Here is a 57671-nt window from a genome sequence, read left to right on the forward strand (position 1 = left end):
GAAGCTTGTAGGCTGTAGCCCATTCTTCTTCAGTGTGTTTTTTATACATGAAAACCCCGAAAGTTATGTCCAACTTTCGGGGTTCACATCATTGTGCCTGTGGGTAAGTTTTAAACGTCCACTATTCACTTGACGCATAGCGGATTTATTATATTCCCCCCAAAAGGGGCTTTTTTATGTTTGTCGAGACCTACATTTTGCGATTGCTGGCTGGGTTCCTGGAATACGGGACGCTTTCTGCCGTTGCGGACAAACTCTACACTTCGCAACCGGCGGTGAGTCGCGCGTTCAAGAAGCTGGAAGACGAAATCGGTGCTCCGCTCTTCGAGCGCAAAAAGAACCGCATCGAGCTGAACGAGAAGGGACGCACGGTCGCCGAATACGCAAAGCGCATCATGGACTTGCAAAGCGAGATGATGGAAAAGGTAAGCCCGCAGGGAGCGGGCATGCGCACATTCTCCATCGCGTCGGTGGCCATTCTCCCCGCCATGCGGATGGTGCAGGAACTGCAGGAAAAATACCCCGGTGCGCAGGTCACCTACGAGATTATCGACAACGAGGCGGGCGTGCTGAAGGCGCTGAACGAGGGCTCGGCGGATATCGGCATCACGCTTAAGGCCCCACGCGCAAAGAAATACCGCGCCGAAAAATACATGCAGGAGCGGCTCTCGATTGCTCTCCCGAAAAAGCATCCGCTTGCCAAGCGTAAGTCCATCCGGCTCCGTGAACTCAAGGGCGAGACCATCATCCAGCGCAGCAATGTGGGTTTCTGGGAACAGGTCAAGCGCAAGAAGATTCCCGACGCCACCTTCATCAAGCATGACAGCACGAAAGGCATTTCAAAGCTCATCGAGCAGTCTTCGCTGTTGACGTTCGTTTCGGATCACCAGTTCGATTACGAAATTCCCAAGGACCGCAAGATTGTGCCGCTCGCCGACCGCGAAATGAACGTGGAATTTTTCAAAGTGACACTGGCGTAGAGTCTATTTTCCGCTGGTCGCCTTATCGCCAAACAGCGCGCGGGCATTGCATTTTTGCGACTTATTTCCTGATGAACTTTTCGTCGGTCTTGGGCATGGTGTTGTCGGGCGTATAGCGTTCGACAGTCATTTTCAAGTCGTACTTGTCGCGGAGTTTCGCGATGGTCTTCATCATGGGCGAAGCATGGTGCACATCGATGGCGGCCTGGCTTTCCCACGCGTCAATCAGCAAGATGGTCTCGGGATCGTCCAGCGACTGGAAATATTCGTAGCGGATGTTGCCCTTTTCGGCACGGATTTTCGCCACAGTCCCGCTAGAAACCATCTCTTCGGTGAACTTCTTTGCCGCCCCGTTCTTACCCGTATAGCGCAGGTTTACCGTAATGTTGCTCATGGCACTCTCCGCAAACACGCTCGCAGCGAGCGCAAGGATTGAAAATAGCGTTAAAAACTTGAGTTTCATTTTGCCACTCCGAAATGCTTTGCATATAATATAAATTTTTTCGGAGCATGCGCAAAATGCTTAATTTTCATGCTCAGTATGCGCGCGACGCATAGTGGAAATCTATTCCACCGAGAATGTCGCCTTCACGTTCCCTTTGCCGAGAATCTGCTGGAGGCGTTTCTTGTTCACGTTGTCGATACGGGCAAGGCGCGTAAAGTTCCAGGAATTCTTGTCGTAGTAGATGGTGATGGAATTGCCCTGGTAAAGGATGATGTCGCCCGCGTCGGTGTCGATTTGCTTGTCGTTGCGCGGGAAACTGCGCGGCAGGTCGGCCACCTTCTCGAAACTGCCGTAGTCGTGCATGTCGAGCGTCATGTCGCCCTGCGTGAGGAATTCGGCGAAGGCCTTGGCGGAGGAATTTTCTTCGAGCGTTGCCGTGAAGGTGGTGTCGTTCACATGGATTTTGAGTTTCACGGGAGCCTCCGTTTGAGCCGATGAACTTGTTGGCACTGCGCCGGGCGTTTTACTGGCGGACGATTTCGGCGTCTGAGCTTCAGGCTGCGTCGAATGGCTCGCCGCATCGCTGCAGGCCACGAGAAAGAACAACGCTATAAGGACAATGTTTCGCATACACACAATATAAATAATTGTGCGAGCGATTCAAAATACTTATTTGCTATGACTCACTATGCCTTTTGCGCATAGTGAACCGATGGCGAGAACCGAAACAAGCGTCAAAACGGCACCCACAACTAGGACGATCGAAACACTTGTGGCAATGTCCCCCATGCCGACCAGCGGAGAGACGATTCCGCCCATCAAGAAGCCCGATGCCCCGATGGCTGCGGCTGCGGTGCCTGCATTTGCGCGTTCCGCATTCAAAGCCAATGCGTTTGCCGGTGGCTGACTCATGCCGAACATGAACGTAAGCCCCATGAAGGCGACTTGCAGAATCGGGAGTAAAGCGTGCGTCATGAGGGCGACAGCAACTGCAATTGCGAAAACGAACATTCCCGTGCCTGCGATTTTCAGGGCCTTGAATTCGTTGCCGACTTTACCCGACAACGCGCAACCGATGGCCGTGAAAACGGCATTCAGCGCAAAGCACAGGCTGAAGCCGACAGGCGAAAGGCCGTAGATTTTTTGGTAGATAAAGGGCGAAGACGCAATATACCCGAACAAGATAATCATCGGGAAGGTACATACCAAGAAATACGATACGTAGGCGCGGTTCTTGAACACTTTTACATACAAGCTAAAACTTGCAAAGACAGATTTTTTGCTGCGGCGTTTTACCGGGAGCGATTCCTGGAATTTCCCTGACATAAAGAGCAGCAATGCACCGTACAGAAGCAACACCGCGAAAGTTCCCTTCCAGCTCATGAAATTCAGCAAGAATCCGCCTAGCACTGGGGCTATAATCGGGGCGACTCCGTTCACAGCACTCACCATGGCAAGGAACTTCGTGAGGACGGGGCCACGGTAGGAATCCGCTGAAATGGAACGTGCTATCACGATTCCGCCGGACGCCGCCATGCCCTGCAACAAACGAAACACGTTGAAGGTTACGATGTTCGGCGCGACAATGCAAGCGACAGTCCCGCAAACAAAAAGCAACAGACAAACTAGCAACAACTTTTTGTGGCCGAACTTGTCGCTCAGCGGGCCTACAAAGAGTTGCCCCACTGAAAGCCCGAGCATGCTCATGGTGAGGCTCAGTTGCGCCATCGAGGGGCTTGCCGCAAAGTAATCGGCAAGGCTCGGGAGGGCCGGCAAGTAAAGGTCCGTCACGAAGGGACCAAATGCCGAAAGCAGTCCAAGCAACAGCATAAGGAAAGTGAATTTCTGTTTTCCGCTCATAAATTCCTCTTGACGAAACCGCACGGAATCGCCATAAAAAAAGCCCGCAAAGCCTTACAACTGGACTTATGCGGGACCGCTACACGTTGATTTCGCAAGCGAATTTAGGAAAAAATTTTTCCGTTGGCAAGTTCTTGACAAAGGCAAAAAATAAATTTATCTATCTTTTCGTTTGTGACAGGCATCGAAGAACAATTCAACGGCAAGAAACTCCTTGTCAAGAAGCTCATTCCGTTCGGGTTCACGAAGGAAGGGCCTAACTATGCACTCGTCTGCGAAATGCTTGGCGGGCGATTCCGTCTGGAAATCAGAGTGGGACGGGGCAAGAAAGTTTCTGTCAAGGTGTTCGACAACGATTCCGGCGAAGAATACCTACTGTTTTCGGTGCTGTCAGTGCAGGGAGCCCTCGTGGGCCGCATCCGCAAAGAAGTTTTCGCTATTACGGATAAATTCATTAGCGAATGTTTCGAGACGCAGATTTTTAAAAGGAAATCAGCAAACGACCTGATTGGCTACGCGGAGCAAAAATACGGAGACAAGCCCGAATATCTGTGGGAACGGTTTCCGCAATTCGCCGCCATCCGCAAGCACGAAAACAAGAAATGGTATTGCCTATTGGGGACTGTCGAAAAATCAAAAGTTGGCCTCAAGGGCGACGAAATTATCGAAGTGGCGAACTTCAAGATAGTCCCGAAGGAATTGCCGGAACTCCTGAAAAAGCCCGGCTACCTCCCCGCATACCACATGAACAAGAAAAGCTGGGTAACGGTCATCCTTGATGGGACTGTGTCGCTAACCGAAATCAAGAAATTGCTGGATAAAAGCTACACGCTGGCGTGAAAAACGGCCCGCAATTCGCAGGCCGCTTTTTTTAAGCGATCACTTTTACTTCAAGTTTGTCTTGAAGAATTCGTTCAGCTTTTCGAAGGGGATTTTTTCCAGGTTGTCGTAGAGGTCCACGTGGGAGGCTCCGGGGATGACGAGGAGTTCCTTGTTGCCGACGGTCTTGCTCCAGTTCTTGGTGGCGTCGAGTTTTGCGGGGACGTTCGCCTTCTTGCCGGTCATCTTTTCGAATGCGCCTTCGCCGAAGTAGCGGCTATGGGCCTTTTCGCCGTGGATGATGAGCACGGGGTTACGGATTTCGTCGGCGTATGCGAGGAGTTTCGTGTTCAGGAGCGAGGTGCCTGCGGAGGCGGCCCAGCCCTTGTTGCTGTTGAGGGAGCGCTTGTGGTAGCCGCGCGGGGTCTTGTAGTAAGCGTAGTAATCCTTGACAAAGTAAGGAGCGTCGTCCGGGAGCGGGTCAATAACACCGCCGGCCAGGTCGTACGTGCCGTTCTTGAAATCCTTGGTGCGCTGGGCCATCAGAGCCTTGCGGGCCTCGTTGCGGGCATCGGCGTTGTTTGCGGAATCGAAGTAGCCGTTTGCAGTCACGCGGCTCATGTCGTACATGGTCGAAGCGACGGTCGCCTTGACGCGGGTATCGATGCCGGCAGCGTTAATCGCCATGCCACCCCAGCCGCAAATGCCGATGATGCCGATGCGTTCCGGGTCAACGTTGTCGCGGGTCGAGAGGAAATCTACAGACGCCATGAAGTCTTCGGTATTGATGTCCGGGCTGTTCATATAGCGCGGCTCGCCGCCCGATTCGCCGGTAAAGCTCGGGTCAAATGCGATGGTCAGGAATCCGCGTTCCGCCATCTGCTGAGCGTAAAGGCCAGAGGACTGTTCCTTGACGGCTCCGAACGGGCCAGAGACTGCAATCGCCGGAAACTTGCCGTTCACCTTGAGGCTCGTGTCCTTGGGCACGAACATGTCGGCGGCGAGTTCAATGCCAAAGTGGTTCTTGAAAGTGACCTTGGAATGTTCGACCTTGTCGCTCTTGGGGAAAACCTTGTCCCATTCGGCGGTAAGCGTGAGCTTGTTCATATTTTCGTCCTTTGTCTGTTGTGCTGCTTCTGTTGCCGGTGCGGCCGGCGTGGCGGCCCCCTGCGCAGCATTGTTTTCTTTTTCGGGGCAGCATGCCATCAGGGTGCATGCGGAAACCACGGCGAGCGCCGCTTTTAAGAATCTGGATTTCATGATTTATCTCCTATTTAAAAATTCAACTCTTCTTGTCATGTCCGCGCAGGCGGACATCTCCCTTTACATTTTTAATATTATTTATTCCCTGTACAATAGCAATTGCTTATTTACTATGGCTTGTTATGCTTTTTAGGCATGGATATTTAATAAACAAATTCAATCAGGTTGCTGGCCGTCGTGAGCTTTCCACAGGCATTCCGTCAATGCAAAGTCTGAAAATTTTGCCAAGAACGAGGAATCTTCAGGGCTACAAGCGTAAATACCAAAGCGGATTTTACCAGCACCTTCCCACATGTGGCAAATGCGCATTTGCGTGAAGTTTTTTCCATCTTGCGAGCATTCTACGCAATAGTCACTTTCTCGACGGCTAAAGCGGAACCACATCGTTTTAATTTCGGCACTGATAGCAGTCGTAGCCCAGTCGGAATAACCGTGGTTGGTTACAACCGAACCAAGATGCTGGAATTTTTCATTTTCGTATTCAACAGATGCTTTCAGCCAATTTTCAGAATCAAGATACATAGCGATTCCGCACTGATCGAAGCGATGATGGCTTCCAGAAAAATCTGTTTTCATGACAAACGAGAAAAATTTTTCCTCCGTTTCAATCTGAAGAACCGGCGCATTGTCGTTGCGAAAACGGTAATAAGTTCTTTGCCAAAGATCCGTATGCGGATCGGTCACGATGCAAATTTCATCCTCGCCAACTTTGTAAGTTGCAGGTTCGCGAGTCCATTTCAGGTCGGCAGTGTCAAAAACTTGCTTCATGAGGAATACCTTTTTTCATAGTTGATCACCCTTTATTAAGCTTTCTTTCCCATGGCGAATGCTTTTTTCAAGAGCGCGGAATTCTTCTTGACATCGCCAGCGCTTTCGGCTCCCGTGGCACAGAGTGCTCCCTTGAGCTTCACGCCGTCAAAACAGGCGATCCATCCGCCAATGCCGCGCTTTGCAATGTTCATGGCCTTCGCGTCGGTGTCGGCGGCGGACGTGAGCAGGTAAATCTCGCGGAACTTGTAATCGCTGGAATAGAGAGAATTCGCGCGGTCGAGCATGGTCTTGAGCTGGCCGCTCATCTCGTAATAGTAAATCGGCGTTGCAAACACGATGACATCGGCCGATTCCATCTTCTTGGTGATGGCGGGAGCGTCGTCCTTGATGACGCACTTGCCCTTCTTCTGACAAGCAAGGCAGCCCATGCAAAAACCGATCTTCTTGCCGCGCAGCGACTCGAATTCCACCTTGTTGCCCGCCTCGGCGGCGCCCTTCGCGAACTCCTGCGCCAAGGTTTCGGAGTTGCTCCCCTTGCGCAAGCTGCTGGACAAGACCAATACTTTTTTCATAGGTTCCTCTCGGTTGAAGTCTTTACATGTTCAAATATACCTTCATTTTTTAGATATTGCAAATACTTTGTTTTCATAACTAGATATGCTTATTAGGCATAGAAAATAAGTTTTCACAAACCTTAGTTATTCCTTCCGGGCATTGTTTTTGCAAATTCATACCTGCGGGGCTTGAATTTTATTAGTTTTCGGGTATGGAACTTCGAGTTTTGCGGTATTTTCTGGAGGCGGCGCGGTTGGGGAATGTCTCGCGCGCGGCGGATAATCTTTGCGTGACGCAGCCGACGGTGAGTCGCCAGCTCAAGGAGTTGGAGGAGGAGCTGGGCGAGAAGCTTTTCGAGCGCACGAATTACGCGATTCGGCTGACGCCTGCGGGGGAACTCTTGCGGGAGCGTGCGGAGGACATTCTTTCGATGGCGGACAGGACGGTGCAGGATTTCAAGTCGCTGAAGGAAGACGAGGTGGTGGGTGAAATCGCCATTGCCTGCGCGGAATCGCGGAACGTGAATTTTCTTTCGAAGTGCATCGGGATTCTCCGGGACGACTATCCGAAGATTAAGTACAACTTATATTCGGGCGACAGCGAGCGCGCCTTGGAAAAGCTGGACAAGGGCATTTTTGATTTTGCGGTGGTTGTAGACAACGTCGATTTGGAAAAGTACAACTGCCTTGCGGTGCGTTCGGTGGACCGCTGGGGAGTGGTGATGCGTCGCGACGACCCTTTGTCCAAGCGGGATTTCATTGAGCCGAAGGACTTGCTTGACAAGCCGCTGATGGCGTCGCGCCAGGCGATGGTGGCGGATTTGCCGAAATGGTTCGGCGACGATATTTCAAAGCTGAACGTAATCGTGGGGCTGGATCTTTCGTACAACGGTTCGGTGCTTGCGAAGGAGGGCACGGGCTACCTGCTCACTTTCGACGGCCTTGTGGATACGAGCCGCAGTTCGCGCCTGTGCTTCAGGCCGCTCATGCCCGAGCTCACCACCAACATGTATATCATTTGGCGGCGGGGCCAGCAGTTCACGCGGGCGGGCGAACTTTTCCTCGATACGCTCCGGCACGTGCTGGGGGAATAGAAAGAGATTAGAGGATTGTTCTCATGCTTAAAATTGAAGAATATAATACAAAGTATATCAACGACGCGATTGAAATCTGGAACGACATTGTCGAAGACGGCATCGCGTTTCCGCAAATGGATTTGCTTGACCCGCAGACGGGAGACGCCTTTTTCAAGTCGCAGTCGTTCACGGGTATCGCCATCGACACAGACTCCGGCGAAGTGGTCGGACTGTACATTCTCCACCCGAATAACGTGGGGCGTTGCGGGCACATTTCAAACGCGAGCTACGCCGTCAAGAAAAACAAGCGCGGCCAGCACATCGGCGAATTTCTCGTGAAGGATTGCCTCGCGAAGGCAAAGGAAATCGGCTTCAGGATTTTGCAGTTCAATGCGGTTGTCGCGACAAATACGTCTGCATTGAAGTTGTACAAAAAACTAGGCTTTACGCAACTCGGCGTGATACCCAAGGGATTTTTGCTCAAGGACGGGAGCTACGAGGACATCATCCCGCACTATATCGAACTGTAGTGATTACAGCGCGCTGTCGAGTGCCATCATGAGCGTGAAGCCGACGGCGAAGAGGATGGTGCCTGCGTCAAAGTGGTCGCCTTCGCTTACTTCGGGGAGCATTTCTTCAACGACAACGTAAATCATTGCGCCTGCCGCAAACGAAAGCAGGTAGGGCATGAACGGCGAAAGGATTTCGGCGGCGATTAAGGTAATCAATGCGCCGATCGGTTCGACAGCTCCGGAGAGCGCTCCGAGTGCAAATGCTTTTTTGCGCGAAGCGCCTTCGGCTTTTAGCGGGAGCGAAACGACGGCTCCTTCAGGGAAGTTCTGAATGGCGATACCGATGGAAAGCGCGAATGCAGCCGAGAGTGTGATGGCGACGTTTCCGGAAAGCCAGCCTGCGAAAACGATGCCGACAGCCATGCCTTCGGGCAAGTTGTGGAGTGTTACGGCGAGCGTGAGCATCGTAGTGCGTTTGAGTTTTGCTCTCGGACCTTCGGGAGTTTGACTGCCCAAATGCAAATGCGGTGTGATTTTATCCAAAACGAACAGGAATAAAATACCTGCCCAGAACCCCACTGCGGCGGGTGCAAATGATAATTTCCCCAAATGTTCGCTGGCGCTGATGGCCGGGAGGAGCAGGCTCCAGACGGATGCCGCTACCATGACTCCTGCTGCAAATGCTAAAAGTCCGCGCTTGAGGTTCTGCTTCATTTGCCCGCGGATAAAGAATACGCAGGCTGCGCCGAGAACCGTCCCTAAAAATGGGATGGTGAGACCTTGAATAATGGGTAAAATGGGTTGAATCATACGAAAAAAGATAGTATTAAAACTTGACAATTTCAAAAAACGCGCTGGAGTTTTGAAGGTCTAATTGGAGTAGCGTGAACGATTGCATTTTTGTATCGTAGATGCATGAATAAGTTAAAGTCTTTTGTTGTCGCGGCCTCTGCCGTATTGCTTTTTACAACTTCTGCAAATGCGTGCCTTGCCGCCTGCAAGGAAAAGAAACGGGATGAGGCTTACAGTAAGCAACTCTCGGCTGCTACGTTGCAGACAATCATTGATAACGCTTTGCCGCAGAAGTCGGTGGACCCGGAACTTGGCGAACCTTATCAGGTTTACCCGATTGACGTAAAACCGTATGATAAGGATTTTCATGCAACGTTGATTGAATATCCTTACGGAAGTTCTCCGCGTGCGGTGTCGCAAGAATCGAACCCGCGTGGAATTATCTTGTATGTGCACGGCTATAATGATTACTTCTTCCAGGAAGAACTTGCGGAAAAATCGGATTCTGCAGGTTTTGCTTTCTTTGCAATTGACTTGCATTACAATGGTCGTTCGTATAGCGAAGGCGAGCCGCGTTCGGATATGCGAAGCGTTAAGGAATACTATGCGGAATTGGATGCGGCTATTGCGCTTAGCAAGAGTATTGCTGCGAAAGGCTCAAATGCAAAATTGCCGTTTGTCATTCTCGGCCATTCGCAGGGTGGGCTGATTACGCCGAATTACCTAAATGAACGCAATAGCGAAGATTTTGCAGCTCTCGTTTTGAATAGCCCGTTCCTGGATTATAAAAATAGCTGGTTTGTTCGCAATGTGGCTTTCCCCGTGTTCTCGGATATCGCGCTGTTGTTGCCCGATGCACCCGCTCCGAAACAGGAAGCCCCTAAGTACAACATATCTCTTTTGAAGAGTGAAAGGGGCGAGTGGGAATTCAATCGTGATTTGAAGAGTGATGAATGGCCACAACAGTATTTTGGATACCTCCGTGCGACAACTCGCGGCATCAAGTGGATCCATGCGGGAATGCAGATCAAGGCTCCTGTTCTCATGATGCGTAGCGGCTGCACCGTGAACACGGTCAAGTGGGATGATGACTACATGCGTTGCGACTGCATGCTTGATGTGAATCTTCTTGAAAAGTGGGCTCCGAAATTGGGTAACGATGTCACGACCGTGACGATTACGGATGGCATGCACGACTTGTTCCTCTCGCGTAAGGAAGTTCGCGATAACGCTTACCGCACGATGTTTGAATTTTTGGATGGTGCCATTTTGCGGAAGCAAATTGTCGTTGCGCAGAACTTTTAATAATTAGATTTTGTTTTAATCGGTTAGCGCACTTTCCTTGTCATGAGGAGAGTGCGTTTTTTAGGAGAAAATGATGAGTAAGAACATTTGGGATATCTTTGCGCCGGTTTATGAATTCGCGATGCGTTCGCAGAAGGATATTTATGATTTTATGTATGGGCGGATTGGCGAGGTCGCGAAAGGGAAAGATGTGCTTGAACTGGCGACTGGCCCGGGGATGATTGCGCGACATATTGCTCCGCATGCAAATCATGTGGTGGCGACTGATTTTGCTCCGAAGATGATCGAGACGGCTCGCAAGGCGAAAAATCCAGAGAACGTGCGCTTCGAAGTGGCTGATGCAACGTCGTTACGTTTTGAGGATGATTCTTTTGATGTTGTTGTGATTGCGAATGCGTTGCATATCATTCCGAATCCAGAAAAGGCGTTGGCGGAAATCCGTCGCGTCTTGAAAGATGGTGGCGTGCTCATTGCTCCGAATTTTATATTCCGCGAAGGCGGTAAAAGAAACTTGTGGCAAAAATTGCTGAGCCTTGTCGGGGTTCGCTTTGCGCATGAATGGACGGAAGACGAATACAAGTCTTTCTTAAAAGGGAATGGCTGGACGATAACGGAAAATTGCGTTATTAAAGGGCGGATTGATTTAGCTTACGTGGAATGCGGGAAATGAAGATTATTTCGCTTCTATAAATTCATACCTTGTATTTTTTCTTGACATCGGAAAGGACCATCGCTGCAGGGCGGGTGCGACCTTTCAGCATGTCATTGTATCCTTTTTCGAGTTCCGTGTTGAGGCGCTCTTTTGACCATTTAGCTGCGTTTTCGGGAACCTTTTGCAAACTCTTGATGAATTCTGGTGCGAAATCAACGCCATTTGACCATGTGATTGTGTGTGCTTGCAGGCTGAAATCTTTAAATGTGTTGATGTTCGCTAGTTGTTGCACGATTGCGCGATGATCGGACTTGACGACTTTTTCAAAATCAGCGATGATACGACATCCGTCATTGAATGCGACGGATATCTTGTAATCACCAATGTATTTTGCTTCGGTCACGTGCAGCATGAATTAAACCAATGGGGCTATTTTACGAAGCTTATGCAGGTGCGTCGGTTTCCTCAAGTTCTTTCTTCAGCTTGAGTATTTCCCTTTCGGAAAGCTTGGTAATTCTAGAAATTTTTTCTACAGAATCACCTTCGGCGAGCATTGCTTGGGCGTCATCTATCTTTGCCTGAAGATAAGACCCTTGTTTTTCGTAAAGCATGTCCGTCATTCCGTCAACCTCATTTAGAAGGGTTTCGTCGGTGTACCCTTTTAAAGATACATCTTTTGCAAAGTCCTTGTCAAGTAGTTTCTTTAACTTGTCTTCGGGAATATCTCTGTCCTCAAGGACATCGCGGAAAATACGCAACATTTCGGCTCTGTCAGACTGCTCGCGACATTGCGGCGATGTGCGATCATCAATTGCAAAGAACTTTTCCAGTTCTATCAGAAAAATGTCTAGCTTTTCGTAGAAAAAATGATGGTTGCGAACTAGCTGCGCATGGTGTAGGTAGGTGTTCCGCTCTTTTGGAAACTGATTTTCGGTTAGAATGGAAAGCACATAGATATGTGGGAGCTTGTAATCTTGAGCTTTCTTAACTGTACGTGAAACGACTCGGGCTGTGTAGTAAATGAGTCGATCGATAAAAAGAAAGTTGAAATTCTGTTGGACTTCGATAAGTACGGGTTCGCCTGCTTGCGTTGTGCCGTAGATGTCGAATATGGCGGTTTTGTCATTCAGCACGCCGGGGTTTTCGGGTACACCCAGCGTAAATGTCACGATAGCTTTATCGCCGGAAAGTCCTAGCATTGCATTTAGGAATTTGACGGTTCGCTTGGGCTTGGCTTCGTTCGCCATAAGCATCTTAAAGATGCCGTCGCTGAAAGGATAAACATTCTTGTATTTCTTACGGTAATCAGCCAAATGCTCGGGGTGCTCGTGTACGTCCTTGACAAAGGCGATGAATTCGTTTCGCGTCATATTACCTCCATTCGCCTACATGCATAAAAAGGCGAAGATTTCAAGGCTCTGTCGGGCCAGGCCGTACTTTTGGGTCGAAACTGCGAAAAAGCTGCGAAAATGACCCTCTGGCTCTGTTAGGCCAGGCCGTATAGCTGCGAACATGCTGCGGACCGCCGAATGACCATTTCAGCGTAAAAACATCGGTCATGCAGCCGAAAAACAGTTTTGGAAGGGCTTACGGAATGAGGATTTTTTGCTAGCCGGGCACAAGTGTACAGTTTAGCCCGACAGAGCCATAAAAACGGCTCTGTCGGGCCAGTCCGTACTTTGGGGTCGAAACTGCGAAAATGCTGCGAAAATGACCCTTTGGCTCTGTTAGGCCAGGCCGTATAGCTGCGAACATGCTGCGGCGAGCCTGATGACCTTTTCAGCGTAAAAACATCGGTCATGCAGCCGAAAAACAGTTTTGGAAGGGCTTACGGATTGAGGATTTTTTGCTAGCCGAGGTTATATAGGTTCTGAAAATTACTTTCCATCGCGAGCAGCTTTCATTCCAGCTTTTAGCCCCTCACGATAGGGCGTGGAACCTATAGGTGTTATGGGAGGAATCGGACAAATAGGAACAATAACCATATTCCCCTTTATCGCCTTATACCCCTCTTCAAATCCCGCACAGAATTCATCTCTATCATTTGCATAAGACAGAGTAATCAGACAAAAAACCATCACAATGACGCTCATTACAAATGTCTTTTTCATGTTTCTTTCTCCTGAAATGACGGATTTATACTTAGGAAAATACATTTTTTTGCAAAAAAAGCAATAGTAGACAACCATTTCTTTCGGCGACAAAGCCCAAAATCCAGCAATATTTGTTCAATATCACAGTTCTTGCTATGCCAAATTATGCGTACGATTTGACTTGACAGAGCCAACTTGCCGCCGTTTACTAGCGCTTCTGCGAGGGCTTTGCTTTATCGAGATCCATTCTTACATATTGACGGCAACCATATAAGGACCCGGATACCAGCAATTGAGAGAATGTTGCGGCGGTAATATTGTCGATGCCGTCATCAAGACCATATTTGCTTTCCCCGTTTGGTTGAATTGACACCCATACTGACGGAATGTGGTTCGCGTCAGGAGAGGATTTTACATAGCACTCAATAACACAAGATTGTTTCGCTCCGGTCCACTTGTGAGTGAAACTGTCAAAGTGCAAATCTTTGCATCGTGCTTCAGTGACAGTAAACTGGTATTCTTCGGCTAGGCATACTCCGACCAGGACCAGCAGTGCGATGAAGAGATTTTTCATGACGGACTCCCTAGACACAATATAATAAACCCCTATACCGGCGCAAATATTTCTATCTGCGCAGTATTCCCATTATTGCAATTCCATGAACTAAGGCTTCTGCCAACAACTGATTATAGCATTCGCTGTTGTTATTTACGTACTTGTCCATAGCTTTTTGTCTTTTGCATGCGTAAGATTTACTGTCTTTTTTGTTTTCGCATGCAAGTGTGGCATCGATATATGAGTAAAAATTGGGACATTCGCCAATATATACAAAGCTTGTTCCAATATAGTCATCGGTATTATAATCTAGATTACACGAGGTAATCAAGATTGCCGACAAGAGAAGAAGCATTTTTTTGGAAAGGCGAACAACCATAAAAATCAATATAAAAATTGAGCGGCTAGTTCGTCAAGGAAAATTTCACTCATGCTTGAAAGAGCTATGTCGAAAATTTTGGAATTCTCTTTATAAAATTCAGCTAAACAGCCTAAATCGCCTTTTTGAGTGAATTAGTTGGATTTTCACTTGACATCGTTTTTCTTATAAGGTATTTTACTAAAAAGGATTTCAGGTTCACAAGAATGATAACGTCACAACTAAGAGATCTAGAAGACGCATATCAAGTCAAAGCAGCTTTTTTTCGCGACAAACTTGAAAAATTTGGTGGTCGAAAGGGCGTTGTTGAACTTGTTCGCGATGCTCTTGAATTTCAAAAAAAACATGATTTTCAAAAAGAACTAGACTTGCTGCAGCCTTTGGTTGCTTTTTTGGAAGATGTTCCGTTCAGACCCGTAGACTCAATTTCCTATGTATGCATTTCAGATGAAATGGAATGGTCTATTTATCAGCATAACAATCCTACATCGCTGAAAAAAGTCATCAAAAATCTTAGTGATATTTGCCCAATAGATTCTGTTTTGAGACAATATGGCATGGCGGCCTGGGAATTGGGAGATTATTCAACAGCATCAAAGGTGCTGAAAAATGCAATAAGCTGGAATCCGGTGTCCGCCTCCTGTAAGTTATTGCTGGCGATGGTTCATATGGACCAAAAGAACTGGGAAGAAGGATTCCAAATAACATTGGGTGCGTTAGATGTCGCGTATAAACCTGCTGATATAAAGCGGTGTTATGAATTTATTGTAGACTACTTCGGGCAAAAGAAAATGTTTGAAGAGTGCTTTTATTTTTGTTGGTTGCAGTCGAAATTTACCTATTTAGACCGTGACTATGAAAAAATGGTGGATGATTTATTGTTCCTATCAAACATTTTGAAGAAGTCTAAGATAAGTTTATCGGAAGAAAATTTGCTCAATGCCGCTCATAGGCACAAGGTTCCACTAGATGTAAACCCTAATATTCCTGTAATTGCAGCCAAAAGATGCCAGGAAGAGTCCTTAGCCAATAATAAGGAGTTGGCAGAATACTTTTCAAATATCATGCTGGACTTACAAAAATGTAAATCAAAGGGAAAAGATAAATCGTTGAAGGCGGTTTTAGTCCGCTATAAGAATTGACAATAACGGCTTTGTTGACAGCAAATTAGATATATTTAGAAAAAAAGGACATCAGTATGTGGATTTATAATGTATGCAGAGCTTGCGAATCGCGAGGCAACCTATATGAACTCTTGGAAAGCTACACGGACAGAACAATTGCGTATTTACGATTGTTCTCCCTAATGAAAAACAAAGATCCGGATTGCCATTATTTTGTTGAACGAGTCTCGGATAAGAAACTTCGAAAATAAGGTTTTTCGATTGTCATAATGAATTCTGTTTTCCTCAGTGCAAAATAGGTGCCGATAGTTTGCTTTTTTTGTTTAGTTCGCTGGAAAGTCAATTTACGACTAATAGAAAAATATGCCACACAAACTTATTATAGGTAAAAACGACCTAGCATCACAAAGACCCGATCTTGTGGCTGAGTGGGATTTTGCAATGAATGGCGAGCAAACTCCTCAAAACACGACCGTTTTTTCAAATAAGAGAGTATGGTGGATTTGTTCTAAATGCGGTCACAGATGGAATTCAACCGTAAGCAGCAGAAGCAAAGGATGTGGATGTCGAAAGTGCAATAATTCATGGACTACAGTTAGACGAGAAAAACTCTTGTCTAAATCAGGCTCTTTAGCCATACTGTATCCTAGTATTGCAAAAGAATGGGATGAAGAAAGAAATTCACCACTAACGCCGAATGACATAACGCCAGGTTCAAACAAAAAAATATGGTGGATTTGTCCAAGGAAACATAGTTATCAATCTGCCGTATGCAATCGAGTTCAAGGAAAAGGATGTCCTATTTGTATAGGAAAAAAGATTCTCGTCGGATATAACGATTTAGCCACTTTATATCCCCTTGCTGCAGAAATGTGGGATTATCAGAAAAATGGGGTCTTGAATCCCAAAACAGTCGGTCTGAAATCCCACCATAAAGTTTGGTGGAAATGTTCTCAAGGCCATTCATGGCAAAGTAAAATTAGTCACTTTACGGATGGACACCGATGTCCATACTGTGATGGACAAAGGGCTATAGAAGGCGTCAATGACATAACAAATACAAATGTGTCCTTGGCTGCGGAGTGGGATTACGAAAAAAACAAAACACCTATTACAAAAGTCATGCAATCTAGCGGAATCAAGTATTGGTGGAAATGTTCATTTGGACATAGTTGGCAAGCTTCGCCCGCTCATAGGAGTGCTGGTGAGGGGTGTCCGATATGTTCTAGCACTTCAAAAACATCCTTTCCAGAAAAATGTTTGTTTCACTATATCAAACATTTTTTTCTAGACGCAGAGCCAAATTACAAGAATCCAAAATTATTAGGCAACTTTGAATTAGATGTTTACATTCCTTCAATAAAATGCGGTATTGAGTATGATGGTGTTTTTTACCACCAAAACAAAGAAAAAGACGAACGAAAAGACTCTATTTGTAATGAACATTCTATAAAGTTGATTCGAGTAAGGGAACCCGGTTGTCCATTGCTGAAATCATCCAAATGTATTCAATTACATTCTCTTTCTTCAGATGAACTTTCTTCCGCAATCAAACAGGCTTTGAAGCAAATAGGAGTAGCTGAAACAAATATTGATGTTGACCGAGATCGTTATTTGATAGAATCAGAAATTGATCATAGCATTGCCAAAAATTCGTTGGCCTTTACGCATCCCGAATTGTGCAAAGAATGGGATTATGAATTGAACGGGTCTTTGACTCCTTTCAATATTAGTAGATGTAGTGAAAAAAAAGTTTGGTGGAAATGTAAGGTATGTGGACTATCGTGGCAGGCTATTGTTGCGAACAGAAGTAAAGGCTCTGGATGTGTTTTTTGTTCTAAAAATAAACGTCCTTTAGCAAAATATAATCCAACACTTGCAGAAGAATGGGATTATGAATTGAATGGTTCCTTATCGCCATCTGATGTATCTGTAGGCAGTGCTCAGTATATATGGTGGAAATGTAAAACATGTGGTAAATCATGGAAAAGCCGGGTTAGCACCAGAAATAAAGGACATGGATGTCCTCATTGTCAAAGCCTAAAGCATCCCGGCTTAGGCAAGGCGAGATTGGCCAAGATTACAAAAACTCGATAAAAAGTCTGACCGTTTTTTTACGGCAAGTTCGGTTGATTATGGCTATGTATTGTATGAGATAATAATGGTAGTAGGTAGTAGTTATTAGTAGTAAGCCATATCATTATATACAATAGTGGACACGAGTTTTTTCCAGGGATACGAAACGGGTGTAAAAGCCCGTTTTTTTCGTTGCTTCTAGCGGTCTTTTTAGGACTATCGAAAGAGACTTTATTTGTAATTCCTCGGTTCGATTCTGGGCTGATTTTGGGGCTAAAACCATGTTCAACTATTTGGACTATGTTTCGCGAGTCCAGAGGTGCTCCAAAACGCGAATATGGCGATTCTAGCCCGAAAACGGCAATGGGCTATTTTTGACGGGCTAAAAGTAGTGAACATAAAAGCACTAATAAAAACGGCTCTGTCGGGCCAGGCCGTACTTTTGGGTCGAAACTGCGAAAAAGCTGCGAAAATGACCCTCTGGCTCTGTTAGGCCAGGCCGTATAGCTGCGAACATGCTGCGGACCGCCGAATGACCATTTCAGCGTAAAAACATCGGTCATGCAGCCGAAAAACAGTTTTGGAAGGGCTTACGGAATGAGGATTTTTTGCTAGCCGGGCACAAGTGTACAGTTTAGCCCGACAGAGCCGATTTCAAAACTGCTCGTTTGAGCATTGAAAATATAAATCACTGAAAGGTGAATGTCAAGAGGCTCTTAATTTTTTTTGTAGGGGAAAAAATCAACTATTAAATGGATATTGGTAAGAGGTAACCTGTTTTTATAGTAGAGCGAACATTGTTATATTTGTAAAGACATAATGAATTAGAGTAGAATCTTGTTCCTGTATTGAAAAGTCTGGTAAACTTGAAGTTAGCAGGGAGCAGGACGTTACTCGCACCCCTATGGGTGCGGGTCGTCTGTTGCTTATCGCTAACGGGTTACCAGAGCCTTCAATACGTAAGCCTGCGACTTCGCACCTTTTTCTTTTATAATGGTACGATTTCTGCAGGACTGAGGTTCAAAATTCTCTCGTAAGCCACTTTCTGTGAAAAGGGGAGAAATATGAAAAAATTGTTTCTTGCAATAGTCTTGGTGCTACAGACTTTTGTTTGTGCTGAGAAATGTTATTTCCAAACCCGGCGGATCAGTTATGATTCTGTAACTAAGGTCAAGAAAATATCTTGCCAAAAAGCGAAAAATGCTGTTGGTGATGTTCGATACTATAATGGACGAGACAATTATACTCCGTATTTTGAAGAAAATTTTGGTCGCGAGGGAAATATTATTATGGAAGAAAAAGGGTATACGCTTTTCGCTAAATTTTATTATGCTCTCGGTCATTTTCGATTATATGGTTCAATAATTTATCAAGGTGCTAATCCTGTACAATGCTTTACCACAACGAGTACAGGCTATTGCGATCGCGTTGAGTATAATGAATTTGCCATGTATTTAAATGATTTTCTGAATTCATCGGCAAGAAAAGCAAAACGTAAATAAGAAGGGGGCTATTTATGAAAAAGTTTATTTTATTGTTGCTTAGTCTAGTTGATATATTGTTTGCGGGATCTTTTAAGGATTCTCGTGATGGAAAAGTTTATAAAACTGTGAAAATTGGTAATCAGATATGGATGGCGCAGAATTTGAATTATGATATGAATGAAAGTGTTTGCTATGATTATAAAGAACAGAATTGCAGAAAATATGGTCGTCTGTATACGTGGAGCGCTTCTAAATTTGCATGCCCCAAAGGGTGGCATCTTCCGGATGCAACGGAGTGGATGGAACTATTTGAGAATGTTGGTGGGTCTGATATTGCTGGGAAAATGTTGAAAAGTAAAAAAATTTGGGAGGATGATAGAAAAGGGATTGATGCCTATGGCTTTTCGGCTTTGCCTGCTGGACAGGCTATGACTAGGGGTTTTTGGGGATTGGGCATTTGGGGTAGTTTTTGGACGTCATCAACGTATAAGGTGGATGATGATCCTAATGTTTACATATGTACTGCAAATTTTTTTCAGGATTCTGCTCAAAAATGTTCTTATACTCGAGAAGATTATTATGGACATTCGGTCCGTTGCATTAAGGATTATTAGGAATGAGAAAAGTGAGATTTTTGTTTGTGATAACCATTTTTTTATTTGGAGTATCCTCTGCTTATGCTTACAATTTCAAATGCCAATCACGTAATGGCTGGGCTCCGGGAAATGGTCGATATAGCTATCAGGGCGAATGGGTTGACTATTTTAAAGTCTATGCCAAGGCTGGTGAATATGTGCTGTTCTATTACCCCAAAGGAAAGAAGGGATATTGGTTCCCTAGAAACAAATGTTATGAAATCTAACAAAGGAGATTTAAAATGAAAAAGATTTTCGCTTTTTTTATTTTTGTGCTTTCTCAAGTACAATCATGGGCTGCTTCATGTCCATTGTCTAGTTATGAAAGTAGGAATGCATATGATTATAGCGGAGCTCGGTTGATTTGCGATTATCAAAATGGAGTATTGCGATCGAGATTTTTGAATAATTATACTGCAGGTGAAACGACTTCAATAGATTATTATCCAAATGGAATGCCGAGAGAATATAATTTCAGAGGGCGAAATATAGGTGGTGGTTTTTATAGTGAAAATAAAAAATATAATTCGTCAGGTATGCTAATAAGTCGTTCCGTATTGAGTGGAAGCTCTGGCTATGAATGCTCTTATGTAGGTAGATATCGTTTAAGGTGCTTGGATTATAATAGTGGTGATAATTACGAAGAATCTGTGGAATATGTTTCCCAATATGAAGGAAATTAAGTAGATCTTTTCTTTGAAAGAATATTCAAAAAAATCTATACTAAAACAGAAAATTGCCCCGGATTTCTCCGGGGCAATTTAGTAGGTGGTTATTGAATGAGTTCTAATTTACTTCTTGGAGTTTGAGCATTTTGCCGAAGAGGCCGCCTTTCGCTTTGAGTTCTGCGGGGGAGCCGGTTTCGACAACTTGACCGTTTTGCAGGACCACGACCTTGTCTGCATTGGCGATGGTGCGCATGCGGTGGGCGATGATGATGACGGTCTTGTTCTGCACGAGTTTCGAAATGCTCTGCTGAATCTTGGATTCGTTTTCGACATCGAGGCTTGCGGTAGCTTCGTCGAGGAGCACGATGGGGGCGTCCTTGAGGATGGCGCGGGCGATGGAGATTCGCTGGCGTTCGCCGCCGGAGAGTGTATCGCCGTTTTCACCGATGACGGTGTCGTAACCTTGCGGGAGCCTTTGGACAAAGTCGTCGCAGTTTGCAAGTTTTGCGGCTCGCAGGATTTCTTCGTCGGTGGCATCGCGCTTACCGATGCGAATGTTGTCGCGGATGGAGGTGTTGAACAGCACGACATCCTGGAAGACGATGGAGAAGTTCTTGAGGAGCGTTTCGGGATCGATTCTTGAAATGTCCTGGCCGCCGAGCGTGATGGTGCCGCCTTGAATGTCCCAGAAGCGAGCGGCGAGCTTTGCGGCTGTTGTCTTTCCGCTGCCAGACGGGCCCACGAGTGCGGTGATTTCGCCTTGCTTGGCGGTGAACGAAGCCTTCTTCAAAACTTGCTTTTCTTCGTTGTAGTAGAAATCAACGTTCTTGAATTCGATGTCATAATCAGCGGGCTCAAACTTTGTGGAACCGCGTTGCACTTCCATATCGTCCATCTCCTTGAATCGCTTGAGGCGGACATCCAAGAAGAATAGTTCCGTCATGTTGTTTAGAACGAGATAAATGGGGCTGTAAATCGTCGATGCGCAGACGATGTACACAAGGTAATCAAATACGCTTAATTTGTCTTGTGCAAGGAGGATAGAGCCGAAAATGAGAACGGAAGCAAGTCCGAGTTTCAAGAAAATCTGGGCGCCGTTCAGGATGACTCCTGACATGAATTCGCCTTTAATCTGGGAATGTTCATAGAATTTGGAGTGATCATCCAATGCTTTGCAGACGCTTTCTTCTTCGCAGTAGGACTTGATTTCTTGAATATTTTCAAGGCTTTCCTGAATATCTTCGGTAATGACGCGGGCCGCGTTGTAGGTGTGCTTGAAGTTTTTGAACTGTAATTTGCGGGACAGGTAAATGAGCAGGCCTGCAAATGGAGCTACCCACAAAAGTGCAGCAGCCATCAACGGGTTGTAAATGATGAGTGCGACTGCGCAGATAACGAGCATCGCGGCGACTGCAAAAATTTCAGGAACGGCGTGCGAGAAAATCATTTCAAGGGCGTTCACGTCGTTCATGATAGTCGAAGTCAAGTCGGAAAGGTCCTTTTTGCCAAAGAAGGCGAGCGGGAGCTTGCGCAACTTTTCGGCAAGCGTGATGCGACGTTTTTTGCATTCCGAATAGACGGATTCGTATGTGCTGTCGTAAGAGAGCGCATAGATGAAGTACATGACAAGGTAAATGACGACAGCGATGACTAAATATTGCCAGAAATCCAAGGTGATTGCCTCTGGTTCTTTCAGCTTCGCCATGAATTCCTTGAGGAACAGGAATACGAACGAAAGCGGGAGCATTAACGAAAGATAATGCCATGTTGTCCAAAATACGCCTTTGATAAATGTTTTTGTACCTTCATCAGAGAGGACAAAGCGATTTTTAATCCAATTATACATTCTTGCCTCCGATAGTCCAGCTGACGGACTGCTGATAATCTTGCCACATCTTGGCGAATATGCCGCCCTTTTCAACGAGTTCCTTGTGCGTGCCGCGTTCCACGATGCGGCCGCCTTGTACGACGAGAATCTGGTCGGCATTCACGATGCTTGTGAGTCTGTGTGCAATCATCAAGACTGTTTTGCCCTTCGAAAGCGTTTGCAGTGCTTGCTGGATAAGGCTTTCGTTTTCGGGGTCTGCAAATGCGGTCGCTTCGTCAAGAACGACGATCGGTGCATTCTTGAGAATGGCGCGGGCAAGGACGATTCTCTGCTGTTCGCCGCCGGAGAGGTATGTACCCTTGCTGCCGATGACGGTGTTGATTCCTTCGGGCAGGCGGTCAATGATTTCGCGGCATTGAGCGAGATTGAGTGCCTTGTTGACGCTTTCAATGGAAGCCTCAGGAGTTCCGTAACGGACGTTTTCCAAAATACTCTTCTTGAAGAGTCGAGTATTCTGGAAAACGAATGATGTGTTTTTCATGAGGACTTCTTGGGGTATTTCCTTGATGGGCGCACCGCCGACTAAAATTTCACCATCGTTGGCATCGAAAAATCTCGGGACGAGCTTTGCAATGGTGCTCTTGCCGCCGCCAGATGTACCAACGAGTGCGACTGTTTCGCCTTCCTTTATTTTGAATGAAATGTCATGAAGGACTTCATTTTCTGTGCCGGGGTAGGTGAACTTGACATTCTTGAATTCAATATCGAAATGCTTGACTTCTTGCGGGTTTGTCGGTGTAGCAAGTTCTGGGTAATCTGTCAACGATTCAATGCTACCAATGGCGAGTTTTGCCTGGTTTACGGCTTGGCTCAAGTACATGCTGCGCATGACGCACTGCGAGAAAACGGGGGTCACGAGAACGTAGAGCATCAAGTCCACGATTGTGGCGGCAATGTTGCCTGAACTAGTTGCAATAAGGAATGTTGTGGGGACGAGGATGAGGGCGACACCGTTGATGAGCGTCGTGTAAGAACACATGATGAATTTCCAACTGCTGGAATATGCAGTGACCATTTGATGGTAATCATCAATCGTTTTATAGAAGTTCTTGAAAGAGTAAATAGTTTGCTGAAAAACTTTCACAACGGGAATGCCGCGCACATATTCGACGGCTTCGGTGTTCATGTCTTCAAGCGACTTCATGTATTTTTGCATAAAGTCCTTGCTCTTGTTCATCTTGGAGCCGAGCGTGATGATGGCGTAGGCAATTGGGACGAGGGAAGCAATGCCAAGACGCCAATCGAAAATGAACATCAATACGAGCGAGGCGATGGGAACGACGATGGTTCCTGCCAAATCCGGAAGCTCATGCGCCATGAAGGTGTGCGTGACGGCGGCGTTGTCGTCAATGATTTTGCGGATGCGTCCGGTTGGATTCTTGTCGAAAAAGCCAAGCGGGAGCCTGAGCAATTTTTTCATGGTGATTCTGCGGATGTTGCCTTCGATGCGGAAGGCGACTAAGTGCGAACAGACGAGCGCGGAAAAGTAAAGCACAACGCTGGCTGCCGAGAAAATGACGGCCATCAATGCGTAATGCTTGACCATATCGTATGAAATTTTACTTGTGTCTGCGAATAATTCACGGACGATGAGCCATACATATATAAAGGGAGCGATCCCCGCGATGGAACTCAATGATGAAAATAAAAGTGCAAACGGATATAAAATTTTTCGCGATTGCATATAAGGTGTTAGTCTTTTGAAAACACTCATAGTTACCTTCTGTTTGTTTTTCGCACCAATTTTAATTTATTGATGTCTTGTTTTAAAGGTTATATTAGTCATATCTAACTTTTTGGATTGATTTGAGTCCATTTGGAGTTGAGGCGGTCTTTTGGGATTTCTAAAATGCGGGCGAAACTTAAAAGGTGTATAACACTAGGAGTCATGAATGAACAAAAAACTTATTGCACTTACTTTTGCTGCAAGCCTTTTTGCCGCCTGCGGTAGCGATTCTTCGAGCAACGCAAGCTCTGATTCGGATGATTACAAGCGCGAATTTGCGACTTCCATTTCGACGGGTGAAACGATGTTTATCGGCACGATGTCTTTGGATCACACGGATGATTTGGGCAAGGACTTTGTTGAAGTCGGTACGCGTGCAGGTGTTGTCTATTACGATAATGCCTTGTTTATCGCTGATTTGGATGTTGGCTCTATTTCCCGTTACAGCTTGGCTGAAAACAACAAGCTTGGCAAGGTGACCGCAAAGCTCTCTCTCCCGGGAACTTGGGTAAACCACATTTATTTTGTCAACGATGAAAAGGCTTATTTGGGCGGTATGCTTGATTCCTTGATCATCATCAACCCGAAAACCATGAAGAAGACGGGCGCAATTGACCTTTCCAAGTACAAGGATAAGGACGCTCTCGTAGTGAGCCCGGGAACAGGCGTGATTGTTGACGGTCGCCTTTATGTGGGTCTCTTGCAGAATGTGAGCGATTATGCTACGGGTAACGAAGCTCAGGTCGCCATTATTGATGTCAAGAAGGATGAAGTCGTCGCTGTTGCGAAGGATGACCGCATTGCTGCCGTGGGTTCCTTGGATGACTCCCAGAACCAGGCATTTACTGTTATTGATGGCTACATCTACTGCTACAGTAATGCTTCTTGGGGCTACGCTCCGGGCCAGGTTGACGGTTTCCTCCGTATCAAGGTGGGCGAAACCAAGTTCGACAAGGATTATGCCTGGTATATCACGAAGGATGTCGCTATCGATGGCGTCACGAAGAAGGACAATTTCAAGTACCTCTCTCCGGCATCGAACGTGAAGGATGGCCTTGTCTATGCTTTCTTGAACGTGATGGTCGATTTGAAGCAGACTTGGACGGACATGGATAGCTATCACAATAACACTTGCAAGCCGGTGCAACTTAACCTTGCAAAGAAGACGATTAAGGCTTTGCCGATTGGTTATTCTTCGAGCTGGGCTAGCTACGGCAAGTACGTTGAAGATGATGGCAAGGTTGTCTTTGCGGTCTCTACTGAAGAAGATGGCAATGCTTACTTCCGCTATGATCCGAAGACGGATAAGGCTGAAAAGATTGCCAAGGCGGAACAAATTCCGATGTGGATTGTTCCGCTTAAATAACGGAATGGTGGTGCCCGCTCAGTGGCGGGCATGACAGTGTGTTGTGTCATTCCCAGCTTGACCGGGAATCTCCTTCTTGTAAAAAGTAGTTCTGGGTTTTATTGAAGATGAATATTCGTAAGTTTGCTACTGTTTTTGCCGCTGTTGCGGCATTTGCCGTTGTTTCGGCTTATGCACAGGATGACGAAGTTACTTCGTTCGAAGATTTTGATGAACCGGTCGCGGAAAGTAATGCGACTGATGCTTCCAATGGTGGCGCTTCTGAAGTAAATGCTGCGGGCGCTTCCACAAGTTCCGAAGACGTGACAAAGCTAGATTTACTCTCGGTTGAAACGGAATCTGAAGCGGAACAGGCTGCCATTGCAAAACAGGTAGAAACAGTCTCTACGATTGATGCCGCTGAATTGCAAAATACGAGCAAGAGCGTTTCTAAGGCGATTAATTCTGCGTCTGGCGTGAAAGTGCGTAAGTCTGGCGGAATGGGCAGTGAAGGCAAAATCAATATTCGCGGCATGGAAGGCAAGAACATCAAGGTGCTTGTCAACGGCGTTCCTGTCGAAACGCAGGGAAATTTGGGACTTGACGATATTCCTATCGACCAGATTGCAGATATCGAAGTTTATAAGGGCTATATCCCGGCGCGTTTTGCTACAGACGGCGCGGGCGGTGCCATTAACATTGTGACTAAGAAACGCCCGACAAATTCTGTGGACGCTTCTTACAGTTTTTCAAGCTTCAATACGCACAAAGCTTCCGTTGCCGCAAGCCATTTGATTGATAGCATTGCGGGTGCTGCAAGCCTTGAAATTGGTGTGTCCGGTTACTTTAACCATTCCGATAACGATTACGAATTTACATCGCCGTACATGAAAAGCTCTACAGGTGCGGATACGAGCGTTGTTCGCGATCATGACCATTACACCTCTTACAATGTGCAGGCTTTTGCGAACTTGATGAACGTCTGGTTTGACCAAATTTCGTTGGGTGCAGGCTTTGGCGCATTTGACAAGCAGATTCAGGGCATTGAAAATCGCATTAAGGAATCAACCTCCGAAGGCTATAATTTCGGTGCTTCTCTTGGACTGGATAAGAAAAATTTCTTTGCGAAAAACTTGAATTTCGGTGATTATTTTTCGTTTGGTTTTGCAGAAAATAAAATCATCGATACGAGCCGAGTCCATTGCCGCAACTGGTTTAGCTGCGATACGGCGCAAAAGAATGTGGGCGAACTCGTGTCTATGGGGCTTCCGAGATTGCGCACGGTGCAGGTGTATGATTTCAATAACTTGCTGAATTTTGATTATCGGTTTATGAAGGATCAAAAGATTTATTGGAATACACTCATCAAGTACCACAAGGAAAATCCTGAGGACGACTACGGCGCTAAAATGGCCCAGTTTAACACAGCGGGGCTTCCGGGAGAAGTTTTCTCGATAACGACGGGACTCTCTCTTGAAAATAATTTCTTTGAATCGCGTCTCCAGAATCTTCTCGGTTTCAAGTTCCATTACATGAAGGCTGAAATTTCGAATATGCCGACGAGCCTTCTGATTGAACCTGCGGTGGAATCAAATGATTACAATGATTTCAGTTACGATGAAAGTTTGATGTTCAAGGTGGCAAAGCCGCTTTCTGTGAAGGCCTCGTATCAGCATGCTGTGCGCTTGCCGACTCCAGAAGAACTCTTTGGTGATGGCATTCGCGTGAGCGCGGCGACAAGCCTCAAGCCTGAACAGGCTGATAACTTCAACTTTGGAATTTCTGTTGATTTGCAGGAATTGCCGCTTGTGACAAGGCTCCGCTTTGATGGTGATGTATTTTATTCGTACTACAAAGATAGAATCCATTACATGAATTCTGCGCAAATGTCTACGCCTTACTTTAACATGAATCCGATTCGTGCCTGGGGTTACGAAGGCGACATAAAGTTGGATGTCAATGAATGGGTTTTGCTTGGGACGAACTGGACTTTCCAGGATTTGCGTAACATGAAATATACGGCAAAACAGGGCGTTCCCAAGAAGGCGATTGTGCCTAACATTCCGCGATTCTTTATGAACTATCTTGCGGAATTCCATATGGGTGATTTGTTTGGCAAAGAAGACTTCTTGAAAGTCTGGTGGTCTGCAAATTATACAGATGAATATTTCTACGGCTGGAAGATTAGCTCCCGCCAGAGCCGTAAAATTAAAGCTTCGTTCACGCAGGATGTGGGCGTTGAATATTCCATTTGGGATAATAAGCTAGGCTGGAGCTTTGAAGTCGATAACATCACGGATAGCGAATCGTTCGATAAGTTTGGTGAAAGTAAACCAGGTAGAAGTTTTGCAACAAAGATTCGCTACAGTTTTAGATAGAAGGAGTTTGTAAGAATGTGTTTGTCTGAATTGCAGGAAAATCAAAAAGGTTTGATTCAAAAGATTAACGGGGATTCCCGTTTTGTTTCCCGTGTCGTGTCAATGGGACTTCCTCCGAGCAGTCCGTTTTTAGTGCTGCAAAATGATGGACGTTCACCGATTCTTGTGTATTCGCACGATACGATGATTGCGATTAACCGCAAAGAATGTATGCAGATTGACGTGGAGATGGCATGAGAACGATTGCTTTGCTGGGACAGCCGAATTCTGGCAAGTCTACTCTTTTTAATGCTTTGACGGGCTCGCATCAGCATGTCGGTAACTGGCCTGGGAAAACGGTGGAAAGAGCGGAAGGCTTTTTTACGCAGGGCGAAGAACTTTACCGCGTTGTCGATTTGCCGGGTAGCTATGGGCTTACGGCAAATTCTGCCGAAGAAGTCGTAACGCGAAATTTTGTGGAACACGGCAATGCCGATATTGTCTGCATTATCGTAGATGCTTCGCAGCTTGAACGTAGCCTTTACATGCTCGCAGATTTTGCGGGCGTTAAAAGCCCGGTGATGCTTGTGCTTAACATGATGGATGTTGCCGAGCAGAAGGGCAAAAAGATTGACGTCCAGAAAATCGAAAAGCTTTTGAACATTCCGGTGCTTGGCTTTACGGCGGCAAATTTGGACGACTATCCGAAATTCTTTGAAACGCTGAATCGTGCGCTTGTAAAGAAGGCGACGATTTCGTCGGATAAAATTCGTGACATTGTTGAACGCGAAGGCGGAAAGTCGCGTGTTGAAAATCTGAAAAAGCTTGAAGATTTGATTGCATCTCTAAAATTTGACAATCGCGAAAGATTCTGGGTTGCATCAAAGCTTTTGGAAAATGATTCGCTTGTGCGTTCTGAAGTCGAAACGGCGGTGACGCCGGAACATTGGAAGCAAATCAAGGAAATTCTGGATGCTGAAGGTGCTGATGGCGGACTTTTGACGGGTGAAGCGAAGTACCGCTTTGTCTCTGAAGTTCTCCGTGATGCGTCTGAAGGCGAAGAAAAGTCGATGAAACTTTCTCGCTTTGATAAAATTGCGACGCACCGCATCTGGGGTAAAATTGTCGCGTTCTTTATTCTCGTGCTTACGCTTGCGGTGAGCATGATGATCGCAGTCCCGATTATTGCAAGCTGCTTTGGACTCCAGCATGTTGCAGAACCGCTTGTGGTTCAAATGTGCGAAAAGTTTGGCTGGTGGCCCTCTGTAGCGTCGTTCATCAATGGCGTTATCATTGGCGGTCTATCTGTGACTGTCGCCATGATGGGATTTGTCTTTGCAATTCTTGTGACGTTTGGATTGATGGAAGATACGGGGTACTTGGCGAGATCTTCGTATGTGTTTGACTCGTGGCTTTCACGGCTTGGATTGCATGGTAAGGCGTTTATGCCTTTGGTGTCGGGGCTTGCGTGCACGGGCGGTGCTGTTTGCGGTACGCGTGTGCTTGATACGCGCGGGCAGCGCTTGTTTGCAATGGTGCTTTTGTGGTCGATTCCGTGCGGTTCAAAAGTTGCTGTGGTGCTGTTCCTTGCTTCGGTTTTTTTCGGCTCGGCGGCTCCGCTGTTTGGCGTTATCTATGTGGCTTTGATTTTTGCTTCGTTCTGGGTTTCGTCTAAACTTTTCGGAAATAAGTTGATGCCTGTGAATGAACGCGTTGGAATGATTATGGAACTTCCGCCGTATCACAAGCCGCATTGGAAAATTTTGATGAAGACTGTAGTACGCAATGTTTGGGAAGTTTTCAAAAAGGCTATTGTCGTTATTTGGCTGATTTCGTTTATCTTTTGGGTATTATCTTATTCAAGAGACGGCCTTGTTGTACATAGTCTTCTTTACCGCATTGGGAATTTTATTGAACCGTTCACGCAGATTTTTGGTATGCGTTGGCAGTTGTTCATTTCGTATCTGGGAGGTGTCTTTAGCAAGGAAGCTTCTCTTGGCGTGATGAGCGTTGTGTTTTCGAGTTCGAATGATGCGTTCTCGTTGATTGCTCGTAATGAGGCTGGTGCTAATCTTGGTGAAATGATGCGCGCAGTGGTATCACTCCCCGAAGCGTTAGCGTTTATTTTTGCATCGATGTTTAATGTGCCCTGTGTTCTTACGATGGGAACAACATATCGAGAAACTCGCTCTGCAAAATGGACTGCTGCGATTGCAGGTTACTATTTTGCAATTTCACTTGGCTTGGCGTTTATAGTTTACCACATTGCTTTGTGGGTACTTTAGAACTTCTTCCGAAAAACCCAGACTACAATAGAAGCTGGTATGGCGTGCCGAAAGGTGCGCCATACTTGTTTACGTTACGTCATCCTGAACACGTAGCGTGAAGGATCCAGTGCTAAATATGACTGGATTGGGCTAAAGCTCCAACTTTTTGACTCGGTTATGACAACGCAAGCGTTGTCGCAACTCTCGCCTGCTGAGTTGTCTTCGCTATGCTTAGAATGACGAAAATTTACCCTTGTCTAATCGGATTGCTTTAAAACTATTTAGAGTAGAAGAATCGTAGGTGCTTAATTTATTTTTACTCGTCCTTGTTGGAGTTGGGGTTTCCTGAAGATGAATAAGAAGATTGCTTTTTCCGTTGCGTTGTGTTCTGCTTGTGTTTTTGCACAGACCGATGAAGTGACAAGCTATGATGATGCATTTTTTGATGAATCCGCGGCTGTGAGCGAATCGCCGGCTCCAACGGCGACGAATTCTGAAAATGTCGCGGAAACTCCTTCTCGTAATTCCTCAAAGTCCTCTGATATTACTGTTCTTGATGGCTTGTCTGTTGAAGACGAAAGCGAAGCGGAAACATCTCCGGTTGATACGAAGACAAAGGCCGAATCTGTTAAGGTCTTGGATACAAAGGAATTGCAGGGGTCTAGCGCCACAATTGCCGAAGCGACGAATCGCTCAAGTGGCGTGAAAATTCGCCAGTCGGGTGGTCTTGGCGGTGAAAGTAAAATCAATATCCGTGGCATGGAAGGCAAGAACGTAAAAGTCCTTGTCGATGGTGTGCCTGTGGATAATGGGAATGGCTCGCTTTCGATAAATGATATCCCTATTGACAAGGTGGATCGCATTGAAGTTTACAAGAGCTATGTGCCGGAACGCTTTGCGACGGATGGCATGGGCGGCGTCATCAATATCGTGACGCATAACTTGCCCGAAAGTTCCATTACAGGTTCTTATTCGTTCGGAAGTTTCAATACGCACAAGGCTTCGTTGGATGCGAAATATGTTTGGGCAGTCGATTCTGCAAATCAGCGCTCTGTAGAAACGGGCATTTCGGCTTATTACAACTATTCCGATAACGATTATGAATTTACCACGCCGTATATGGATACGACAGTGACTCGTGAACATGACCGTTATTACAGCTATAGCATTTCGCCGTTTGTCAACTTGAATAATTTCTGGTTTGATAGAATTTCGTTGGGCGCAAGTTTTGGCGGTATGAATAAAGAAATTCAGTCAACAGCGCACCGTGTTGAGGATGCCTTTGCTGAAGCGTGGGGCTATGGCGTTTCTCTTGGCTTAGAGAAAAAGGACCTTTTTGTAAAGGGACTTTCTGCTGGATTGTCTGTCGGTTTTAATTACAGCAAGGATCGTGTCGTTGATACTAGCCATGTGTATTATTACGGCTGGGATAAGACGAATTTCAAGGAATCAAAGGGCGTTTCTGGTGAAATTTCTATGGGCAGCGCGACGTTCATTGAACGTGAAAATTATACGTTGACTATGCCTTGGAATGTTGATTACGCTTTCAATGAAAATCATTCTCTGACATGGAGTGGTTTGTATCGCTATGAATCACAGGATCCGGTTGACAAGCTTGCTGCCAAGGGTCAACTCTTGAATAATGCGGGATTTCCGGGGTATAGCCATTCCGTAGTGACAGGGATTTCTCTTGAAAATAATTTCTGGGATAAGCGAATCCAGAATGTGGCTGGAATTAAGGCGTATTATTATAGCATAAAAGCTGATGATGTTGATGGTAAGTTGAAACGCCTGACAGATGACGATGCAACGAATAAGGATATTGGCTATAGTGAAAACATTCGAGTGAAAATTATTGAACCGCTTGCGCTCAAGGGTGGCTATCAGCACAGTTTGCGATTCCCGACGCGTGAAGAAATTTTTGGTGATGGCGTTTATGTGCAATGCGCACCAAACTTGAAGCCAGAGAAGTCTGATAACTTTACGGCAGGTGCAGAACTTGATTTGGACAACATTCCGTTGCTGTTGCACTTGCATTTGGAATTCAACTGGTTTTACTTGCTGATGGAAGACCGTATTTATTGGAATAATTATGCGTCTATTCCGCGTCCGTATTACAATAGCGTCGGCACGATAACTTCTGGTTTTGAAATTGATGCATCAATTGATGTGAACGAATATGTAGCGCTTTCGTTTAACTTGACGAAGCAGGATGCTGAAAGTCGTGAAGCGGATATGTCATTTGGAATTGCGAAGGAACTTACGGTTCCAAATATTCCGACGCTCTATATGAACTTCGGTGTGGAATTCCACTTGGGCGATATTTTGTTCAAGGATGACTTCTTTAAGCTTTATTGGCTTGCGAACTATACGGACGATTATTATTACGGCTGGAAAGTTTCTGCAAAGCAGGACCGTACAATCCCAAGTTCTTTCTCGCAGGATATAGGCGTTGAATACTCCATTATGGCAAATAAGCTTTCATGGAGTTTTGAAGTCAAGAATTTTACGGATGAACTTGTCTATGACAAGTATGGAGAATCTAAGCCGGGTCGTGCATTCGCGACGAAAGCGAAATTCTCACTTTAAAGGAGATGCCCGCTTTCGCGGGCATGACAAAACAGAATATTTAACAATAACAAAAAGGAAAAACAATGAAATCCTATAAGTCTCTCTTTCTTATGGCCGCTTTTGGCTTGATGCTTTCTGGCTGCGGCGATGACTCTGGTTCCAATGCATCGTCGGATGATCAGGGTAATTCCGATGGCCAGAAGTACGTATTCTCCTTCATGATGGAAACTTCCCAGTATGTTGGAATTGGTTCCCTCTCTGATGACCAGGCCAAGATTGTCAAGGATTTTACTGAAGCCCCGAATTCTGGCTCTGTCATGTATTTCAACGGCTCTGTCTATGTGCTTGCCGCTGATAATGCCATGAACAGCACTCTTTCCCGTTACGAAGTTAAGGATGGCAAGATGGCTGACAAGGCCGCTGCTACGGCCAAGTTTACGGGAACGCAGTCCATTGCAATGAAGTTTGTTGACAAGAACAAGATGTATGTCGAACAGGCTTTGGGTGATAAGATTACCGCTCTTGACCCGACGACTCTCAAGGAAACAGCAAATATTGACCTTTCTAAGTACATCGATGAAGAAAATGGTGCATTGAGCACTGTTCCGGGTTCTTCCGTGATTCGCGATGACAAGATGTTTGTTTGCTTGAATCAGTTTGTTGACTTTACAAACATGATTGCAGGCCCGAATGCATCCGTTGCCATTATTGATACCAAGACCGACAAGGTTGATAAGGTTATCTCTAGCGACAAGGTCTCTGCTCTCGGCGGTATGGACGATATGAACGGCACGGCTTCTTTTGTTGATGAAAAGGGCGATGTCTACTTCTATTCCAACGCTTCTTACGGCTTTGTTGAAGGCTACAAGGAAGGCTGGGTTCGCGTCAAGAAGGGTGAATCCGAATTTGACAAGGACTGGATTTTCCGTATGAACGAAGCTGAATACGATGGCAAGAAGACCAACAACAATCATTTGATGGTTGGCGGTACCTATATGGGTAACGGCAAGTTCATGGGCTTCTTTGGTAACTTTGAAGACCCGACGAACTTCAACAACTATGAATGGAATTTTGTTGTGGTTGACGTTTACAAGAAGACCATCAAGAAGCTTGATTTGAGCCCGACGATTCCGTGGTTTGCTCCGTCCATCCACTTGGATGCCGATGGCAAGAGCGTCTTGGTTGGCCATGCTGATAAGAAGGGCGGCGCAATCTACCGTTATGATATCGCTTCTGAAAAGGTTACTAAGGAAATGGACGTGACTACGGGAACGGCTTACTACATAGTCCCGGTTAAGGATTAATTAACTGATAATCGAAATTTAAGACTCCTAATCTTCTGATCCAGACTCCCATAGAAGAAAAAGTATGGCGTGCCGAAAGGTACGTCATATTTTTTTGTAGGGGAATGCTGCGCGAGTGCGAAAACAAGAAGCGCCGGGCTTTGCGCCCGACGCTAGTTTTTTACTAAGGAGAGTTTTTGACTACTAGATGAGAGTTATGAATTCCTTGATATTTTTTGCTTGAAGAATCTGGTCAATGCTTACGGTTTTCTTGAGGTCTAGTGCAATCTTGTCAACGAGTTTCATCAAGGTGATGGAATCTCCACCTATGGAGTAGAAATCGTCGTCAAGCGTGATACCTGGATTCTCGAAAACGCTTTGCCAGAGCTCAAGCATTGCTTTTTCTTCATCGGAGATGTTTTCATTTGCGTTTGTGTTGCTTGCATTTTGTGCGGCCGCTGCGATTGGCGCTTCCGGAATCGGCAACTGCTTTTTGTCAACTTTGCCGTTTGCAGAGAGCGGGAATGATTCCATCGTGATGATTCTTGATGGAATCATGTAACCCGTGAGGACTTTTGCAATTTCTGTGCGGAGTACGCTTTCGGCGTTTTCGACGGTTGCCCCAAGGACGTAGGCGATGATTTGCTTGCCGTTCCCAGGAACATCCTTGAGCGCGGCGACGGCTCTTGTGACAAGTCCCGTGTGCATCAATGCGGCTTCGATTTCACCGAGTTCAATGCGGAATCCGTTGAGCTTGATTTGCGTATCGGAGCGTCCGAGGAATTCGATGAAACCTTCAGTCTTGAGCTTGCCCAAATCACCAGTGCGATAGATGCGGCCAAGTTTTGGGTGGTTGATGAACGCTTTGCTTGTCTTTTCAGGATCGTTGTTGTAACCCTTTGCAAGTCCTACGCCGCCAATGTAGAGGTCTCCCTGAACTTCTGGCGGGCAGGGCTTTAAATCTGCATTGAGTACATAGAACGTCTGGTTTTTCATCGGGTAGCCGTAAGGCACGCAGTCCCATTCCGGGCGCACTTCGCTGAACGGGTAGATGATGGACCAGATGGCCGCTTCGGTCGCACCGCCGAGACTGATAAGGTCTGCCTTGCAGCCTGCATTCTTTGATGTTGTGCAAATGTCAAGCGGGATGCGGTCGCCCGAAAGGAGAACCTTGCGGAGTGAGAGATTGCTAGAATCATTTGTAGAAATGCGGTGCTTCATCGCCATATCGAAAAGCACGGGGACGGAATTCCAGACGGTCACATTCTGTGTACTGAGAACTTCACAGACTTCGCGCATGTCGCGGGCGTCGCTCACTAATGCGAGTTTTGCGCCACAGCTGAGAGCGCCGAAAATGTCGTACACGGAAAGATCGAAGCAAATGGAAGAGATTCCGATGAGTGCGTCGTTTTCGTTGAGCGCGAGGCATTCATTGACATCGATGATTGTATTTGCGGTTGCGCCGTGCTGCATGATGACGCCCTTGGGCTTGCCTGTACTACCGGAAGTGTAGATGATGTAGGCTTCGTCTTTCGGCGTGTTGATGGTCGGGAGAGGTTTTTCGCTGTAGCTTAAGATTCCCTTGGATTCGAGATAGGATTTTTTCAGCAAGAATTTGCAGTTGCCATCTTGCATGATGAAGTCTACGCGTTCCTTAGGGTACGAAACATCGATGGGAACGTAAACGCCGCCTGCCTTGAGAATGCCGAGGATGCTTGCAATCGTTTCTGGGATGCGTTCGCCAAGGACGGCAACGCGGTCGCCACGAATCACTCCGTTATCGTGGAGGTAATTGGCAATGCGGTTTGAAAGGATATCAAGCTCTGCGTAGGTGAGCGAAGAATCTTTCCCGACAACGGCTGTGCGATTCTTAAAATTCTGCATAGCATTGTTGACGAGGCCGTGCAAAGTTTTTACAGGAGCTGCGCCAACAGTGGGGTTGTAACGGTTCCAAACGTTCCTGATTTCAGGGAAGTGCAATTTGTTTTCGCCGTTGGCAATGTAGCGAATGTTTTCGACAAAGTCCTTAAAAATTTGGTCGATAATTTCTGGATCGAAAATTTCCTTGACGACGTCCCAGGTGACATAGAGCTTTTGGCCCATTTCTGCAATTTGGTTGTCGATGAAAATTTGCGGAGTCTGTGAAATGGAATAACGCAATTTGCCGAGAACTTCGTAATAGTTTTCAGGGGCGTCAAACAAGACGCAAGTGAATACGACGGGTAAAATGGCCTTGCCGAACTGGTTCCTTGATTTGGCGAGCTCGCGCATGATTTCGGTGCCGTCGTAAGACATGTGTTCAAGACCGTCCATGATGCACGTCTGCACATCAGAGGCTTGTTTCCACAAGTCATTTTCGTTCATCGAAAGAGCGAGAGGCAAGAGCTTGGTAAAGTCGCCGATGATTTTTTCGACATCCTTGTGGAATGGCTTGCGTTCGAATGCAGTCAAGTTCAGCACCATGTCTTGCTGGTTGCTCCAGCGCTCAAGAACCTTGGCGTAAATGGTGCAAAGCAGTGCTGACGGCGAAAGGCGATGTTCTTTGGCGACCTTTTTAAAATTGCTCCAGGTCTTTTTGCAGATAACATCTTGCTTTCGTGTAATCGTGTATTCGGTGCAATCCGAAACCTTTTGAGCGAGTGGCACGTGCGGATATTCAGGGAATGTCGGCAATCGTTCCATCCAATACTCTTTATCTTCTTCATAGCGCTTTTCGTCACGGGAGCGGGAAAGATCGCGGACATAGCGCTCGTAAGAGTAGCCGATGTGTTCCTCGAATGGCTGCTTACGCAAAATGCGTCCCAAATCCGAGAAGAAGATTTGCATGCTGTCGCCATCGCAAACCATCAAGTCAAAGCTAACGAAAACAGTGCGGGTATCTTCACCGTAATCAACGGCCTTGAAGGTGAATAGTGGCCATTTGTCATGCTGGTAGATGTGATGTGAAAGTTCGTTCCTGATTTTGAGAGTCTCGTTTTCGCGTTCAGCCGACGTGCAGTTCACGACTTCCATCTTGTAGTCGGGAACGTCGGTGAGAACCTTCTGCGTACCGTTCGGGAGGAAGATGGCGCGGAATGCGTCGTGCTTTTTCACGACTTTTCGGATGGCATTTTCGATTTCGGGAATGGTGTATTGCGATTCGATTTCGAAGTAATAATGCGCATTGTACTTGCCGAGTTCAAAGTGATCGTTGCGACCGTTCAGATAGGCAAGCTGAACACCTGTCATCGGAAATTCTCTGCCTTTTCCGGATTCGCTAGAATCTGTGGCGGAAAACGCCTCGGTGGCGCTTTTAGGAACAATCATGTCTTCTACAGATTCGGCAAAATCCCTTGCATTTTGTGCGTTCAAAACGGAGACGAACGGAACGCGGATTCCGTATTTTTGGTCAATGCGTTGAGCGATTCGCTGTGCCTTGATGGAATCGCCGCCGAGCTCGAAAAAGTCGAGGTTGCAGTCGATTTCCTTGAGCTCAAGGACTGTTTTCCAAATGTCGATAATTGCGGATTGCGTTTCGGTGAGGACTACCGGTGCTTTGGTTTCCGCTACATTTGCTGTGGTTGCGGAACCTGTGGCAAGATTCTGCATCAGCGTTTTGCGATCAAGCTTTCCGTTAGAAGATAACGGCATTGCATCCAGATGGATGAACTTGTGCGGAATCATGTACACAGGCAGAAATTGCGAAAGCTCATTCTTGAACCATTCTTTATCCTGTTGCGTGCCGGTGTAGAATGCGACAATTTGCTTGTTCGTGTCCAGAACGACGATGGCGCTATCGACAGACGCGATGGCGTTCATGCGCTGCTCGATTTCACCGAGTTCAATGCGGTAGCCGCCGACTTTGACCTGGCTGTCCTTGCGTCCGAGGAATACGACGTAACCGTTCGACGAAAAACGCCCGAAATCACCGGTCTTGTAAATGCGTCCGAATTTTGGATGTTCGATGAAGGCTGCCTTTGTCTTTTCTTCGCTGTTGGCGTAACCCTGAGCGACGCCCACGCCGCCGATGTAGATTTCGCCTTGGACTTCAGGCGGGCAGATTTCAAGCGACTCGTTCAAAACGTAAATTGTCTGGTTTGCAAGAGGGTATCCGTAAGGAATGCTTTGCCAAGTGGGCTCGACATGCACAATCGGGAAGTAGATGGACCAAATGGATGCTTCGGTAGCGCCTCCTAAACTGTAAATTTTGGCATTCGGAAAATGCTTGCGGATGCGTTCCGGGAGCGAAACGGAAATCCAGTCGCCACTCAAGAGAACGGATTTGAGTTCGTTATTGGTGTAGGTCTCGTCAAGGCTGTCGATGAAAAGTTCCATGCCGGCGGGGACGGAATTCCACAAGATGTTTTTGGAACTGTCCATGAACTTGCGGATTTCATCAGTTTCGCGAATGTCTTTTGCAATGTCGAGCTTGCCGCCTGCAATCAATGTGCCGAAAAGATCGTAAACGGAAAGGTCGAAGCAGTACGAAGAAAGTCCGAGAATTGTAGAATGCTCGTTGACGCCCATGCGCTCATTGATGTCGATGATAGTATTCATCATCGCTGCGTACGAAATAAGCACTCCCTTCGGGACGCCCGTGCTTCCGGAAGTATAAATGACGTAAGCGGTCGCGTTAAGGTCTGGATTCGGTGCAAAATCAGCGCGTTCGCGGGTTGGCGATTCTACAAGTTTTTGCGGTTCTACCAACAGCTTGCAATTGGAATTCTTGACAATGTAATTCTTTCGGTCTTCGGGCCATTTGGCGTCAACAGGAATGTATGTCGCGCCAAGTCCCATCGTGGCTAAGATTGTAATGACGGTTGAAAAATTCTTTTGCGAGAGAATGGCAACGGAATCGCCACAAGTCACGCCCTGCATTTTGAGCATGAACATGGCCTTGCGTATGGAATCCTCGAGTTCGCCGTAAGTCATGGTGGTCATGACGCCGTCTTGCAATGCGATGTTGTCGCGGAACTTGGCGAAGGAACGCTGCAAGTATGCAATCGGGTGCTCAATGCTGAATGCTTTTGCGGTGCTGTTGTAGGCTTCTACTCTTTTTTCAACACTGATGATGGGGCTTGTAAAGTCTGCACTTTCTGCAAATTCTTCAATGGATTCACCGTAGAATTGGAACATTTCGGAAATGAAATCTTTCGGGAAAATCTTTTCAAGATAGTCCCACGAAATCATGAGTCCGCCATCGTGTGTTTTGCAAATCTGATTGTCAATGCTGACTTGCGATGTCTGCGATTGTACATAATTGACTTGCAGTCCTTGCGGTTCAGGGAGCTTGCCGAAGAGCATGCTTGTAAAGACAATCGGCATCGGGTTTTCTTTGTCAATTTGCTTTTGACGAATCAAGTCGCGGATGACTTCGACGCCTTCGTAAGCGCTGTGGTCGATGCGTTCGTACATGCGGTCGCGAACTTTCTGGAGCGTGTCGCGAACGTTCAAGCCTTCAAGTGCTTTTGATGAAAAGTCAAAGATGACGTTGCTTGTGTAATCGCCGATAATGTGGTCCATGCCTTCAACACCGTAAGGACGGTTGAGCATGGTAATGTTGACGGAAAAATCTCCGCTTTCGCTGAATCTTGCGAGCGTTTTTAAGTAAAGGTAGAAGAGGACAACGCTGGAGGTAACGCCATTTTTGCGGGCGGTGATTTCCATTTTGCGGAGCGTTTCTTTGCTGAACTTTCTTTGAACGCGGTTGCAAATATTGGCTTCGTTGTCGTTTGTGCTTATAACGGGGAACTTCGGGGCTGCGGGGATGTCTGCTTCAAGCTTGTGCCAAAATTCTGCATCGTTATCGTGCTTGGTGGAATCCTTGCGAGACTTGATCCAATCGGTATATTGCGGATTATTGTCGAAGTCGAATGATGGTAAAACACCTTCATGGTAAAGTGACAAAAATTCAGAGGCGAGTCCCTGTGCGCTTAACCCGTCAATGAACATGAGTTCCAAATCGATTGCGGCGATGGAACGCTTTTCGGTTGAAATGTTTGTGATGTCAAATAGCGGCCACTTGCCGAGATCACGCATTTCGGTTTGTGCGCGTAAACGCTTCTGTTCGAGATGCTGTTTCAAATCGCTCTCTGCAACGGCTTCGCGTGCAATCTTGAAGTTCTTGCAGATGTCCTTGGCTAGAATGCATTGATCCTCATCTTCTACAAATGCGCGGAGTGCTTCGTGCTTTTCAATGAGCTTGCGGATACATTCTTCAGCCTTGTTGATGTCTAGAGCGTGTTCCACTTCAAAGTAAATATGAGTGGAATTCACAGAACCATGGAAAAACTGTTCACGCCCTAGACGGTAGGACTGCTGCATTGGCGTCAAGGGAATTTTTTTTTCGACTTCGGCACCTTTGCCGAGTTTTTCTTGAATCTTGTCAACCAAGTCACCGATGGTTTCTGCTTTGACCAAATCTAGCATCCCGAATTCTATGCTGAGTTTGTTCTTAATTTCTCCAAGGAATCGGAACATTTGAATGGAATCTTCAAAAACTTCGTAGAGGGATGTTTCTGTTTGGACGTTTTGCTTGAGAATTTGATTGACGATTTCGAGAATTTCTTTTTGCGAAAATTGCGACATGGAATCTCCTTAGATTTTACCTTCTTTGTAGGCGGCGTACAGCTTTTCTTTGGCGATTTTTCCGGTTCCTGTAAGCACTAGCGATTTGAGCGGGATGACTTCTTTGAGGCCGAAGCCCATTTCTGAGAAGACGAATTCTTTTAGAGAATGGGTGTTTACTTTTTCGGGTTCACCATATTCGACAAAGAGGTAAATGTAATTTGTAGATGCTGCGGAATCGTTTACGCCGCAGGCGGCACAGCGGTAGCCGAATTTTGAAGTGACAACTTGTTCGATATCGCGCAAGTAAATATTTTTGCCGTGGATAAAGAACATGTCTTTTTTACGGCCCACAACGTACAAAAGCTCATTGCTTAAAAAGCCGAGATCGCCCGTGTCGAGCCAACCGTCAACAAACATGTCCGAAGAATCCTTGTTTAAGTAGCCGGTGCAGATGTAATCGCTGAACACCTGGATGCTTCCCACGGTGTTGTCGGGGAGAACTTTGTTTTCCTCATCGCAGATGCGAATTTGCATTTTGGGAATCGGGCGGCCTTGGCACACGATGTCCTTTGCGTTTTCACGGAGCCCCTTCATGTCGAAATCAATACCCGATGTTACCTTGTTCATATCGAGTTCCGGGTATTCGTGGTCCATGTTGAACGTTACGGCGCCCAAAGCTTCGGTAAGGCCGTAAAGCGGAACGATGGCATGTTCATGCATTCCGAATTTGGCCATAGTTTGGGTAAATTCGGCAAGGACTTTTTTGGACAGGGGTTCACCGCCGTTCAGAATGAAATCGATGCAGGATAAATCCCATTTTTCGCTACCATCCATTGCTTTTAAAAGAAGCGGGTAGGCAAAATTCGGGGCGGAAGTCTTTGTAGCGCGAGTCTTGCTGACGGCATCGAACCAAGATTTCGGATTTTGAATGAATTCTGCGGCATCCATGTGGACGGCGCCCGTTTTGTAGTACATCGGGATTGTGATGAGCGTGACAATTCCGAAAGCGTGTTCTAGCGGGAGCCATTGCAACCATGTATCCTTTGAACTTGTCTTTAATGCAATGTTTAAATTCTTGAGCATCAGGAGGAATCTTTCGTTAGACATCATGACGCCCTTGGGGTCCGAAGTACTTCCCGATGAATAAAGCACAAGAGCGAGTGCTTTTGGATCAACATCGACGTAATCGATTTCGTTTGGCAAATCCTGCGGAATTTGTGTGATTTCTTCGGGAGCAATTATTAGACGTTGTAAGTCACATTCCTTCCAGAAAAACTTGATGAATTCTGCGGTTTCTGAGTCAGCGATAATAGCTGCATTGGGGTTATCGCTTGCAACGCGGATGAGGCGTGTTACATGGTCTTTGCTGCGAGCTGCTGTCAAGAATACAGGCGCAATTCCCATGCTTAATAGGGCGAAAAAATTTCCCATGAAAGCTTTTTTAGAAGCTCCGTTAATTTGGAAAATGACCATATCGCCTTGCTTTAGCCCTGCTTTTTCGAAAGTATGTCGTGCGCAAAGAATACGTGTCTTGAGTTCTGTTTTCGAAAAATTTGTTGCAATTCCGTTTTTCATTAGAATGATGCGAGAATCGCATTCGAGGTATTCCTTCAATTTTTGATTAAGCGAAGGCAAGTTTTCCATTTTGTGGTTCTCCTATTAAAAAATCAAAGAGGTCAATTTTGGTGAGGTATTTGACGGGTAAAAGTTCCGAGCCGAATACACTGGTGACTGTTTTTTCATCGTTGATGACTTGCATTTTTCCAGATCTGTAATCGAAAGAATCCCCGTGATAGCCGGAAAAGTTGATACAGGAAATTTTTTCATCAATTCCTGTACCAACGTACTTGAGGAAACATTCTTTCATTGACCACAGACGTGCAAATGTACGAGCCTTGTCGTTGGAACGATTGATGGCTTGCTGTTCGAAATAGTTCATTGCTCTTGGAACGCAATCTAAATTGCGTTCATCGACATCAGCGATGTCAACGCCAACAGGAAAATTGGCAAGTGCGCAGGCGATTCCTCCTGCGGTATGTGATAAGCTAAATTGCAATTCGGGCATGCCTTTGATAAACGGCTTTCCGTAAGGACCGAATTCAAATTCAACTTTTTCGTCAATGCCTTTTTCTTCTATTAGGGCATATCGCAAAAGAATGTAAGCAAGTGCGGAGAGCTTGCGGTCTTTGAAAAAACGGTACTTGTCAACGCGTTTTGCGCGTTGCTCGCTCAGTAGGGGCCATAGCCCGGCAAAATCGCACTCTGTAAAACTTTCTGTTTCTGTGAAAATGTAAAGCATTTACAACACCTCGTCCCATTTTTCGGTGAGCAATCGTTTGAGCAAATTCACGTTTGCAGCGAACATTTGCTTTAACGTTTCTGGTGCAAAAGCGGGTTCAGCATAATCCCAATTGATGGAAAGTCTCCCGTCAAAATTTGTGACTTGATAATCCAACACGACTTGCGGAGTTTTGCTCAATGCGTAAATTTGTTGCAATCCTTGGGGTAAATCGCTATTGGACTTTTGCCCGTTTTCAAGCACGCAAGTGATGACAATCGGCATTTGTGCGCGCATGGGCGAAAGGCATTCCTTGAATTTGAGAATCTTTGTGCCGTCATACGTGTGGAAGCGTACAAGTTGCCACATGTCTTTTTGCACAGACTGCACACATTCCAAAAAGTTCTTGCATTTTTTTGAAAGCGTGATGAATGCAATATTGGTAAAATCGCCAACGACAGAATTGATGTCTTTGTGGAGCGGCAAGCGATTGAACAATGTTGAATTGATGGTGAGTGAATCGCATTTGCTGAAACCAAGGAGAGCCTTGAGATAAGCAGTGCTGATGACGGCGGCTGGCGTTGTGCGGTATTCACGGCATTTTTGCTGGAATAGCGCAAACTCATCGACTGTCAATTCTCCAGAAATTCTTGAAAAACGATGGTTGTGAATTTCTGAAAGCGGTTTTGCATACGGCAAGTCTGGTTCACAAACGAGTTCGTTTACTTTCGATTTCCAGAAAGCTTCGGCTTGCGAGTAATCTTGCTGCTTTTCGAATGCAATCAGGTCGTTGCAATAATCCTTGAACGTGTAATCAACCCATTGCACGGTTTCGCTGCGATAAAGTTTGAACATCTGCGAAAGTGCGATTTTTGCACTCCAGGCATCCATAATCATGCAGTCGAAATCGAAATGCAGAACGTCTTTTGTGTTTGGTACACGAGAAACTCGCATCGTAAAGAACGGCCACTGATTCAATGGATAAATGTGGTGGCTCCATTCCTTGCGCTTTTCGAGACGTTCTTCGATCGAATCTAATTCGACAACTTCAATGGAATACGTTGGGGCCGTTTCGAGAACGCGCTGTGTTCCTTTTGCAGAAATTACAATGCGAAGCGCATCATCGTGAGCAATGACTTCGTTCCATGCGTTTTGTAACCGCGTTACATCAAGCGTTTCGTCAAGTTCAACTTCCAAATAGTAATGCGTGTTGATCCCGCCAAGATCGTAAACAGGATCGCGACCGACAAGGTATGATTTTTGAATGGGCGAGAGCGGGAAAGAATTTTGTTCTTCTTCCGCTTGCTTTTCGAGATGCGCGATGATTGCGGCCTTATTTGCCTTTAAACATTCCTTGTCTTCGCTAGAAAGTGCTCCGCTTGCAGCGCGGAATTTTAGCTTGCCCTCTTCGAGCCAAAGCGTTACGCCTCGGCTTGCGAAACTGTCAATAAGTTCTGCTACATTCTGAAAGCTCATTAGGCGTTCTCCTGAATGTTGCTGATAGACATTTTTTCGGCGAGATCTATGGCGTATTCCTTTGATGTGAATGCGCTGAAGTGGTCTCCCTTGAGCTGTTCGTAGTTTATTTCACCAATGCAGAGGTCGTCCCATTTTTGGAACAGGAACTTGTCTGCATTCTTGAAAATACTGTTGCTGTTGTCTGCCTTCAAATAACGCAAGTCTCCAAAATACGGAGTCGGGTTATAATTGACCATGACGTTGAAGTTTTGGTCAAATGTATTCTTGATTCTAGCGAAAGCTTCGTCGGTCATGCTCTTGCCGAAATCGCCCGAATACTCCTTGATCTTCTGGAATCGTTCGCTTGCAGATAATGCATTGAAGTTCCGAATGGCAGCGGCGTCGGGTGATTGGCTGATGATTTTCTCAAAGTCGCTTTCGTCAATGATTTTCTTCTTTGTTTCTTCGATGTAGCGGTTCATCAAGAAAGTGATGTCTTCGAATTTGAAACCAACCTTCTGCGGATCAACGCCAATTAATGTGGCAAAGAAAAAGTCCTTCATGTTCGTTTGCTTGATTTCAAATGGCAAACGTGCGCCTTCTACAATCACGAAGTCTGCAATTTCAATCCCTGCATTTTCAAGGCGTTCGGCAAGTTCCAAAGACATCTTGCCGCTGAAACTGTACCCGATAATCTGCACCTTTTCAATTTGGGCTTCAATGATTTTTTCGGTAAAGGTCTTTGCCAAGACGCTCGCAACTTCATCGGGATTGATGTCAAAGAACTGTTGCGGGTTTGAAAGCTTGAATGTGAAAATTTCGCCTTCGTCTTGATTCTCCATGAGCGGAATAATCTCATGGTACATTTCGTTGTTCCAAAGAACAGTCGGGAGCAAAATTCTAGCGCAATTGTTTTTCGGCTTGCCAATGCGCTGGAGCTGAATGAGTTCTCCCGAGTCACCTGATTCTTCGGAGACTTCGTTTTTCAGGAACTGGGCAACTTCCGTGATGGTCGGGAAATCAAGCAGTTGCTTTAAGATGGCATCAAACGTCTTGTCCGAAGCGAGTTCGTTACGGATAGTTGTTGCCATCTGAGCCATGAGCAATGAATCTGCGCCAAAGTCGTAGAAGTTGTCGTCCAAGCCAATGGAATCGATATTCAACGCCTTGACGGTGATTTCAACAAGTCGGCTTTCAATCGATTTTTCGTTGCTTTGCGAGCTTTCAAATGCGTCTGCGTAATGTTTCAATGCACGCTTGTCAATACTTCCGTCTGTGTTTGTTGGCAATTTGTCAAGAATTTGAATGGATGTATTCTTTTCAGGACAAATATCGTTCAGGATGAGCTTTACGGATGATTCCGAAACGTCTTCTTGATCGTACTTGAACTGTTTGACATAGAGATAACCGCCCAACATTCTTGCCTTGTTGTCGTCCAGCGGGAGTGTTGTTGCATTTCGAAGATTATCCTTTTGACGCAATAAATCAAGCCAATCCTTCTTGGGCAAGAACATGTTCTTTTCGCGAATCTTGTCAGTCGGCTTGTCCATCATCAATGCTTGAGAAACCGATACAGAAGCGCAATCGGAACAGACTTCTTCAATGAAAAGGTAACCGTCCGGAACTAGGGTTTTCTTGATTTGCTCTAGCGTATGATTCAAGTCGATGGAGTTTGCCATCACGCCACCGCACAGGACTATGTCTACGCTGTTTTCTGCAATTCCCTGAGTTTCAAAATTCTCGTTGAAATCCAGCTGCGTGAAAATCATGGCGGGATCTTTGTTTGTGTATTCTCCCGCCATCGGGAAAAATTGCGTGTACTTGTCCGTGAAGTTATAAATGAACGGAATTCTGGATTCTTTGAGATAGGCGAATATCTGTCGCGTGATTTGGCCTGTGCCAGCACCTAGTTCAAGGATTCTCCAAGTTTTCTTGGAATCCGATGCCATGATTTGCTTTAGAGAAGAGGCGATATAATCATTGATGACTTTGTAGTTGTTTTGGGCTTGGATAATGTCCGCCCAATTTTGCAAAGCGCTCTTTTCTTCGCTATCGATGTAGTTCTTGTAAACAAACTGTTCAGGGTTGACTGTGCCTTCCAAAATTTCGGCGAAGTGAATGCCGTTATCCTTGAGGTATTTGACGTAAGCTTCTGTGCCGATGTGATTGTCAAGGTTTTGAATGGCTTCGTGCCATTTAGCCTCGTTGTGCGGTGCCGAGGTCTCCTGCAAAATTTTGAATCCGTTTTCACTTGCCGCGATGTAGCCGTTTTCCAAAAGAACGTTAATCCATTCCTGTGTGTGGAAACAGAATTTTTCGGGCAATGATTTTTCAAATTCACTCTTGGTGAAATCTTTGCCATAAACGAGAATGCCGGTCTTGAAAAGTCCAAGTAAAATGGAATCTGCAGATGCTTTTTCAATGCTTCTGTAGCTCGTTTCAATTTTGTTCCAATCGAAATCAGTCTGCTTTGTTGCTGCGTCCTGATCGGCTTGCTTCACGAATTTTGCAAAAGTTTCTTCGCTTGCTTTGATTTGCGATTCCTGTTTTTTGCGAGGTTCTACAGCTACGATGAGGTTGTCCTTATTGTTTCCAAGGATCGCTGCTGCCTTTTCTATGGGCAAGCTGCTGACAAGAGCATCTTCGAGTTGCGCGATGTTTAGCGTTCCCGATTTTGCCTTTGATTCTTCGAAGAACTTCAGAATATTCTTGCGGTCGATTTTCCCGTTGGCAGAAAGCGGCAAAGCGTTAAATTCCTGGATGAGTCCCGGATGCATGTAATGCAATAGGTATTTATCCAAATGTTCCTTGAGCTTTTCTTCGTCAATGATTTGCTTGTCTGTCTTGACTTGCTTTACAAAGAACAGAACGTGCAAAAGGTCCAGTTGTTCATCGCTAGCCGGGAAAGAACTTAGGCTTACATTCTTTTCGCCATGTTCCAATTTTGCAGCCCACTTGTCGCGAGACATCTTGAGTTGCTCAAAAATTTGTTTTTGGCGTTCTAAATCATCGGACGGAACATCCATCAAGAGCGCCTGCGTGATGGTAATCCATGCTGAAAGCTCGTAAGACTCGAGGAACATAAAGTGTCCGCCTGGAACGAGGACGTTTTCGATTTGTTCCAAAGTCTTGCTGAAATCAATAGCGTTGTCCATGACGTATCCGCCAAAGACTATATCAAATGAATTTGGCTTCAATCCCTGCTTGACAAAATCTTCATTCATGTCGAGCTGCTTGAAAACGAGCTCTGGATATTCCTTGAACATCTCTGCGGCAGTCGGGAAGAAATGCTTTAGGTAATCGGTGAAGTAGTATTCAAACTTGTGTCCCTTCAATACCGGCAACAGGTATCTTGTAGCAGAACCGGTTCCTGCACCAATTTCGAGAATGCGGATGGGGCGATTGGGCTCTTGGTCCAAAAGTTTTTTCAGATATTCTGCCAAGGTCTTGTAGGCGATGACCATTATCTTGTTCTTGACGTAGAGCGAATCGACATAACGGTATTTGTCGCCTTCTTCGGGGTAAAGGAATTTACCTGGATCAACATTTCCTTGGGCGATTTCTGCAAGGTGCTCGCCGTTCAATTTGACGTATTCAAGGAAATCCTTGGTGATGTATTCACCATTCCAAACTTCATAAGCCTTCTTCCAAAACGCTTCCTTTTGCTGTTCCGAAGCTTCCGCGTGGCAGATGTAGGAATTGCCCTGTTGCTCGATGAGCTTTTCTGCTTGCAAGTAGCTAATCCATTGTGTGACAAGCCAATGGTATTTGGAAATAATGGGGGCTTTGATTTCTTCAAGAGTGTAGGGCTTGTCTTTTTGGAACAATCCCATTTTTTGAAGCTCAAATAAAATGGTGTAGGTGCTTGCCGTTTCTTCGGCTTCGTAACCGGCCTTGACTTGATTGATGTCAATTTCGCTAACGCAATCCTGCATGAACTTTTCAACGGATTTTTCACGCTCGTTGAATTTTTGCTTAGCTTCGATAATTGCTTCGTTGGATGTATTTTCGGGAATAATCGCAGAATAGATTTCGCGCTTGTCTGTGCTGACAATGGCAACTGCTTCCTTGATGGCGGGGAAGTCCTTCAAGACATTTTCGATTTCGCCGAGCTCAATGCGATGCCCACGAATTTTTACTTGAGTGTCTTCACGACCGAGAAATTCAATTTCACCACCGGGGAGATAGCGCCCCATGTCACCGGTCAAGTAAACTTGTTCATCCGTTTTCGGGAGAGTCACAAACTGCGCGGCAGTGCGTTCTGCATCTAGGTAATAGCCAAGTGCAACGCCATCGCCACCAAGCGCGATTTGCCCCGCGACCATTGTCGGGCACGGCTGTAAGTCGTTATCGAGGATGTGCATGGTCTGGTTCGCGAGCGGACGTCCGTACGGCAGAATTTTGAGACCGTCGTTAGGATCGTAACGATGGTAATTGGACCATATGGAGGCTTCTGTTGCACCGCCGAGGCAGATGACGTCGACGCCAGGGGCGACTTTACGGATTCTTTCGGGCATGTCTACAGGAATCCAGTCGCCGGAGAGGAACACTTCCTTGAGCGGGAGAGGCTCTGCCGAATTTTTGCTTTCAACAAAATTCAGGAGCATCTTCATCAAGGCCGGAACGGTGTTCCAAACGGTGATGTGGTTCTTGTGAATCAAGGATTCCCAAATTTCGGGATTCATGTAATCTTGTGCGGTCGGGTAAATGACGGTTCCGCCACAAGCGAGAATGCCAAAGATGTCGTAAACAGAAAGGTCGAAATTGAGCTGTGAAAGCCCGAGTACTGCATCGTCTGCAGTGACATGGAATCGGTCATTCATGTCGTCAATGGTGTTCATGGCACCTTTGTGTGTAATCACAACGCCTTTGGGTTCGCCAGTGCTTCCACTCGTGTAGATGATGTAGGCGATATCATCCGGAGTGTGCTTCGGGAATCTTGAACAATCGACTGCAAAATCGTTGGCTGTAAGAGTATCAACATTGATTGTCGTGAGCTCGTTTTCAAGGAGTGCTTCATCTGTAGAAATGCCTAAGGCGACCTTGGCTCCCGTTTTCTTTACAATCTTTTCGGCACGCCCCTTGGCTTTTGCGGCGGCAATCGGGACGTAAATGGCTCCTGCGTACAAAATGCCCAAAACAGAAACTAGCTGCCATGCGGATTTATCCATCAGTACAGGCACGCAATCTTGAGGCTTTACACCACATGTTATTAGCTGATCGGCAACTACTTTGGCGCGGGCATCGAGTTTTTCAAACGTGAATTGTGTGGTGCCGTCATCAATAGCGATTTTCTTCGGAGTGCGCTTGACGCTTTCGATAAAATCGTCTTGCAACATTCGTACGTTCCAATCTTTTCGCGTGTCGTTTGCGGCTTTGCGTTCTGCTGCATCGCGAGTCGGGAGGGCTATATTTGCAATGTTTTCCCAGTCCTCGTTTTCGTTTGCGAGCGCAAACAGCCTGTTTTCAAAAGCTTCAAACATGGATTCAAGTACGCCGTTTGGAAATACGCCTTCGCGGTAGTCCCAGTTGACTTGCAGACCGAATGCTCCATCCATGACTTGACAATCGATAAACGTTTGTGGCGTCTGTGAAATGCCCCCTGAAAATTCACCGCGCAAAGGTGTTCCAGAATCGGCAAGCCCAATGGCACTCGTGTAGACAATTGGCATGGTAAGCCCAGTCTTTTTGCTCTGGCGGGAAATCTCGCGCATGACCTCTACGCCGCTGAATAGGCGGTTGTCCAAGTCTGCAAAAAGTTGACCGTTGATTTTACGGGTGCGGGCGAGGAAGTTTTCTTTACCGCCACAATCGACTTCTAACAAACTTAATGATGTGAAATCTCCAACGATGTCCATCACTTTTTCGTGCAACGGCAAGCGGTTGAGAACGGTCATATTGATGCAGAAACGCTTGTTGCGGCTCCACTTGGCAAGAACATCGGCATAGCACGAAAGAATCGGAACGGTAGGAGTGAGGCCGTATTGCTTAGCTCGCGTCTTTATGCGGTTCCAAGCATCTACAGGAATTCTCAAGAACTTACGACCGAATGCATCTTTTGCTTCGGAGGCTGTAAGTTTTGGCAATTCTGGCGCATCGGGGAGGTTTGCAATTCGATCCATCCAGTACTTTTTTTCTTTTTCGTACTGCGGAGATGCTTTGAGTTTCTTTTCTGCAATCAGGTAATCACGGAACGAAAGTTCTTCTTCGCCGCTGACGGGGACGCCATCAAAATAGGCGGCTTCAAATTCGGCGACAAGTTTCCAGATACTTGTCCAGTCGGCAAGCAAAAATTCAATCGAAAAATGGAGAATGGCGCCTTCATTATTGCGGCTTACGGCAAGCCCGAACATCGGCCATTTCCCAACGGTATAGGCACGGTTACCCATTTCTTTGCGGAACTTTTCAAAATCGGCTGTTTTTTCAGGATGCTTTACCAAGTCCCATTCAGGAATTTCAAGTTCTGGAACATCCTTCATCACCTGCTGAAATCCGCTCTCGTTGATGACAGCGTGGAGCATGTCGTATTTGCGTGTGATCGCATTCCAGATGTTACGAACCTTTTGCGTTTCTAGTTCTGCGTAACGGATTTCTAGATAAACGTGGCAAGCGACGCCGCCGTATTCAAAAGTCTTGCTACGACCGAGCAAATACGCGGACTGCACGTCGGTCAGCGGGAATGGTTCAAAGCGATTTGTACGGTCAATGACGATTGAAATGTTGCTATCATCGCTCTTTGTGTTCAAAAAATCAATAAGCGATTCCTTGTTGGCCTTGAGTTCTGCAAGAACGTCCGGGGTCATCAATTCTTTTGCTGCTTTGTACTTAATTTTTCCGCCATCTACCCAAAGATGAATACCCTTTGCTTCAAAACGGTTGACCAATTCTTTCATATTCTTGTTCATGGATATCTTAAACCTCTTCGCTGTATTTATGGATTTGTGCTGATGGGATGTATTCGTTGCCTTCTGGGTGAATCAGCTTTGCAAATCCGAAAATGTTTGTGATTTCAGACCATTTTTGCGAGCATAAAAGTTCCCGCTGGGCGTATGGAGCGAGTTTTACCTTCTGGTCAATCATCTTTGAAAATTCAACAATGTTGTCTGCGATGCCCTGCTTCCAGTCGTCAAAAAGGACGTGCATGAAATCCTTGGCTTTGTAGTTCCCCAATGTTTCCATGGTCAATTCTTTCAAGTACGGCGGGATTTCGTTTCGCTTTTCGGGATTGTACAAGTACTTGGGAACATACATGCGAGGCTTCCAAAGTACAGGACCAAACGTGTCTTCGAGAATCAAACGGCCTGTTTCGTAAACAATGGCGAAGTTGTGCAAAAGATGCGCGTGGTTGTCGCGGTCGTCCGTATTGACCTGGTTGTTGTATTCAATGGTAATGGGCGTGTCACCCAATTTCCCGGTGAGAATGTCGAACGGTCCGACGCATTCCGTGATGTGTTCAACGGTCAAACTGTAAACGGAGGGGAGGATGCGGGAGAGAATGTCTATGGCAGGGAAAGAAACTTGCGGACCGAAGGCTGCCTTGATGTAGAGTGGTTTTTCGTGCTTATTCAGTTCTTGTGCGACGCGAATAAATCTTGCAACTTCGGGGAGTTTTGGGTAAAGATCGCATGTCTTGAAATAAACGCCATTCTTTTTCGCAACGCGATATGTTTCAGTAAGGTCGCGCGGATGGATGGGCTGTTCTTGCAAAACGTGGATTTTCTTTTCCATGAACTTGCAGGCGAGTTCTGTACCGATGCCGCCAACAGTTCCTGAACTGATGACGACGCATGCAAAATCAACTTCAGGGATTTGCTCAAATTCCGTAAACAGTGGAATGTTGTATGTCTCGGCGCATTTTTTGGAGCGTTCGCTTCCTTTGCCGTAAAGTCCAACTAATTCAAAATCATCGCTTAATAGTTGCTGCAGAGCGTTGATGTAAAACTGTCCGAATGTACTTCCGCAGACAATGACTCGTTTTTTCATTTCGTTAAATTTCTCCCTCGATTTCGGTTGTCAGCAAGTCCTTGATTTCGCATGAAAATTCTGGTTGGTTTGCTATGAGTGATTCGATGATGGGTTTTGCCAAATTGCTTTCGCCAAGCAAAAAAGTACCGCAAATATTTTTCTCGTTGATGAGGCTGAGTGTTGCTGCGCCTGCGCTGACGCCTGTCATAGGCGATGGTCCGAGCCCAGAAACGGTCATCTTGAATTTTGCAGGTGCGCCGTTCTTTTCGCCTTCCATAAGGCATAAGTAGAAGGTGTTTTCCTTGATCCCGAACGTATCAAGCTTGCTTGCCGTGCAAAGCTTTTTAATCGTTTCGTCAGGATTTTGCTTGTATTGGTGCCTTGCGGAGTTCATGATTTCAATGGTGCGTTCTCCGCTGAGGCACATGTGAAATCGTGCTTCGTCAAGTTGCAATTTGCGTGTGACGGCTTCGGCTTCGCCGTCGAAAAAAGGAAACATCTTTTTGATGTCAATGACTTTTTTTAAGTCTTCGGAAACATCGTTTGAAGATTCTTCAAAAGGTACGACTGCGCCATTTTTCCAATAGACCATGGTGCGGTTATCGGAGTTGTGAAGGCTATCGATAAAATCATTTGCCGCAGTGTACGAGAACGCGCCTAGTCCACCGTAATAAAACTCCAAAGAATGGACTCGGTCAAAATTCATTGCAAGGTATTGCGGAATTAGTCCAGAAAGTCCAGGAATGCAACCCGCTCCGTACGCGATTGCGACTCCCGAATCTTTCCTTTCGAATCCCGCAATACCGAGGTGTAAGACAGGAACTTTTTTATTTTCTGCGATTTCATCCATCAAGGTAACTTGCGTATCTGTTAGCTTTGCACAGTCGAGGATGACTTCGCATCCGTCCATAAATTGCGATACACTATCTTTGTCCGAAACGTCTACTTTCGTCCAGTCATCATCGGCCCATTCCGTGCGCAGTTCGCTTGGAGCTTTTTCAATGTTGCGCCCGCCAATGCGGAGCTTTTGTGTGCCATTCGCTCTAATGAACCGTGTCGCCCAAATGCCGACGGCTCCGTATGCGCCTAAAATCCCAATCATATTTCCCCCTCTTCGATATCGCCTAAGGCGCTGATGCGTTCTTCAAAAATCTGTGCGAGTTCGTTTAATTCTGCATTTTCGAAAAATTCACGGAGCGAAATCTCGACGCCAAACTGCGTATGGATTTTTTCAATGAATCGCGTAGCCAAGAGGCTATCCCCGCCGATTTCAAAGAAGTTGGCGTGACGATCAATTTTGTCAAGGGAAAGGAGCGACTTCCAAATGCTAGCAAGATCCGCTTCGCGACCTTCGTAGTTCTCGTTTACGTTTGCATCGCCGGTCTTTTTCAAATATGCGGTAATGGTTTTGCGGTCCACCTTGGCGTTCGCGGTAAGCGGGAATTTTACAAACACTTCTGTCCTAGACGGAATCATGTACGGAACGAGATTCGTTTTCAAATATGTCTCAAATTCGTTGCCAAGAATTTCCTTGGCATCAGAAGCTTTCTTTGCTACAATTGTCTGTACAAAGTGAGAGTTGTTTTCGAGTGAAATTGTTGCAAAGGGGAGTTCCTTGAAAATGGATTCCCATTCTTCGTCGGTCAAAAGCGAGGTGAAACGGCGCAAACGCGTGTATTTTGCAAAACCATTTTCCAGTACGGCGGAGCTCACGATAGCGACCGGGTCGAAATTTTCAAAGTCCAGTGCCATGAGCGTTCCGCTCTTTTTCAAAATCATGTAGGCGAACGCTAAAGCGTCTTTAGGATTGTTATAAGTGTGCAAAAAGCCTGCGTCAATCACCAAGTCGAAAGATTCTAGATTCTGAACGCAAGCGCTCAAATCGAGTTGCTTGAATTTTAGGCAATCCCTCCAATTGCGCAATGTATCACGAGCTTCATCGAGCATGCCGGTAGATTCATCGAATAGCGTGATTTCCATCCCGCTCTTTTCGTAACGGCTCAAGAACTCACGGACTCCAAGCCCGGAACGCGCGTTCAAAAATGCGATTGTCTTTGCTTCGCTTGATGCGGCGAGCGTGACGACTTTACCGATGAACGTCTTGAACGGAGCACTTTCGCAAAGCAACTTTTCTGGAGCGAAAAATTTGTTGCTTAAAAGGTCTGTTTCAGGGCGGTTCCCGACAAGGACATTTTGCAGCAACTCGACATTTTCTGCTCTGTTCAGTTCCTTTGAAAATTCAGATTTTATAGCGGGGCGGATGCTTTCAAAGCCGTTCTTGAAAAGCCAATTGCTCCACAATGCAAAAGCGTTCTTTGATTTTTCGGGAATAACCTTGACGTTAGAACGAATGTCGTGAATCAGTGCTGCAACGGCGTTTATGCGGTCTGATAAGGAGTCATCTTCGTGGCTTTCAATAAACTTATAATCGTACTTTGCGATTTTTTCTTTATTCAGTGCCGGGATTACTGCTGCGACAATTTCCTTTTTGGCTCCGTTTTCGACAACGACTGCGGCTGCGTTTACAATGTTTGATTTTTTCTTGATGACGTTTTCGATTTCACCAAGCTCAATACGGAAACCGCCAAGTTTGATTTGCGTATCTAGACGGCCTAAGAATTCTGAATTTCCGTCAGCCATCATGCGGACTTTATCGCCGGTTCTGTACCAGCGTTCGCCATTTTCAATGGGGAAGCGCTCTTGCGTGAGTTCAGGCTGGTTCAAGTAACCTTCGGCAACGCCAATGCCGCCAATCCAAAGTTCACCCGCTTCTCCTGTCGCACATTCTTTGCCGCTTTCGTCCATGACTTTGATTTTTTGATTCAGCAAAGCTTTTCCGTAGGGAATTGATTTCCATTCCGGTTGCAATTCATGGACTTCGTACCAAACGGACCAAATAGAGACTTCTGTAGCGCCGCCGAGTGAGATAAATCGAACACTTGGCCAAAGTTTTTTTGTGGCGCCGAAAAGCGGGAGCGGAATCCAGTCGCCCGAAAGCATCACGGTCTTTAGCGGAATGCTACTTGCCTTGTCGCCTGCGACAATCGTGAACATTTCAAAAAGCGCAGGGACGGAATTCCACAATGTCACTTTTTGATCGCTTGCGATCTGTTTCCAGATGCTTGCTTCTTTTTTAGTTTCTTCAGAGAGGACAATGACCTTTCCGCCCAAGGAAAGCATGCCGAAAATGTCATAAACGGAAAGGTCAAAGTCCAATTCTGAAATCGCCATACAGGCGTCATTTGCTGTTAAATTAAAGCGTTCGTTGATGTCGCGGATGGTGTTGCTTGCACCGCGATGCGAAATCATCACGCCTTTCGGAACGCCCGTTGTGCCAGAGGTGAAGATGATGTAGGCGAGGAGCGAAGGGTCTTCGACAATCTCATCTTTTGGCATGGGGGCGCTTTGCAAAGCTTCATCGACAACGATAACTTTCCAGACATGATTTTCTTTGCGAATCTGTTCTGCGTGTTCTGCGTCTGTGACGATTGCAGAAATTTTTGCGGCGTCAAAAATCTTGTGCATTCTTTCCATCGGCTGGTGGATTCCAACGGGAACGTAAGCTGCTCCGACCGCCTGAATCCCGAGCGTACAGAAAACTTGATTCATTCCCTTCGGTAAAACGATGGAAACGAGGTCTTTGGCTTTGATGCCAGCCTCTTTCAACGTGGACGCAATTTTCAAGGCGCTTTCGACAAGTTCTGCGTATGTCTTGTAATTGTAGGTGCCGTCCGCATTTCGCGATACAAGTGCGGTCGCCGATGGTGTTTCAAAAGCTTTTGCAAAAACGGCAGAATGGATGCATTCAAGATTGTTGGTGAACATAAATTTTTAACCTGCGTTAGCGAGATATTCGGGGTATTGTTCAGAATTCAAAACAAAGAAATGATCTCCTTCAAATTCCTTTTCCTTGAATTCCTGTGTCGTGACGGATTGCCAGCGTTGCATAATGGCGGCTGTCGCTCCAATGTCCTTGGAACCGCAATTGATATATATCGGGGTATCAATGCGTTCGCCATTGTAAATCAAGCTTTCATTGAGCGTGTAATCCTTGCGCACTTCGGGGAGGACGAATTGGAGCAATTCCTTATTTTCAAGAATTTCCTTAGGCGTGGCGTTGTATTTTTTGAGTTCACGGATCAGCGCATCGTCGCCCATGTAAGTCTTGAACTCTCCTGGGTCTTCATCTTGCGGGGCTTGGCGGCCAGCGGCAATCAGTTTTTCTGGGCGGACGCCGTATTTGCTTTGCAGATGTTCTGCAACGTAGAATGCCATGGCGGCACCCATGCTGTGCCCGAACAAGATAAATGGCTTGCCCTGTGTCACTTTTACAATGCTTTCGCAAAGTGGTTCCAGGAGCTTCTTGAAATCGCCTACAAATGCTTCACGGCGGCGCGTTCCCTTGCCGGGGAGCTCGACGCAGATAAAATTCATCTTTTTCTTTTCAAAAGTCCACTTGCGATACACGCTCGCAGAACCTCCTGCATGGTGAAAACAGAAGATTTTTTTGTGCTCCGTATCGTTTAGAGCATAGGTGGAGAAGGGGAACCAGCGTTCCTCTAGAGTTTTTTCCATTTTTCCAAATCCTTTGTTTAGGTAATGCTCCAGCCTGCTGAAGATTGCCTGATATCCAAGAATTTCTTGTAAACGCCGTTGACGTTGCAGAGTTCTTTATGTGTGCCGCGTTGTACAATATGTCCGTGGTCAATAACAAGAATCTGGTCGGCGTTCTTTACCGTATTCAAACGATGGGCGATAGAGATGACTGTTTTTCCCTTGGTGAGTTCAGCAATCGCTTCCATCAATTCCGATTCATTTTCGGGGTCCACGGAAGATGTCGCTTCGTCGAGAATGACGACCGGTGCGTCTTTCAAGAGGGCTCGTGCAATCGAAATGCGTTGCTTTTCACCACCGGAAAGGCTGCTGCCATTTTCGCCAATGACTGTGTTGTATCCGTTGGGGAGTGCTTCAATGAAATCGTGGCAACGGGCACGTTTTGCAACTTCTACGATTTGTTCGTGCGTTGCATTCGGGCAACCGAATCTAATGTTATTTTCGACGGTGTCATTGAACAGGAAAACATTTTGGAACACCATCGAAAAATGCGACAGCAATTCATCCGGCGCATAGCTCTTGATGTCTTTTCCGCCGAATGTGATTGAACCCGATTGAACATCCCAGAAACGGACAATCAGATTGCACAAAGTTGTTTTGCCGCTACCGGAATAACCGACAATAGCGCATTTGGATTTTGCGGGAATTTTCGCACTGATCTTGTCCAGAATCACGCGAGAGTCATAACCAAAAGTCACGTCCTTGATTTCGATGTCGGTCTTGTTCTCGTCAACAGATTCATGCCCGGTAAGCTTTGGAACATTGTAAGTTTCATCCATCTGGTCCATGGAGGTCTCAATCTGTTCCATCAAGAAAGCGCCATTGGCAAGCAATTCCATTTGCCCGTAGATGATAAATCCCGAAACAAGGAACATCATGCCGTAGGTAAAATCCATAGTGCCGTGATACGTCATCCAAGCGGCGCACAGGATGATGATACCGCTAAAGATTTCAAGTGTAGCTCTGAAAAAACCATGCGGAACGAGAATGCCTTTTTCCATCCTGATGGCGGTCTTTTCAAATTCGTCAAAAGTCTCGTCAAGCTTGGAGGCGTTGCCTCTGCCAAATGAACGGATGACGGCGATGCCGCGAATGTATTCAAGGACATTGTTTGTGACGCGTTCGACCGCTTCGTAACGCTTTAATGAAAGTGAATTGGATTTGGTCTGTATAAGCGTCAAAGGGATAAGCGAAAGCAGAATTCCCGAGATGGCGATGAGTCCCATTTTCCAGTCGAAAATCATGAGGAAAATGGAAACGCCGAGCCCTTGCAAAATGCCGCCGACAACGTTGTCTACCGCCATCATGGTGAAGTTCTCGAGAGTC

41 protein-coding genes (1 of these 41 running past the window's edge) are annotated in these 57671 nt (G+C 46.1%); 18 read left to right on the forward strand and 23 right to left on the reverse strand.

Translation table 11 applies throughout. The annotated features are described in order from the left end of the window. Positions 1–176: 176 nt before the first annotated feature. A complete protein-coding gene (locus BUA34_RS05020) occupies positions 177–980 on the forward strand; it encodes a LysR family transcriptional regulator (protein ID WP_072827654.1) in 804 nt (267 codons plus the stop codon). A gap of 61 nt (positions 981–1041) precedes the next feature. Here BUA34_RS05020 and BUA34_RS05025 read toward each other — a convergent pair whose 3' ends face one another. The 3 genes from BUA34_RS05025 to BUA34_RS05035 all read right to left on the reverse strand — a co-directional run bounded on the left by BUA34_RS05025 (position 1042) and on the right by BUA34_RS05035 (position 3285). After that, positions 1042–1374: a putative quinol monooxygenase gene (locus BUA34_RS05025; protein WP_072827992.1), complete on the reverse strand. Its 333-nt coding sequence runs from the start codon at positions 1372–1374 to the stop codon at positions 1042–1044. Positions 1375–1545: 171 nt separating this feature from the next. Further along, complete coding sequence (locus BUA34_RS05030) at positions 1546–2055, reverse strand: cyclophilin-like fold protein (protein ID WP_254794334.1); 510 nt, start codon at positions 2053–2055, stop codon at positions 1546–1548. Positions 2056–2094: 39 nt separating this feature from the next. Beyond that, on the reverse strand, positions 2095–3285 hold the full coding sequence (locus BUA34_RS05035; RefSeq protein WP_072827655.1) for a multidrug effflux MFS transporter: 1191 nt from the start codon (positions 3283–3285) through the stop codon (positions 2095–2097). 174 nt (positions 3286–3459) lie between these two features. Between BUA34_RS05035 and BUA34_RS05040 the strand changes: the two genes are divergently transcribed. After that, positions 3460–4125 carry an MmcQ/YjbR family DNA-binding protein gene (locus BUA34_RS05040; RefSeq protein ID WP_072827656.1) on the forward strand — a complete coding sequence of 222 codons (666 nt, stop codon included), beginning with the start codon at positions 3460–3462 and terminating at the stop codon, positions 4123–4125. 45 nt (positions 4126–4170) lie between these two features. On the opposite strand, the gene BUA34_RS05045 is transcribed toward BUA34_RS05040, so the two are convergent. The 3 genes from BUA34_RS05045 to BUA34_RS05055 all read right to left on the reverse strand — a co-directional run bounded on the left by BUA34_RS05045 (position 4171) and on the right by BUA34_RS05055 (position 6710). Further along, on the reverse strand, positions 4171–5364 hold the full coding sequence (locus BUA34_RS05045) for an alpha/beta hydrolase (protein WP_072827657.1): 1194 nt from the start codon (positions 5362–5364) through the stop codon (positions 4171–4173). 159 nt (positions 5365–5523) lie between these two features. Next, a complete protein-coding gene (locus BUA34_RS05050; protein WP_072827658.1) occupies positions 5524–6135 on the reverse strand; it encodes a DUF1349 domain-containing protein in 612 nt (203 codons plus the stop codon). Between the two features lie 35 nt (positions 6136–6170). After that, positions 6171–6710, reverse strand: coding sequence for a flavodoxin family protein (locus tag BUA34_RS05055; protein ID WP_014546388.1), 540 nt, complete (start codon positions 6708–6710; stop codon positions 6171–6173). A 194-nt stretch (positions 6711–6904) separates the two neighbouring features. On the opposite strand from BUA34_RS05055, the gene BUA34_RS05060 reads away from it, so the two are divergent. Beyond that, complete coding sequence (locus BUA34_RS05060) at positions 6905–7786, forward strand: LysR family transcriptional regulator (RefSeq protein ID WP_072827659.1); 882 nt, start codon at positions 6905–6907, stop codon at positions 7784–7786. A gap of 23 nt (positions 7787–7809) precedes the next feature. Further along, positions 7810–8298, forward strand: a complete 489-nt coding sequence (locus BUA34_RS05065; protein ID WP_072827660.1) for a GNAT family N-acetyltransferase — start codon at positions 7810–7812, stop codon at positions 8296–8298. Between the two features lie 3 nt (positions 8299–8301). Here the strand turns inward: BUA34_RS05065 and BUA34_RS05070 are convergent, their stop codons facing one another. Then, entirely contained in the window at positions 8302–9090 is a 789-nt protein-coding gene (locus BUA34_RS05070; protein WP_072827661.1) for a ZIP family metal transporter, read from the reverse strand. A 105-nt stretch (positions 9091–9195) separates the two neighbouring features. Here BUA34_RS05070 and BUA34_RS05075 point away from each other — a divergent pair, with 105 nt between their 5' ends. After that, the gene (locus BUA34_RS05075) at positions 9196–10377 is read left to right on the forward strand and encodes an alpha/beta hydrolase (protein ID WP_254794335.1); all 1182 of its coding nucleotides are present in this window, start codon (positions 9196–9198) and stop codon (positions 10375–10377) included. Positions 10378–10450: 73 nt separating this feature from the next. Beyond that, positions 10451–11047: a class I SAM-dependent methyltransferase gene (locus BUA34_RS05080; protein ID WP_072827662.1), complete on the forward strand. Its 597-nt coding sequence runs from the start codon at positions 10451–10453 to the stop codon at positions 11045–11047. 22 nt (positions 11048–11069) lie between these two features. Here BUA34_RS05080 and BUA34_RS15590 read toward each other — a convergent pair whose 3' ends face one another. The 4 genes from BUA34_RS15590 to BUA34_RS05100 all read right to left on the reverse strand — a co-directional run bounded on the left by BUA34_RS15590 (position 11070) and on the right by BUA34_RS05100 (position 13696). Beyond that, entirely contained in the window at positions 11070–11441 is a 372-nt protein-coding gene (locus tag BUA34_RS15590; RefSeq protein WP_083579737.1) for a DUF2442 domain-containing protein, read from the reverse strand. A 31-nt stretch (positions 11442–11472) separates the two neighbouring features. Continuing rightward, positions 11473–12399 (reverse strand): PD-(D/E)XK nuclease family transposase, encoded by a 927-nt coding sequence (locus BUA34_RS05090; protein WP_072827663.1) that lies wholly within the window; start codon positions 12397–12399, stop codon positions 11473–11475. Between the two features lie 507 nt (positions 12400–12906). Further along, complete coding sequence (locus BUA34_RS05095) at positions 12907–13140, reverse strand: hypothetical protein (protein ID WP_217650178.1); 234 nt, start codon at positions 13138–13140, stop codon at positions 12907–12909. 190 nt (positions 13141–13330) lie between these two features. Then, positions 13331–13696, reverse strand: a complete 366-nt coding sequence (locus tag BUA34_RS05100; RefSeq protein ID WP_072827664.1) for a hypothetical protein — start codon at positions 13694–13696, stop codon at positions 13331–13333. A 567-nt stretch (positions 13697–14263) separates the two neighbouring features. Here BUA34_RS05100 and BUA34_RS05110 point away from each other — a divergent pair. The 6 genes from BUA34_RS05110 to BUA34_RS15700 all read left to right on the forward strand — a co-directional run bounded on the left by BUA34_RS05110 (position 14264) and on the right by BUA34_RS15700 (position 20059). Next, positions 14264–15199: a tetratricopeptide repeat protein gene (locus BUA34_RS05110; protein WP_072827666.1), complete on the forward strand. Its 936-nt coding sequence runs from the start codon at positions 14264–14266 to the stop codon at positions 15197–15199. A gap of 345 nt (positions 15200–15544) precedes the next feature. Beyond that, positions 15545–17278, forward strand: a complete 1734-nt coding sequence (locus BUA34_RS05115) for a zinc-ribbon domain-containing protein (RefSeq protein ID WP_072827667.1) — start codon at positions 15545–15547, stop codon at positions 17276–17278. Between the two features lie 1043 nt (positions 17279–18321). Then, positions 18322–18759: a hypothetical protein gene (locus BUA34_RS05120; RefSeq protein ID WP_072827668.1), complete on the forward strand. Its 438-nt coding sequence runs from the start codon at positions 18322–18324 to the stop codon at positions 18757–18759. A gap of 14 nt (positions 18760–18773) precedes the next feature. Further along, positions 18774–19355: a fibrobacter succinogenes major paralogous domain-containing protein gene (locus BUA34_RS05125; RefSeq protein WP_072827669.1), complete on the forward strand. Its 582-nt coding sequence runs from the start codon at positions 18774–18776 to the stop codon at positions 19353–19355. Positions 19356–19381: 26 nt separating this feature from the next. Then, positions 19382–19603 carry a hypothetical protein gene (locus BUA34_RS05130; RefSeq protein ID WP_139255878.1) on the forward strand — a complete coding sequence of 74 codons (222 nt, stop codon included), beginning with the start codon at positions 19382–19384 and terminating at the stop codon, positions 19601–19603. 15 nt (positions 19604–19618) lie between these two features. Then, positions 19619–20059, forward strand: a complete 441-nt coding sequence (locus tag BUA34_RS15700; RefSeq protein ID WP_139255879.1) for a hypothetical protein — start codon at positions 19619–19621, stop codon at positions 20057–20059. A 103-nt stretch (positions 20060–20162) separates the two neighbouring features. On the opposite strand, the gene BUA34_RS05135 is transcribed toward BUA34_RS15700, so the two are convergent. Together BUA34_RS05135 and BUA34_RS05140 are read right to left on the reverse strand one after the other, a co-directional pair. After that, on the reverse strand, positions 20163–21890 hold the full coding sequence (locus BUA34_RS05135; RefSeq protein ID WP_072827671.1) for an ABC transporter ATP-binding protein: 1728 nt from the start codon (positions 21888–21890) through the stop codon (positions 20163–20165). Then, positions 21883–23646 carry an ABC transporter ATP-binding protein gene (locus tag BUA34_RS05140; protein ID WP_072827672.1) on the reverse strand — a complete coding sequence of 588 codons (1764 nt, stop codon included), beginning with the start codon at positions 23644–23646 and terminating at the stop codon, positions 21883–21885. Before BUA34_RS05140 ends, BUA34_RS05135 begins: the two co-directional genes overlap by 8 nt. 178 nt (positions 23647–23824) lie before the next feature. Here BUA34_RS05140 and BUA34_RS05145 point away from each other — a divergent pair, with 178 nt between their 5' ends. The 6 genes from BUA34_RS05145 (at position 23825) to BUA34_RS05170 (ending at position 33502) form a co-directional block, all read left to right on the forward strand. Next, entirely contained in the window at positions 23825–25024 is a 1200-nt protein-coding gene (locus BUA34_RS05145) for a hypothetical protein (RefSeq protein WP_072827673.1), read from the forward strand. Positions 25025–25131: 107 nt separating this feature from the next. Beyond that, positions 25132–27381: a TonB-dependent receptor gene (locus tag BUA34_RS05150; RefSeq protein ID WP_072827674.1), complete on the forward strand. Its 2250-nt coding sequence runs from the start codon at positions 25132–25134 to the stop codon at positions 27379–27381. A gap of 15 nt (positions 27382–27396) precedes the next feature. Continuing rightward, entirely contained in the window at positions 27397–27618 is a 222-nt protein-coding gene (locus tag BUA34_RS05155; RefSeq protein WP_072827675.1) for a FeoA family protein, read from the forward strand. Next, positions 27615–29645: a ferrous iron transport protein B gene (gene feoB, locus BUA34_RS05160; RefSeq protein WP_072827676.1), complete on the forward strand. Its 2031-nt coding sequence runs from the start codon at positions 27615–27617 to the stop codon at positions 29643–29645. Before BUA34_RS05155 ends, feoB begins: the two co-directional genes overlap by 4 nt. Positions 29646–29978: 333 nt before the next feature. Then, a complete protein-coding gene (locus BUA34_RS05165; RefSeq protein WP_072827677.1) occupies positions 29979–32216 on the forward strand; it encodes a TonB-dependent receptor in 2238 nt (745 codons plus the stop codon). Positions 32217–32281: 65 nt separating this feature from the next. Next, positions 32282–33502, forward strand: coding sequence for a hypothetical protein (locus BUA34_RS05170; RefSeq protein ID WP_072827678.1), 1221 nt, complete (start codon positions 32282–32284; stop codon positions 33500–33502). A gap of 183 nt (positions 33503–33685) precedes the next feature. Here the strand turns inward: BUA34_RS05170 and BUA34_RS05175 are convergent, their stop codons facing one another. The 10 genes in view from BUA34_RS05175 to BUA34_RS05220 are tightly spaced (at most 17 nt apart) and all read right to left on the reverse strand, a layout consistent with a single transcriptional unit that may run on beyond the window. Further along, positions 33686–40048 carry a non-ribosomal peptide synthetase gene (locus BUA34_RS05175; RefSeq protein WP_072827679.1) on the reverse strand — a complete coding sequence of 2121 codons (6363 nt, stop codon included), beginning with the start codon at positions 40046–40048 and terminating at the stop codon, positions 33686–33688. Between the two features lie 9 nt (positions 40049–40057). Continuing rightward, a complete protein-coding gene (locus BUA34_RS05180) occupies positions 40058–41674 on the reverse strand; it encodes an AMP-binding protein (protein WP_072827680.1) in 1617 nt (538 codons plus the stop codon). Further along, positions 41652–42329 (reverse strand): 4'-phosphopantetheinyl transferase family protein, encoded by a 678-nt coding sequence (locus tag BUA34_RS05185; RefSeq protein ID WP_072827681.1) that lies wholly within the window; start codon positions 42327–42329, stop codon positions 41652–41654. Before BUA34_RS05185 ends, BUA34_RS05180 begins: the two co-directional genes overlap by 23 nt. Next, complete coding sequence (locus BUA34_RS05190; RefSeq protein WP_072827682.1) at positions 42330–43784, reverse strand: condensation domain-containing protein; 1455 nt, start codon at positions 43782–43784, stop codon at positions 42330–42332. Beyond that, positions 43784–50671 carry a non-ribosomal peptide synthetase gene (locus tag BUA34_RS05195; protein WP_072827683.1) on the reverse strand — a complete coding sequence of 2296 codons (6888 nt, stop codon included), beginning with the start codon at positions 50669–50671 and terminating at the stop codon, positions 43784–43786. Before BUA34_RS05195 ends, BUA34_RS05190 begins: the two co-directional genes overlap by 1 nt. 7 nt (positions 50672–50678) lie before the next feature. Further along, entirely contained in the window at positions 50679–51749 is a 1071-nt protein-coding gene (locus tag BUA34_RS05200; protein WP_072827684.1) for a Gfo/Idh/MocA family oxidoreductase, read from the reverse strand. Between the two features lie 4 nt (positions 51750–51753). Next, on the reverse strand, positions 51754–52833 hold the full coding sequence (locus BUA34_RS05205; protein ID WP_072827685.1) for a saccharopine dehydrogenase family protein: 1080 nt from the start codon (positions 52831–52833) through the stop codon (positions 51754–51756). Next, positions 52830–55556: an amino acid adenylation domain-containing protein gene (locus tag BUA34_RS05210; protein WP_072827686.1), complete on the reverse strand. Its 2727-nt coding sequence runs from the start codon at positions 55554–55556 to the stop codon at positions 52830–52832. The genes BUA34_RS05205 and BUA34_RS05210 overlap by 4 nt, the downstream gene beginning before the upstream one ends. 6 nt (positions 55557–55562) lie before the next feature. Then, positions 55563–56306 carry a thioesterase II family protein gene (locus BUA34_RS05215; protein WP_072827687.1) on the reverse strand — a complete coding sequence of 248 codons (744 nt, stop codon included), beginning with the start codon at positions 56304–56306 and terminating at the stop codon, positions 55563–55565. Between the two features lie 17 nt (positions 56307–56323). Beyond that, positions 56324–57671, reverse strand: the 3' portion of a protein-coding gene (locus BUA34_RS05220) for an ABC transporter ATP-binding protein (protein ID WP_072827688.1). The gene runs 371 nt beyond the window's last position; only the last 1348 of its 1719 coding nucleotides appear in the window; its start codon lies off the right edge, out of view; the stop codon is at positions 56324–56326.

The sequence above is a fragment of the Fibrobacter sp. UWB12 genome (assembly GCF_900142485.1).
In the GTDB taxonomy this organism is placed as follows: Bacteria; Fibrobacterota; Fibrobacteria; order Fibrobacterales; family Fibrobacteraceae; genus Fibrobacter.

Coding starts and splice junctions, on each gene's coding strand:
- BUA34_RS05210 (WP_072827686.1), bottom strand. CDS start 55,556: ATGTTCACCAACAATCTTGAATGCATCCATTCTGCCGTTTTTGCAAAA.
- BUA34_RS05195 (WP_072827683.1), bottom strand. CDS start 50,671: ATGAACAAGAATATGAAAGAATTGGTCAACCGTTTTGAAGCAAAGGGT.
- BUA34_RS05020 (WP_072827654.1), top strand. CDS start 177: ATGTTTGTCGAGACCTACATTTTGCGATTGCTGGCTGGGTTCCTGGAA.
- BUA34_RS05050 (WP_072827658.1), bottom strand. CDS start 6,135: ATGAAGCAAGTTTTTGACACTGCCGACCTGAAATGGACTCGCGAACCT.
- BUA34_RS05095 (WP_217650178.1), bottom strand. CDS start 13,140: ATGAAAAAGACATTTGTAATGAGCGTCATTGTGATGGTTTTTTGTCTG.
- BUA34_RS05025 (WP_072827992.1), bottom strand. CDS start 1,374: ATGAGCAACATTACGGTAAACCTGCGCTATACGGGTAAGAACGGGGCG.
- BUA34_RS05070 (WP_072827661.1), bottom strand. CDS start 9,090: ATGATTCAACCCATTTTACCCATTATTCAAGGTCTCACCATCCCATTT.
- BUA34_RS15700 (WP_139255879.1), top strand. CDS start 19,619: ATGAAAAAGATTTTCGCTTTTTTTATTTTTGTGCTTTCTCAAGTACAA.
- BUA34_RS05075 (WP_254794335.1), top strand. CDS start 9,196: ATGAATAAGTTAAAGTCTTTTGTTGTCGCGGCCTCTGCCGTATTGCTT.
- BUA34_RS05155 (WP_072827675.1), top strand. CDS start 27,397: ATGTGTTTGTCTGAATTGCAGGAAAATCAAAAAGGTTTGATTCAAAAG.
- BUA34_RS05100 (WP_072827664.1), bottom strand. CDS start 13,696: ATGAAAAATCTCTTCATCGCACTGCTGGTCCTGGTCGGAGTATGCCTA.
- BUA34_RS05150 (WP_072827674.1), top strand. CDS start 25,132: ATGAATATTCGTAAGTTTGCTACTGTTTTTGCCGCTGTTGCGGCATTT.
- BUA34_RS05200 (WP_072827684.1), bottom strand. CDS start 51,749: ATGAAAAAACGAGTCATTGTCTGCGGAAGTACATTCGGACAGTTTTAC.
- BUA34_RS05205 (WP_072827685.1), bottom strand. CDS start 52,833: ATGATTGGGATTTTAGGCGCATACGGAGCCGTCGGCATTTGGGCGACA.
- BUA34_RS05180 (WP_072827680.1), bottom strand. CDS start 41,674: ATGGAAAACTTGCCTTCGCTTAATCAAAAATTGAAGGAATACCTCGAA.
- BUA34_RS05125 (WP_072827669.1), top strand. CDS start 18,774: ATGAAAAAGTTTATTTTATTGTTGCTTAGTCTAGTTGATATATTGTTT.
- BUA34_RS05090 (WP_072827663.1), bottom strand. CDS start 12,399: ATGACGCGAAACGAATTCATCGCCTTTGTCAAGGACGTACACGAGCAC.
- feoB (WP_072827676.1), top strand. CDS start 27,615: ATGAGAACGATTGCTTTGCTGGGACAGCCGAATTCTGGCAAGTCTACT.
- BUA34_RS05190 (WP_072827682.1), bottom strand. CDS start 43,784: ATGAGCTTTCAGAATGTAGCAGAACTTATTGACAGTTTCGCAAGCCGA.
- BUA34_RS05115 (WP_072827667.1), top strand. CDS start 15,545: ATGCCACACAAACTTATTATAGGTAAAAACGACCTAGCATCACAAAGA.
- BUA34_RS05135 (WP_072827671.1), bottom strand. CDS start 21,890: ATGTATAATTGGATTAAAAATCGCTTTGTCCTCTCTGATGAAGGTACA.
- BUA34_RS05170 (WP_072827678.1), top strand. CDS start 32,282: ATGAAATCCTATAAGTCTCTCTTTCTTATGGCCGCTTTTGGCTTGATG.
- BUA34_RS05140 (WP_072827672.1), bottom strand. CDS start 23,646: ATGAGTGTTTTCAAAAGACTAACACCTTATATGCAATCGCGAAAAATT.
- BUA34_RS05165 (WP_072827677.1), top strand. CDS start 29,979: ATGAATAAGAAGATTGCTTTTTCCGTTGCGTTGTGTTCTGCTTGTGTT.
- BUA34_RS05080 (WP_072827662.1), top strand. CDS start 10,451: ATGAGTAAGAACATTTGGGATATCTTTGCGCCGGTTTATGAATTCGCG.
- BUA34_RS15590 (WP_083579737.1), bottom strand. CDS start 11,441: ATGCTGCACGTGACCGAAGCAAAATACATTGGTGATTACAAGATATCC.
- BUA34_RS05185 (WP_072827681.1), bottom strand. CDS start 42,329: ATGCTTTACATTTTCACAGAAACAGAAAGTTTTACAGAGTGCGATTTT.
- BUA34_RS05215 (WP_072827687.1), bottom strand. CDS start 56,306: ATGGAAAAAACTCTAGAGGAACGCTGGTTCCCCTTCTCCACCTATGCT.
- BUA34_RS05045 (WP_072827657.1), bottom strand. CDS start 5,364: ATGAAATCCAGATTCTTAAAAGCGGCGCTCGCCGTGGTTTCCGCATGC.
- BUA34_RS05035 (WP_072827655.1), bottom strand. CDS start 3,285: ATGAGCGGAAAACAGAAATTCACTTTCCTTATGCTGTTGCTTGGACTG.
- BUA34_RS05030 (WP_254794334.1), bottom strand. CDS start 2,055: ATGCGAAACATTGTCCTTATAGCGTTGTTCTTTCTCGTGGCCTGCAGC.
- BUA34_RS05145 (WP_072827673.1), top strand. CDS start 23,825: ATGAACAAAAAACTTATTGCACTTACTTTTGCTGCAAGCCTTTTTGCC.
- BUA34_RS05175 (WP_072827679.1), bottom strand. CDS start 40,048: ATGTCGCAATTTTCGCAAAAAGAAATTCTCGAAATCGTCAATCAAATT.
- BUA34_RS05110 (WP_072827666.1), top strand. CDS start 14,264: ATGATAACGTCACAACTAAGAGATCTAGAAGACGCATATCAAGTCAAA.
- BUA34_RS05065 (WP_072827660.1), top strand. CDS start 7,810: ATGCTTAAAATTGAAGAATATAATACAAAGTATATCAACGACGCGATT.
- BUA34_RS05055 (WP_014546388.1), bottom strand. CDS start 6,710: ATGAAAAAAGTATTGGTCTTGTCCAGCAGCTTGCGCAAGGGGAGCAAC.
- BUA34_RS05120 (WP_072827668.1), top strand. CDS start 18,322: ATGAAAAAATTGTTTCTTGCAATAGTCTTGGTGCTACAGACTTTTGTT.
- BUA34_RS05060 (WP_072827659.1), top strand. CDS start 6,905: ATGGAACTTCGAGTTTTGCGGTATTTTCTGGAGGCGGCGCGGTTGGGG.